The 55,712-nt window shown below is 73.2% G+C and carries 44 protein-coding genes and 3 pseudogenes (1 of these 47 only partly in view); 22 read left to right on the forward strand and 25 right to left on the reverse strand.

Annotated elements, in window-relative coordinates; genetic code table 11:
- The 3 genes from AC069R_RS22710 to AC069R_RS22720 all read left to right on the forward strand — a co-directional run.
- A protein-coding gene (locus AC069R_RS22710) for a type I polyketide synthase (protein WP_478768624.1) crosses the window boundary here: on the forward strand, nt 1–2,919 show its final stretch. The gene continues 5,370 nt to the left of window position 1, outside the view; 2,919 of the gene's 8,289 nt are visible here — the last part of the coding sequence; its start codon lies off the left edge, out of view; it ends in the stop codon at nt 2,917–2,919.
- Between the two features lie 101 nt (nt 2,920–3,020).
- Nucleotides 3,021–3,860 carry a PhzF family phenazine biosynthesis protein gene (locus tag AC069R_RS22715; protein WP_478768625.1) on the forward strand — a complete coding sequence of 280 codons (840 nt, stop codon included), beginning with the start codon at nt 3,021–3,023 and terminating at the stop codon, nt 3,858–3,860.
- An 83-nt stretch (nt 3,861–3,943) separates the two neighbouring features.
- Complete coding sequence (locus AC069R_RS22720; RefSeq protein WP_478768626.1) at nt 3,944–4,831, forward strand: NAD-dependent protein deacetylase; 888 nt, start codon at nt 3,944–3,946, stop codon at nt 4,829–4,831.
- A gap of 18 nt (nt 4,832–4,849) precedes the next feature.
- On the opposite strand, the gene AC069R_RS22725 is transcribed toward AC069R_RS22720, so the two are convergent.
- Nucleotides 4,850–6,076 (reverse strand): PP2C family protein-serine/threonine phosphatase, encoded by a 1,227-nt coding sequence (locus AC069R_RS22725; RefSeq protein WP_478768627.1) that lies wholly within the window; start codon nt 6,074–6,076, stop codon nt 4,850–4,852.
- A gap of 248 nt (nt 6,077–6,324) precedes the next feature.
- Between AC069R_RS22725 and AC069R_RS22730 the strand changes: the two genes are divergently transcribed.
- Entirely contained in the window at nt 6,325–6,528 is a 204-nt protein-coding gene (locus AC069R_RS22730) for a cold-shock protein (protein ID WP_037661210.1), read from the forward strand.
- Nucleotides 6,529–6,661: 133 nt separating this feature from the next.
- Here AC069R_RS22730 and AC069R_RS22735 read toward each other — a convergent pair whose 3' ends face one another.
- From AC069R_RS22735 to AC069R_RS22790, 12 genes are all read right to left on the reverse strand, one after another.
- Complete coding sequence (locus AC069R_RS22735) at nt 6,662–7,357, reverse strand: dienelactone hydrolase family protein (RefSeq protein ID WP_478768668.1); 696 nt, start codon at nt 7,355–7,357, stop codon at nt 6,662–6,664.
- A gap of 93 nt (nt 7,358–7,450) precedes the next feature.
- A complete protein-coding gene (locus AC069R_RS22740) occupies nt 7,451–8,179 on the reverse strand; it encodes a restriction endonuclease (RefSeq protein WP_478768628.1) in 729 nt (242 codons plus the stop codon).
- A 273-nt stretch (nt 8,180–8,452) separates the two neighbouring features.
- Entirely contained in the window at nt 8,453–8,800 is a 348-nt protein-coding gene (locus AC069R_RS22745; RefSeq protein ID WP_478768629.1) for a VOC family protein, read from the reverse strand.
- Nucleotides 8,801–8,874: 74 nt separating this feature from the next.
- Nucleotides 8,875–9,873 carry a type I glyceraldehyde-3-phosphate dehydrogenase gene (gene gap / locus AC069R_RS22750; RefSeq protein WP_478768630.1) on the reverse strand — a complete coding sequence of 333 codons (999 nt, stop codon included), beginning with the start codon at nt 9,871–9,873 and terminating at the stop codon, nt 8,875–8,877.
- A gap of 100 nt (nt 9,874–9,973) precedes the next feature.
- On the reverse strand, nt 9,974–10,930 hold the full coding sequence (locus AC069R_RS22755; protein WP_478768631.1) for a GlxA family transcriptional regulator: 957 nt from the start codon (nt 10,928–10,930) through the stop codon (nt 9,974–9,976).
- Between the two features lie 55 nt (nt 10,931–10,985).
- Nucleotides 10,986–13,454: a SpoIIE family protein phosphatase gene (locus AC069R_RS22760; RefSeq protein WP_478768632.1), complete on the reverse strand. Its 2,469-nt coding sequence runs from the start codon at nt 13,452–13,454 to the stop codon at nt 10,986–10,988.
- A gap of 56 nt (nt 13,455–13,510) precedes the next feature.
- Nucleotides 13,511–17,770 (reverse strand): HAMP domain-containing protein, encoded by a 4,260-nt coding sequence (locus AC069R_RS22765; protein WP_478768633.1) that lies wholly within the window; start codon nt 17,768–17,770, stop codon nt 13,511–13,513.
- Between the two features lie 382 nt (nt 17,771–18,152).
- Nucleotides 18,153–19,169, reverse strand: a complete 1,017-nt coding sequence (locus AC069R_RS22770; protein ID WP_478768634.1) for a LacI family DNA-binding transcriptional regulator — start codon at nt 19,167–19,169, stop codon at nt 18,153–18,155.
- Nucleotides 19,170–19,195: 26 nt separating this feature from the next.
- The gene (locus AC069R_RS22775) at nt 19,196–20,215 is read right to left on the reverse strand and encodes an ABC transporter permease (RefSeq protein WP_478768635.1); all 1,020 of its coding nucleotides are present in this window, start codon (nt 20,213–20,215) and stop codon (nt 19,196–19,198) included.
- Nucleotides 20,212–21,180: an ABC transporter permease gene (locus AC069R_RS22780; RefSeq protein WP_478768636.1), complete on the reverse strand. Its 969-nt coding sequence runs from the start codon at nt 21,178–21,180 to the stop codon at nt 20,212–20,214. Before AC069R_RS22780 ends, AC069R_RS22775 begins: the two co-directional genes overlap by 4 nt.
- Nucleotides 21,177–23,081, reverse strand: coding sequence for a sugar ABC transporter ATP-binding protein (locus tag AC069R_RS22785; RefSeq protein WP_478768637.1), 1,905 nt, complete (start codon nt 23,079–23,081; stop codon nt 21,177–21,179). The genes AC069R_RS22780 and AC069R_RS22785 overlap by 4 nt, the downstream gene beginning before the upstream one ends.
- 40 nt (nt 23,082–23,121) lie before the next feature.
- Nucleotides 23,122–24,234, reverse strand: a complete 1,113-nt coding sequence (locus AC069R_RS22790; protein WP_478768638.1) for an ABC transporter substrate-binding protein — start codon at nt 24,232–24,234, stop codon at nt 23,122–23,124.
- A gap of 483 nt (nt 24,235–24,717) precedes the next feature.
- Between AC069R_RS22790 and AC069R_RS22795 the strand changes: the two genes are divergently transcribed.
- Both AC069R_RS22795 and AC069R_RS22800 read left to right on the forward strand, forming a co-directional pair.
- Nucleotides 24,718–26,610 (forward strand): arabinofuranosidase catalytic domain-containing protein, encoded by a 1,893-nt coding sequence (locus AC069R_RS22795; protein WP_478768639.1) that lies wholly within the window; start codon nt 24,718–24,720, stop codon nt 26,608–26,610.
- A 174-nt stretch (nt 26,611–26,784) separates the two neighbouring features.
- Nucleotides 26,785–27,792, forward strand: a complete 1,008-nt coding sequence (locus tag AC069R_RS22800) for a LacI family DNA-binding transcriptional regulator (RefSeq protein ID WP_478768640.1) — start codon at nt 26,785–26,787, stop codon at nt 27,790–27,792.
- Here AC069R_RS22800 and AC069R_RS22805 read toward each other — a convergent pair.
- Nucleotides 27,750–28,652: a cytochrome c oxidase assembly protein gene (locus AC069R_RS22805; RefSeq protein WP_478768641.1), complete on the reverse strand. Its 903-nt coding sequence runs from the start codon at nt 28,650–28,652 to the stop codon at nt 27,750–27,752. The two genes, AC069R_RS22800 and AC069R_RS22805, sit on opposite strands and share 43 nt — an antisense overlap.
- Nucleotides 28,652–29,302: a DUF2243 domain-containing protein gene (locus tag AC069R_RS22810; protein WP_478768642.1), complete on the reverse strand. Its 651-nt coding sequence runs from the start codon at nt 29,300–29,302 to the stop codon at nt 28,652–28,654. The genes AC069R_RS22805 and AC069R_RS22810 overlap by 1 nt, the downstream gene beginning before the upstream one ends.
- A 468-nt stretch (nt 29,303–29,770) precedes the next feature.
- Here AC069R_RS22810 and AC069R_RS22815 point away from each other — a divergent pair, with 468 nt between their 5' ends.
- The 4 genes from AC069R_RS22815 to AC069R_RS22830 all read left to right on the forward strand — a co-directional run bounded on the left by AC069R_RS22815 (nt 29,771) and on the right by AC069R_RS22830 (nt 32,472).
- Entirely contained in the window at nt 29,771–30,385 is a 615-nt protein-coding gene (locus AC069R_RS22815; RefSeq protein WP_478768643.1) for a hypothetical protein, read from the forward strand.
- A 74-nt stretch (nt 30,386–30,459) separates the two neighbouring features.
- Nucleotides 30,460–30,777 (forward strand): DUF6545 domain-containing protein, encoded by a 318-nt coding sequence (locus tag AC069R_RS22820; protein ID WP_478768644.1) that lies wholly within the window; start codon nt 30,460–30,462, stop codon nt 30,775–30,777.
- Nucleotides 30,774–32,183 (forward strand): FAD-dependent oxidoreductase, encoded by a 1,410-nt coding sequence (locus AC069R_RS22825; protein WP_478768645.1) that lies wholly within the window; start codon nt 30,774–30,776, stop codon nt 32,181–32,183. The genes AC069R_RS22820 and AC069R_RS22825 overlap by 4 nt, the downstream gene beginning before the upstream one ends.
- 103 nt (nt 32,184–32,286) lie before the next feature.
- Complete coding sequence (locus AC069R_RS22830; RefSeq protein WP_478768646.1) at nt 32,287–32,472, forward strand: hypothetical protein; 186 nt, start codon at nt 32,287–32,289, stop codon at nt 32,470–32,472.
- Nucleotides 32,473–32,659: 187 nt separating this feature from the next.
- Here the strand turns inward: AC069R_RS22830 and AC069R_RS22835 are convergent, their stop codons facing one another.
- Nucleotides 32,660–34,135, reverse strand: a complete 1,476-nt coding sequence (locus AC069R_RS22835) for a sodium:solute symporter family protein (RefSeq protein ID WP_478768669.1) — start codon at nt 34,133–34,135, stop codon at nt 32,660–32,662.
- A gap of 272 nt (nt 34,136–34,407) precedes the next feature.
- On the opposite strand from AC069R_RS22835, the gene AC069R_RS22840 reads away from it, so the two are divergent.
- Nucleotides 34,408–35,199 (forward strand): IclR family transcriptional regulator, encoded by a 792-nt coding sequence (locus tag AC069R_RS22840; protein ID WP_478768647.1) that lies wholly within the window; start codon nt 34,408–34,410, stop codon nt 35,197–35,199.
- Between the two features lie 88 nt (nt 35,200–35,287).
- On the opposite strand, the gene AC069R_RS22845 is transcribed toward AC069R_RS22840, so the two are convergent.
- Both AC069R_RS22845 and AC069R_RS22850 read right to left on the reverse strand, forming a co-directional pair.
- Nucleotides 35,288–36,556: a glucarate dehydratase family protein gene (locus AC069R_RS22845; protein ID WP_478768648.1), complete on the reverse strand. Its 1,269-nt coding sequence runs from the start codon at nt 36,554–36,556 to the stop codon at nt 35,288–35,290.
- A complete protein-coding gene (locus tag AC069R_RS22850) occupies nt 36,553–37,473 on the reverse strand; it encodes a 5-dehydro-4-deoxyglucarate dehydratase (RefSeq protein ID WP_478768670.1) in 921 nt (306 codons plus the stop codon). The genes AC069R_RS22845 and AC069R_RS22850 overlap by 4 nt, the downstream gene beginning before the upstream one ends.
- Nucleotides 37,474–37,630: 157 nt before the next feature.
- Here AC069R_RS22850 and AC069R_RS22855 point away from each other — a divergent pair, with 157 nt between their 5' ends.
- The 3 genes and pseudogenes from AC069R_RS22855 (at nt 37,631) to AC069R_RS22865 (ending at nt 40,250) form a co-directional block, all read left to right on the forward strand.
- On the forward strand, nt 37,631–38,455 hold the full coding sequence (locus tag AC069R_RS22855) for an NAD-dependent epimerase/dehydratase family protein (RefSeq protein ID WP_478768649.1): 825 nt from the start codon (nt 37,631–37,633) through the stop codon (nt 38,453–38,455).
- 94 nt (nt 38,456–38,549) lie between these two features.
- Entirely contained in the window at nt 38,550–40,055 is a 1,506-nt protein-coding gene (locus AC069R_RS22860; protein ID WP_478768650.1) for an aldehyde dehydrogenase (NADP(+)), read from the forward strand.
- 99 nt (nt 40,056–40,154) lie between these two features.
- Nucleotides 40,155–40,250 (forward strand): annotated as a pseudogene (locus AC069R_RS22865).
- 59 nt (nt 40,251–40,309) lie between these two features.
- Here the strand turns inward: AC069R_RS22865 and AC069R_RS22870 are convergent.
- Complete coding sequence (locus AC069R_RS22870; protein ID WP_478768651.1) at nt 40,310–40,813, reverse strand: DUF4232 domain-containing protein; 504 nt, start codon at nt 40,811–40,813, stop codon at nt 40,310–40,312.
- Nucleotides 40,814–41,047: 234 nt separating this feature from the next.
- Between AC069R_RS22870 and AC069R_RS22875 the strand changes: the two genes are divergently transcribed.
- Complete coding sequence (locus AC069R_RS22875) at nt 41,048–41,455, forward strand: hypothetical protein (RefSeq protein ID WP_478768652.1); 408 nt, start codon at nt 41,048–41,050, stop codon at nt 41,453–41,455.
- A 58-nt stretch (nt 41,456–41,513) separates the two neighbouring features.
- Here AC069R_RS22875 and AC069R_RS22880 read toward each other — a convergent pair whose 3' ends face one another.
- Nucleotides 41,514–42,404 carry a helix-turn-helix domain-containing protein gene (locus tag AC069R_RS22880; RefSeq protein WP_478768653.1) on the reverse strand — a complete coding sequence of 297 codons (891 nt, stop codon included), beginning with the start codon at nt 42,402–42,404 and terminating at the stop codon, nt 41,514–41,516.
- Nucleotides 42,405–42,665: 261 nt separating this feature from the next.
- Between AC069R_RS22880 and AC069R_RS22885 the strand changes: the two genes are divergently transcribed.
- Nucleotides 42,666–44,141: an MFS transporter gene (locus AC069R_RS22885; protein ID WP_478768654.1), complete on the forward strand. Its 1,476-nt coding sequence runs from the start codon at nt 42,666–42,668 to the stop codon at nt 44,139–44,141.
- 88 nt (nt 44,142–44,229) lie between these two features.
- Here AC069R_RS22885 and AC069R_RS22890 read toward each other — a convergent pair whose 3' ends face one another.
- Nucleotides 44,230–45,147: an aldo/keto reductase gene (locus AC069R_RS22890; RefSeq protein ID WP_478768655.1), complete on the reverse strand. Its 918-nt coding sequence runs from the start codon at nt 45,145–45,147 to the stop codon at nt 44,230–44,232.
- 177 nt (nt 45,148–45,324) lie between these two features.
- Entirely contained in the window at nt 45,325–46,077 is a 753-nt protein-coding gene (locus AC069R_RS22895; protein WP_478768656.1) for an adenosylcobinamide amidohydrolase, read from the reverse strand.
- 172 nt (nt 46,078–46,249) lie between these two features.
- On the opposite strand from AC069R_RS22895, the gene AC069R_RS22900 reads away from it, so the two are divergent.
- The 5 genes and pseudogenes from AC069R_RS22900 (at nt 46,250) to pqqE (ending at nt 51,537) form a co-directional block, all read left to right on the forward strand.
- Nucleotides 46,250–47,647 (forward strand): LytTR family transcriptional regulator DNA-binding domain-containing protein, encoded by a 1,398-nt coding sequence (locus tag AC069R_RS22900; protein WP_478768657.1) that lies wholly within the window; start codon nt 46,250–46,252, stop codon nt 47,645–47,647.
- Nucleotides 47,648–47,820: 173 nt separating this feature from the next.
- Nucleotides 47,821–49,627: pseudogene (gene katG / locus AC069R_RS22905) on the forward strand (catalase/peroxidase HPI); the annotation flags it as partial.
- 59 nt (nt 49,628–49,686) lie between these two features.
- Nucleotides 49,687–50,082 (forward strand): annotated as a pseudogene (locus AC069R_RS22910) (thiaminase II/PqqC family protein); the annotation flags it as partial.
- Between the two features lie 5 nt (nt 50,083–50,087).
- Complete coding sequence (gene pqqD, locus AC069R_RS22915) at nt 50,088–50,435, forward strand: pyrroloquinoline quinone biosynthesis peptide chaperone PqqD (RefSeq protein WP_478768658.1); 348 nt, start codon at nt 50,088–50,090, stop codon at nt 50,433–50,435.
- Nucleotides 50,428–51,537, forward strand: a complete 1,110-nt coding sequence (pqqE, locus tag AC069R_RS22920; protein ID WP_478768659.1) for a pyrroloquinoline quinone biosynthesis protein PqqE — start codon at nt 50,428–50,430, stop codon at nt 51,535–51,537. The genes pqqD and pqqE overlap by 8 nt, the downstream gene beginning before the upstream one ends.
- Nucleotides 51,538–51,614: 77 nt before the next feature.
- Here pqqE and AC069R_RS22925 read toward each other — a convergent pair whose 3' ends face one another.
- Together AC069R_RS22925 and AC069R_RS22930 are read right to left on the reverse strand one after the other, a co-directional pair.
- Nucleotides 51,615–52,016 carry a manganese efflux pump MntP gene (locus AC069R_RS22925; protein ID WP_478768660.1) on the reverse strand — a complete coding sequence of 134 codons (402 nt, stop codon included), beginning with the start codon at nt 52,014–52,016 and terminating at the stop codon, nt 51,615–51,617.
- Between the two features lie 237 nt (nt 52,017–52,253).
- Complete coding sequence (locus AC069R_RS22930; protein WP_478768661.1) at nt 52,254–54,134, reverse strand: propionyl-CoA synthetase; 1,881 nt, start codon at nt 54,132–54,134, stop codon at nt 52,254–52,256.
- Nucleotides 54,135–54,327: 193 nt separating this feature from the next.
- Here AC069R_RS22930 and AC069R_RS22935 point away from each other — a divergent pair, with 193 nt between their 5' ends.
- Nucleotides 54,328–55,233, forward strand: coding sequence for a GNAT family N-acetyltransferase (locus AC069R_RS22935; protein WP_478768662.1), 906 nt, complete (start codon nt 54,328–54,330; stop codon nt 55,231–55,233).
- Between the two features lie 43 nt (nt 55,234–55,276).
- Here the strand turns inward: AC069R_RS22935 and AC069R_RS22940 are convergent, their stop codons facing one another.
- On the reverse strand, nt 55,277–55,582 hold the full coding sequence (locus AC069R_RS22940; protein WP_478768663.1) for a hypothetical protein: 306 nt from the start codon (nt 55,580–55,582) through the stop codon (nt 55,277–55,279).
- Between the last annotated feature and the right edge of the window lie 130 nt (nt 55,583–55,712).

A 55,712-nucleotide genomic window follows, 5' to 3' on the forward strand; every position in this document is an offset into this window, starting at 1 on the left:
CACGGGGAGGAGCTGTACGCCGACGTCGAGCTGCCCGCAGCGGCCGGGGCGCCGCATCCGGAGGGTGACGGACCGGAGTTCGTCCTGCACCCCGCGCTGCTCGACGCGGCGCTCCACGTCCTCGCCCTGGCCGACCTGCGCACGGACGGCTCCGGCGCGACCGGCAGGCTGTCCCTGCCGTTCGCCTTCAGCGGGGTGCGGGTGCACACCGGTGGCGTACGGCGTCTGCGGGTGCGGGCGGTGCCGGGGCCCGGCGGGCGGACCCGGATGGAGCTGGCCGACGAGACGGGTTCACCGGTGGCCACGGTGCGTGCGCTGACGCTCCGGCCCCTGCCGCGTACCGGAACGGCGACGGCGGACGCGGGCACCGCCGCCCTCCACCGTACGGAGTGGGTGCCGCCGGCCGAGCCGTCGGCAACCGGCGCGCCGCCCCGCTGGGCGGTTCTGGGTACGGCGGGCACACCGCTGGTGGACGCCCTCGCGCCCCCTGGTTCCGGCATCCCGGTATACGGGGCCCCGGCGGACTGCGAGGCGTCGGCGGCCGTCGTCGTGGCACCGTGCCCGCCGCCCGGCCCGGCCGACGGCACGCGGAACCCGGCCGCCGGGTTGCTGGAGGCGGCGGAGCGGGCACTGAGGCTCGTACAGGCGTGGCTCGCGGCACCGCACCTGGCCCGCTCCCGGCTGGTCCTCGTCACGTCCGGTGCCGTCGCTCCGGCCGACGACGCTCCCGCCGGTCGGGACCGGTACGGCGAGAGGGCGCCCGTACCGGCGCACACACCGGTGTGGGGGCTGATCCGCTCGGCCATGCGCGAGCATCCGGGGCGCTTCGCCCTGATCGACACGGACGAACACCCCGACTCCTGGAGCGTCCTGCCCGCCCTGCCGGCCGCCGCGCTGCCGGAGGCGGCCGTACGCCGGGGGACCGTGTACGTGCCGGAGCTGGTGCCCCTGGCCGCGGCACCGGAGCCGCGCAGGCTCGATCCGGAGGGCACGGTCCTGGTCACCGGCGGCACCGGTTCCCTGGGCAGGCTGGTGGCGCGGCACCTGGTCACCGCCCACGGCGTCCGTCATCTGCTGCTCGCCGGGCGACGCGGGGCGGACGCTCCGGGGACCCGGCGACTCGTCGCGGAGCTGGGCGCTGCGGGCGCCCGAGTGACCGTGCGCTCCTGTGACGTCGCGGACCGGGCCGCGCTCGCCGCCCTGCTCGACGCGGTTCCGGCGGCCCACCCGCTGACCGGCGTCGTGCACACCGCAGGGGTGCTGGACGACGGTGTCGTCACGGCGCTCACCGCCGACCGGCTGCGGCGGGTACTGCGTCCCAAGGCGGACGCCGCGCTCGCGCTGCACGAACTGACGGCTGGTCAGGACCTGGCGCTGTTCGCGCTGTTCTCCTCGGTGGCGGGCGCCTTCGGCTCCGCGGGCCAGGCCAACTACGCCGCCGCCAACTGTGTGCTGGACGCCCTGGCACGGCACCGCCGCCGGCTCGGGCTGCCCGGTACGTCGATCGTCTGGGGCCCCTGGCGGCAGGGCGACGGAATGATGGCGCACCTCGACGACGCGGACCGGCAGCGGATGGCCCGCGCCGGGTTCGCCCCGCTCGGGCCGGAAGAGGGCCTGGCCCTGTTCGATGCCGCCGTGGCCGGTGACGAGCCCGTGGTGGTGGCGGCCCGCCTCTCCCCCACCGCCGACCCGGCGGCGAACCGGCTCCCCGCTCCCGCCGGTGCGGGCGGCAGGGGCCGGGACCGGCGCGGCCGGGCGCCGGCGACCGCCTCGCCCGGCGAGCGGGCCGGGGTGCTGCTCACCGAGGTCAGGGCGCTGGCGGCGCGCGTCCTGGGCCACGCGGAGTCACCCGGCGAGATCGAGGAGGACGCCCTGCTGGCGGACCTGGGGCTGGACTCCTTGGCCGCGGTCGACCTGCGCAACGAGCTGGAGGCCTGGACGGGGCTGGCGCTGCCGTCCACGCTGCTGTTCGACTTCCCGACGCCACGCGCGCTCGCCACCGAGCTGACACGGCGGTATGCCGCCGAGGCATCCCCCGCGCAGGAGAACGCGGCGGGTGGTTCGCAGGCGGGCGCTCTCCCGGATGCCTCCGGACCACGGACCGCCGACGGGGAGGGGACTCCGGACTCCCTGGGCGCGCTCTTTCGTACCGCCTGTGCCCAGGGCCGGACCTGGGACGGCATGGCGCTCCTCACCATGGCCGCGCGTCTGCGCCCGGCCTTCGACCGGACCGGTGCGGCCGGTGCGGCGCACGAACCCGTGCCGCTCGCGGCGGGCGGCACCGGGGCCCGGCTGGTCTGCGCCCCCGCGCTCAGCGCGGTGTCCGGACCGCAGGAGTACGCGCGCCTCGGTGCCGGGCTGCACGGGCTGCGGCCGGTGTCCGCGGTACGGCAGCCGGGGTTCGAGCCCGGAGAGGCGCTGCCCGGCACGCTGGACGCCCTGGTCACCGCCCAGGCCCTGGCCGTCCGCGCGGCCGAGGGACCTGTCGTACTGCTGGGGCGGTCGGCCGGCGGCTGGGTGGCCCATGCCGTGGCGGAGCGCCTGGAGTCCGAGGGCGCCGGCCCGGCGGCGGTGGTCCTGCTGGACACCTATCCTCCGGGCCACGGCGAGCGGGACCGGGCGCTCTCCGCGATGACGTCGGACATGCTGCGCCGGGCGGCGGAATTCGCCTCCGCCAGCCCCGACCGGCTCACCGCCATGGCCGGGTACTTCGACCTCTTCGCCGGCTGGCAGCCCGCGCCGCTCGCCTGCCCCACGCTGTACGTACGGGCCCGCGACCCGCTGCCCGGCACCGAACCCGCCCCGCTCTGGAGCCTCCCGCACACCGAAATCACCGTGCCCGGCGACCACTTCACCATGCTGGAGGAACATGCCCGCACCACCGCGACCGCGGTCCACCAGTGGCTGGGAACCGTCTGAGGGCGGCCGCCGGCACTCCCCCAACTTCCGTGCCGGTGCCCCCACTTGCCCGCTCGGTAACACCTTTGACGGTCCGGTGACGGAGCGGTTAGGTTCGGCCGATGGAGATCTTGCGCTACGTGGCCTTCAGCAGCGACCCCCTCGGCGGGAACCCGGCGGGTGTGGTGCTGGACGCCGCCGGCCTCGACGAGCCGACGATGGCCGCCACCGCGGCCGAAGTCGGCTACTCGGAAACGGCGTTCGCCGTCGCGCGCCCCGACGGGTCGCTCGACATCCGGTACTTCAGCCCGCAGACCGAGGTCCCGTTCTGCGGGCACGCCACCATCGCGACGGCCGTCGCGCACGCCTCCCGGCACGGCGTCGGCCGCCTGCTGCTGCGCACCAAGGCGGGGCCCGTCCCGGTGACCACCGCCACCGCCCCGGACGGCTCCGTCACGGCCACCCTGGTCAGCGTCGAGCCCCGCACGGCGGACCTCTCCGACGCCGACCTCGCCGAACTCCTCGCCGCCCTGCGCTGGTCCGCCGCCGACCTCGACCCGGCCCTGCCGCCCCAGGTCGGCTACGGCGGCGCCTGGCATCCCGTCATCGCCGCCGCGCAGCGGGCGCGCCTGACCGACCTCGACTACGACATGCCGGCGCTCAACGCCCTGATGGCGCGCCGGGGCTGGACGACCATCGCGCTCGTGCACCGCGAGTCGGACACCGTCTTCCACGCCCGCAACCCGTTCCCGCCGGGCGGCGTCGTGGAGGACCCGGCCACCGGTGCGGCGGCCGCGGCCCTCGGCGGCTACCTCCGCGCCAACGAGCTGGTCACGCCGCCCGCGGTGCTGACCATCCACCAGGGCGTGGACATGGGCCGCCCGAGCCTGCTGACGGTGGCGATCCCCGCGGACCCGTCCAGCGGCATCGAGGTGACGGGCACGGCGGTCCCCCTCCCCTGAACCGCCGGCCGGCGCCACGCGCGGGGGACCGACCGGCGCGGACGTACCGTCCGCCGTCGTACCCGCTGACCTAAGCTGCACATATGCGTATGCGTCCGATCGTCGGCCCGATACCCGACACCGGTGTCCGTCCCGCCGGCGGGATGGACGAGATCGCCGGGCAAGTGGCCGCCGGCAAGGTGGCGGTGCTGACCGGCGCCGGGATCTCCACCGAGTCCGGTATCCCCGACTACAGGGGCGTGAGCGGGCGGCACCGGCGGCACTCCCCCATGACGTACCAGGACTTCGTCTCGGACGAGGAGAACCGGCGCCGCTACTGGGCCCGCGGCTACGTCGGGCGCCGTGCCATGGCCGGGGCCCGGCCCAACGCGGGGCACCACGCCGTTCAGGCACTGCGCGCCTGCGGGTACGTCAGCGCCGTGATCACGCAGAACGTGGACGGGCTGCACCAAGCGGCCGGGACGACGGACACCGTCGCCCTGCACGGCAGTCTGGACCGGGTCGTCTGCCTGGACTGCGGGACGATCGGGCCGCGCGACGAGTTGGACGCCCGGCTGCTCGCCGCGAACGGGGAGTTCCTCGCGGCGCAGGACGCCGCCGGACTGCGGGTCAACCCGGACGGCGACATCGAACTGCCCGACGACGTCGTCCGCACGTTCCGGGTCGTGCCGTGCGAGCGGTGCGGCGGCGTGCTCAAGCCGTACGTCGTGTTCTTCGGCGAGAACGTGCCCAAGTCCCGCACCCAGCGCTGCTTCGAGCTGGTCGACGCGGCCGACTCGCTGCTCGTGCTCGGCTCGTCCCTGGCCGTTCTGTCGGGGCTGCGGTTCGTCCGGCGCGCCGCGAAGGACGGCAAGCCCGTCTCCATCATCAATCTCGGCCCGACCCGCGGCGACGACCTCGCGCACGCGCACGTGGCGCTGCCGCTCGGCGCGGCCCTGGTCGAACTGACCGAACGCCTCAGCATCGCCTGAGCCGGGGCCGGGCCCGCGTCACCGGTTCCGGGCGGCCTGGTCGGTGTCGGCCCCGGCGTTCGCGCTGCGGCCTTCGGGGTGGGGTCCGTGCCAGTCCAGGCACACCACGGTGGCATCGTCCTGGAGGTGCCCGCCGCAGGCGTCCTCGACCGCGCCAGTCAGCGCCCGTACGACCTCACGGGGCCGCTCGCCGGCGGTTTCCCGGATGAGTCCGGGCAGGTCGGCCGTGCGGGCCCGGCGTTCCTGCATGCCGTCGGTGTAGAGCACGAGGCGGTCGCCGGGCCGCAGGTCGAGGTTCTGCGCCCGGTAGGAGCCGTGGGCGGTGGGGACGCCGAAGGGCAGGTCGACGGCCGGCGGAACCTCCTCGACCGCGCCCGCGCGCAGCCGCAGCGGCCAGGGATGACCCGCGTTGACGATCTCGGCGCCGCTCCCGTCGAGGGCGATGCGCAGCAACTGGCCGGTGGCGAAGGTGCAGCGGCCGTGGTCGAGCATCGCCTGGTGGGTCCGGCAGGCCTGCTCGACGAGGCCGGCCCCGGCACGCCGGGCGCCACGGGAGGCGTTGACCAGGAGGGTGGCCATCAGGGCCGCGTCCACGTCGTGGCCCATGGCATCGGTGAGGGACAGGTGCAGGGTGTCGTGGTCGAGGGCGTAGTCGTAGGTGTCGCCGGCGATGCTGTCGGCGGGGACGAGGGCACAGGCGAGGGCGAACTCGGCCGCCTCGAAGGAGGAGGCCGAAGGCAGGAGCTCGCGCTGGATCTCGGCGGCGAGGCTGAGCCCGGTGGTGCGCTGGCCCCACTGGTAGAGGTCGGTGAACCGGCGGTCGGTGACGATGAGGTACGCCAGCGCGTGGGCGGCCTCTTCCACCTGCTCCAGCACGTCCGGTCCGGCATCCGGCAGGGACAGCTCCAGCACGCCGATGGTGTCGCCGCGGTTGGTGACCGGGGCGATCACCCGTCGGCCCTGTCCGCCGTCCGCCGGCGTGCACACCAGCTGCTGGGAGCGCAGGACGTCGTCGTAGACGCTGTCGCGCAGGTCGACCTGATCGGCGCGGCGGCCTTCGTGCGGGGCATCCTCCTCGCCGACCCGGACCAGCTTGCGATTGACGATGTCGACGAAGAGGAACGACACGTACCGGGCCCCGAACCGGTCCCGCAGATTGCGCGCGACCACGTCCACCGAAGCCATCGGCGCGGCGTTCTCCGCCGCGGCCAGCACCTCGGCCAGCCCGATCCGCTCAAGCGCCACGTCAGCCTCCCTGTCTTCCCTCCTCCCCTTTCCCCCTCCTTCCCCGTCCTTCCCCCTCTTTCCCCGCACACCTCCGGCATCACGGGCGTCCCACTGCCGATCGTCACCGGAACGGCGTACGGGACTGCTGTGTCATGAGCCGGATAGGCCGGGGTGCTCGGGGTAGAAACGATGTCGGCTCCCACTGCCAAGGGAGCCGGAGCAGCCCCGGACATGGGTGGCTCCCGGTATGAACGAAGGATCGATTGATGGCCAGCGGCACCGTGAAATGGTTCAACTCCGAGAAGGGGTACGGCTTCATCGCCCAGGACGGCGGAGGAGCTGACGTCTTCGCGCACTATTCCGAGATCCAGGGCGGTGGATTCCGCGAGCTCACCGAGGGCGAGCAGGTCACCTTCGACATCGGCCAGGGCCAGAAGGGGCCCCAGGCCCAGAACATCGTCCGGGGCTGACCGGCCATAGGCGTGATATCCACCGGGGCGGCCGCCCCAGACGGATGAGGACCTGGGACCTTCCCCGGTCCGCAGGAGGTACGGCCGCGGTGGCGGCGCCCAGTCGGAGGACCGGACGCCGCCACCGCTCGGCTCAGGCCGGTGAGGTGTCCGCCCGGCCGAGGTGGCGGGCGAGGAAGCGGACCGCGCTGTCGACCTCGGACCGGGGCCAGTCGAAGTGCCTGCCCGCGTTGGCGTGCAGGGTCTTCTCCTTCGAGGCGAAGGCGTCGAACAGCGCGAGGCCGGCCTCGCGCGGGATGCGCTCGTCGTCCCACTGGAGGTCGAACTCGACCGGGACGGTGATCCGCTTCGCCGTCTCGACCAGGGCGTCGGGCCAGTGCAGGCCGAAGACCGCGGCCCCGATCCCAGGCTCGGCCGCCACCAGCGGCACGCCGATCGCGGTGCCCAGGCCGAGGCCGGTGTAGCCGACCGGTGCGTCGGCGCCGATCTCGGGAAGTTCCTGGAGGGCGTCCAGGGTCGCCCGCCACTCGGGCACGGCGAGCCGCGCCAGGCGGGCGTTGTACCGGACGACGGTCGGCCCTTCCGGCTCGCCTGCCGCCTGCGCGGCGCGGAGTTCGGCGATGTCCTGCTCGTCCTGCGCGGTGCGCGGCCGGTCGCCGTGACCGGGCGCGTCGATGGCGGCGGCGTGGAAGCCGAGGCCGTTCACGAGGAGGCGGGCGCGGCCCGTCATGGCCGGTTCCTTCTTGTGCCTGCCGCCGCCGTGGCCCATCCCGGCGACACCTACGTCGATCGCCGGCCGTGACGGGAAAGGGGGAGCACCCACGTCGATACAGCGTTCATGGGTCTCACCTCCTCGGGCGGTGTCACGGTCGACCGCAAACTACAAGCCAGGATGTGACCGCGTCCAGTTTTTTCCCGCGGCTCAGGACAGGGCGGTCGGTCTGCGCGGGGGCGGGACGGCGCGCAGGAGTTCCCACAGCGGGCGCGAACCGGACGCCCATGCCCCGAGGGTGTGCCGGTCGACCACATGGAGGCGTTGCTGTTCGGCGAAGGCCAGGGCCGGGGCGGTGACCCGGCCGTTCGTCACGATGACCGCGACGTCGGCTCCGTGGACCGGGCGGGCGGTGCCGTTGAGGACCTGGAGGTCCGGGGTGCCCACGGCGGATCCGGCGAGGCCGTTGCGCCGGTGTTTGCACTGGATCACCCACCGGCGCCCATAGGGGTCGGTGGCCTTGACATCGGCGCCCAGGTCTCCGCCGCCGCCGACACGGAGCGCGTCCCGGCAGCCGTCACGGTGCATCAGGTCCCGTACGGCGTCCTCGAACCGGGAATGGTGCAGGGCGTCCAGCTGGGCCAGCCCGTAGCGCAGGCCCTGCGCGCGAACCGCGTCCCACCGCGCCCGCTGCCGCTTCAGGCAGAGCCGGCCGGCGCCCGCGGCTGCCGCGAGCGCGACGACGACGGCCAGGACCCACCAGTGCGCCAGCAGCCAGTTCACGACGGTCACCACGAGGGCCACCACCAGGGCGGCGGTGACCAGGAGGCCGATCAGCCGGTCGTCCGCGCGCTGCCGCCGCCTGCCCGGCCGTCGGGTACGCCGCCGCACCGGAGGGCGCCTGCTCGTCGCCCGCCTGGCGGGCGTGCGCCGGCTCATCGGCCGGCCTCCGTACGGCGCCGCGACCGCCGCGATCCGATAGCCGCCGGCGGCAGCGCATCGTTCATGGTCAGCACCCGCCCAGACCTCCCCCTCGGCCGGCCACCCCGTGGGCACGGCAGGACACCGCCCCCGCCTTCTTGTCTAGCGGCGTCCGAGTGCCGCGGGAGGCGGGTTGCCGATGAATGGCACAAAGCCATCGGACCTGGCCGAACCCCGCGCGTGAGGTCGCTCGGGGCCGGCCCGCCGGCTGGGCGAGCCGGGCCGTCGGCGTCAGCGGTGGCTCAGGACGTTGACCACGCGGCCGTCCGGGTCGCGGACGAAGAATCGCCGTACCCCCCACTCCTCGTCCCGCAGGGGGTGGACGATCTCCGCGCCGGCGGCCCGCATGGCGGCGTAGGCCGCGTCCACGTCGTCCACTTCGACGCTCATGTCGGGGGTGACCGGCGCGGTCTTGTCGTCCGATACGAGGCTGATCTGTGCCGTCGGGTTCGACGGGGAGGCCAGCGTCCTCACCCAGCCGAGGTTCATGACCTCCTCGAAGCCCAGCAGGCCGTAGAAGTCGGCGCTTTCCCGCGCGGCCACGGACTGGATGACGGGCATGACACGGCGTACGGACATCTGCGGCTCCCGAGGACAAGAGGACGACGGGTACTGCCTACCAGGCTCCCCAGCTGTTCGCCCGACCTCGCCGGTCAGTGTCCGGCGAGGAGTTCGAGGGTGTCGATCACGCGGTTGGAGAAGCCCCACTCGTTGTCGTACCAGGCGACGACCTTGACGTGGCGGCCGTCGACGCGGGTGAGGGCCGAGTCGAAGATCGAGGAGGCGGGGTTGCCGGTGATGTCGGAGGAGACGAGCGGGTCCTCCGAGTATTCGAGGATGCCGGCGAGCGGGCCCTGCGCGGCGGCGCGGTAGGCGGCCAGCACGTCCTCGCGCGTCACCTCGCGGGCGACGGTCGTGTTGAGTTCGACGATCGAGCCCACCGGCACCGGCACGCGGATCGAGTCGCCCGACAGCTTGCCGTCGAGGTTCGGCAGCACCAGGCCGATCGCCTTGGCGGCGCCGGTCGTGGTCGGCACGATGTTGATGCCGGCGGCGCGGGCGCGGCGGGCGTCGCGGTGCGGGCCGTCCTGGAGGTTCTGCTCCTGGGTATAGGCGTGCACCGTGGTCATGAACCCGTGCTCGATACCGGCGAGTTCGTCGAGGACCGCGGCCAGCGGCGCGAGCGCGTTGGTGGTGCAGGAGGCGTTCGAGACGATCGTGTGCGCGGCCGGGTCGTAGGCGTCGGTGTTGACGCCGTACGCGAGCGTGACGTCGGCGCCGTCGGACGGCGCGCTGACGAGTACCTTCTTCGCGCCCGCGTCGAGGTGGGCGCGGGCGGCCTTCGCCGAGGTGAAGCGGCCGGTGGCCTCCAGGACGATGTCGACGCCGAGTTCGGCCCAGGGCAGGCTCGCCGGCTCGCGCTCGGCCAGCACCGTGATCCGGCGGCCGTCCACGACGAGGGCGTTCCCGTCGACCGTCACCGGGCGGCCGAGCCGGCCGGCCGTGCTGTCGTAGGCGAGCAGCCGGGCGAGAGCGGTGGGCTCCGTCAGGTCGTTGACCGCGACGATCTCGAGCGCGCTGTCCCGTTCGAGCAGGGCGCGCAGCACGTTCCGCCCGATGCGGCCGAATCCGTTGATGGCGATGCGGGTCATGGGTGATCTCCCTTCCGTTCGCCACCAGGTTCGTCCGCGGGACGCGCCGCGGACAGTGGCGGGAACGCCATGGTTCGAAAGGATCCCGCCAGCGGGCGGATCACTCGCCCCGTGTGAAGGTGCGCCGGTATTCGCTCGGGGTGGTGCCGAGAACGCGCTGGAAGTGCAGGCGCAGGTTGGCGCCGGTGCCGAGTCCGACGTCGGCGGCGATCTGTTCGACGCCCCGCTGGGAGCGTTCGAGCAGTTCGCGGGCCAAATCGAGGCGGGCGCGCAGCACCCACTGCATCGGCGTGTAGCCGGTCTCCTCCACGAAGCGCCGGGAGAACGTGCGTGGGGAGACGCCCGCCCGGCGCGCCAGGACGTCGAGGGTGAGGGGGTCGCCGAGCCGGTGCAGCGCCCACTCGCGGGTGGCGCCGAAGCGCTCGCCGACGGGCTCGGGGACGCTGCGCGGCACGTACTGGGCCTGGCCGCCGCTGCGGTAGGGGGCGGCGACCAGGCGCCGGGCCGCGTGGTTGGAGGCGGCCACTCCGATGTCGCCGCGCAGGATGTGCAGGCACAGGTCGATGCCGGAGGCGGCGCCGGCCGAGGTGAGCACGCTGCCCTCGTCCACGAACAGCACGTTCTCGTCCACCTGGACGAGCGGATGCCGGGCCATGAGGGCCCGTGTGTAGTGCCAGTGCGTGGTGGCGCGCCTGCCGTCGAGCAGGCCGGTGGCGGCGAGCGCGAAGGCGCCCGTCGAGATGGCGGCGAGCCGTGCGCCCCGCTCGTGGGCGGCGATCAGGGCGTCGAGGACCGCCCGCGGCGGGTCGTCGCGGTCCGGGAAGCGGTAGCCGGGGACGAAGACGATGTCCGCCCACGCGAGCGCGTCCAGGCCGTGGGCGACGTCGTACGCGAGGCCGTCGCCGCCCCTCACGCGGCCGGGGGCCGCCCCGCACACCCGCACCTCGTACGGCATGCTCGCGCGGGTGGTGAACACCTGCGCGGGGATGCCGACATCGAGGGGTTTCGCGCCTTCGAGCACGAGGACGGCGACACGACGCAGGCGGGGGGCTGGCACAGGAAGAGGTTACGCGGGGGGTGACGTCGATCCGGCGGCTCGGGCCCGCGTTCCGTCAGTCCACTCTGATTCCCACGATGCAGGTGTCGTCGTCGGTGTCCGACCTGCTGTACGTGAGCAGTCGGTCCAGGTGCTGGTCCAGGGGGCGGGGGCCCGAGCGGGCGGTGGCCAGGAGGTGGGAGAGGGACTCCTCCACCGAGCGGTCCCGGCGTTCGATCAGGCCGTCGGTGTACATCAGGAGGGTGTCGCCCGCGGCGAGTTCCAGCTCGGTCTCCTCGTAGACCGCCTCCGGCAGGGCGCCCAGCAGGAGGCCGCTGAGCGTGGGAAGCGCGGTGGCCTCGCCGTCGCGCACCAGGACCGGGGGCAGGTGACCGGCCCGCGCCCAGCGCAGGGTGCGGCGTTCGCCGTCGTACAGTCCGCACACGGCGGTCGCGGTGACGGCGCCCGTCAGATGGTGGGCGACGATGTTCAGCCAGGACAGCAGCTGCGCCGGTCCCGCTCCGGTGACGGCGAGGCCGCGCAGCGCGTTGCGCAGGACGACCATGCTGGTGGCCGCCTCTATGCCGTGTCCGGCGACGTCGCCGACGCACAGCAGGACGAGTCCCGAGGGCAGTACCACCGCGTCGTACCAGTCGCCGCCGACCATGTGCTCGGTCTCGGCGGGCCGGTAGCGCACCGCCACCTGGAGGCTGGGCACGCGCAGCGGTGCCTGGGCGGGGGGCATGATCGCGTGCTGGAGCTGGAGGGTGAGCCGGTTGCGCTCGGCGGCCTGCTGCTCGGTGTGGGCGAGCTGGTCGCGGGTCGCGGCGAGGGCGACCTCCGTCCAGTGCTGGGCGGAGATGTCCTGGTAGGCGCCGCGCACCCCGAACAGCTGGCCGTCGGTGTCGAGGACCGGTTCGGCGACCAGGCGCATGTGCCGGGACACGCCGTCCGGCCGCTGCAGCCGGAAGGCCGCCGAGGCCGGCCGGCGGTGGTGCAGCAGGGTGCGCAGGAATCGCCGGATCTGCACCGCGTCGTCCGGGTGGGCGTGGGCGGGCAGTTCCTCCAGGGCGACCGGGGAGCTGGTCGGCGGGCGGCCGTAGAGGGTGTACAGCTGGCCGTTCCAGGTGATCTCGCCGGTCAGCAGGTTCTCCTCGAAGCCGCCGATCCGGCCGAGCCGCTGGGCGTGCTGGAGCAGGCTGGCCAGGCGCGCGGCCTCGTCCTCGATGCGCCAGATGAGCAGCAGGCTGGAGCCGTGCCGGCTGATGCTGATGTCGGCGACCGCGGAGAGCGGGACCTGGTCGACCAGTGCGGTGAGCCGCACCCGCTGGGCGCGGAACGGCTCCCCGGTGGCGTAGACCCGTTCCACGCGCTGGAACAGTTCGCTGGTGCCGGCGGCCATCGGGTACGCCTCCAGCAGCAGGGCGCCGCCGATGACGGCCCGCGGCCGGCCCGCCGGGTCGAGGAAGCGGTTGTTGACGTGCTGGATGCGGAAGTCGACGAGCTGCCCGTCGTCGTCGAGGTGCGGCACGAGCACCAGGGCCGGGTCGTGCAGTCCGTCCGCCAGGTCCATCAGCTCCGCGACGTCCGGCATCACCCGTGACTCCCACCGGGGCACGGCGGAGGGCACGAAGTCGTCCAGGCTGTGCGCGCACAGTTCGGCGAGCGTCTCCACCTGGCGCAGCACCTGGCGGGGCAGCGGCTCCTCGGGTTTGGGCCAGGCGATCTCCAGGACGCCGTGGATGCGGCCGCCCGCGCCCGCGGGTACGGCGATCCGGGCGCCGTCGGCGTATTCGCGTCGCCCGATGGTGGGCAGCCCGGACTCGGCGAGCGAGGGCAGCCACTGTCCGTCGGGCTCGGTCAGGCCGCGGCGGGCCACCGTGGCCACGTCCGGCGGGACGTAGCACCAGCGGGCCGCCTCGGCGGGGGTGAAGCCGGCGCTGCCGGCCAGGGTCAGCGAACCGTCCGAGCCGGCCGCCCAGATGGCCACGGCGACGGCGCCGAGCGGGCGCAGCGCGTGTTCGAGCAGGGAGGCGGCCATCGCCTCGGTGTCGTGGGCGGCCAGCACCCCGCTCTCGGCGGCGCGCAGCCGTACGGCGGCGGAGCCGTCCTCCGGGTCGCCGGGGCCGGCGGTCGTGGACAGGAACGCCTCGGTCACCTCGGCGACCCGGTCCTTGGCCGCCTGGTTGATGACGTCCACCGCGAGTTCCAGCGGTGTCACCTGGGCCTGTTCGGTCAGTTCGGCGAGCTGCCGGGCGGCCTGGGCGGGGCCGCAGCCCAGCCGTTCGACCAGGATGCCCTTGGCCAGTTCGATCAGCGCGCGGCCCTCGGCCTCCGCCTGCGCGGTCCGCACCTCGCGGCGCAGCCGCTCCACGGTGGCCGCGAGCCTGCCCACCGGGGAGTCCTCGGGCACGCCGGCCACCGCCTCCTCGGCAGGCGGCAGCGGGGCGGGCACGCCGCTCGGCGCGCCGGTGCCCGATCCGGGCTGCGGGTCGGTCTGCCGGGCGGAGTGCGTGCCGGGGTCGGCGGACGGCTGGGTGGTCACCGGAGGGGTACTCCTCGGCCTGCGGAGGGACGGTTGCGCGGCGTCGTTCTCCTGCATCATGCGGGCAGCCAGCGCCGGACGCAGGCGATGAGGTCGCGCGTGTCCACGGGTTTCGTCACATAGTCGCTGGCGCCGGAGGCGAGGCTCTTCTCCCGGTCGCCCTGCATGGCCTTCGCGGTGACGGCGATCACCGGCAGGTCGGCGTACCGGGGCATGCTGCGGATCTCGGCGGTGGCGGCGTATCCGTCCATCTCGGGCATCATCACGTCCATCAGGACCAGTTCGACGTCCGGGTTGTTCAGCAGCGTCTCGATGCCCTTGCGGCCGTTCTCCGCGTGCAGGACGCGGAAGCCGTGCAGTTCGAGGATGCCGCTGAGCGCGAACAGGTTCCGCGCGTCGTCGTCGACGACGAGCACGGTACGGCCACGGGTGTGCTCGTCGACCAGCTCCGCGGGGGCGTGCTGGAGTTCCTCGCCGCGGACGAAGGTGAGCACCTCGCCGGGCTCCTCCGCGGACAGGTGGAGGGCGATCCGCTCCCGCAGCTCGTCCAGGCTGGAGAGGTACTCCAGCGAGCCGCCCGGCTCCGCCTGCGGGTACTCGGCGCGGTGGGAGCCGCTGTGCACCAGGACGGGGACGCCGGCCAGGGCGGAGTCGCCGTGCAGCGCCGCCAGGAACCGGGCCGACTCCCCGTCGGGGGCGCCCAGTTCGACCACGACGCAGTGGCAGGGTTCGGCGGCGAGGGCGCCGGCCGCCTCCTGGGCGCCGACCGCGGTGATGATGTCGACGGGGATGCCGTCGGCGTGGCCGTGGTCGAGGTCGCCGACGACGCTCTCGGCGACCAGGGTCAGCAGGCCGCGGGGCCGCTCCTCCACGACGAGCAGCCTGCGGGCGCGCGGCCGCTTCGCGGAGACCAGGGGCGGTGCCGCCTTGAGCTCGTGCGCGTCCGTGTCGTCGGGGCGCTCCAGCTCGGCCGGTTCGGCGGCGCCGTGGACGCCGCGCAGGTGTTCGTCGAAGTCGGGCCGGGCGACGGGCAGGAACAGGGTGAAGGTGCTGCCCTTGCCGGGTGTGCTGTCGACGGTGACGGCGCCGCCGAGCAGATGGGCGATCTCGCGGGTGATGGACAGGCCGAGCCCGGTGCCGCCGTACTTGCGGCTGGTGGTGCCGTCCGCCTGCTGGAACGCGCCGAAGATGCTCTCCAGTTGCTGCTCCGGGATGCCGATGCCGGTGTCCTTCACCCGGAAGGCGACCACGGCGCCGCCGCGGACCACGGCCCTCGGCACCTCGTCGTCGGTGGCGGGTTCGACGTGCAGTTCGACCCCGCCCTGTTCGGTGAACTTCACCGCGTTGGACAGCAGGTTGCGCAGGATCTGCCGGAGCCGGGAGTCGTCGGTGAGGAGGTCGGCGGGCGCGCCGGCGGCCGTGGTGACGGTGAAACCGAGGCTCTTCTGCGAGGTCATCGGCCGGAAGGTGGCCTCGACGTACTCGATGAGCTGGCGCAGCGGGACCCGCTCGGGCGTGACGTCCATCTTGCCGGCCTCGACCTTGGACAGGTCGAGGATGTCGTTGATCAGCTGGAGCAGGTCGGAGCCCGCCGAGTGGATGATGCCCGCGTACTCGACCTGTTTCGGGGTGAGGTTGCGGGAGGGGTTCTGGGCGAGCAGCTGGGCCAGGATGAGCAGGCTGTTGAGCGGGGTGCGCAGCTCGTGGCTCATGTTGGCGAGGAACTCGGACTTGTACTTGGAGGCGAGCGACAACTGCTGGGCGCGCGCTTCCAGTTCCTGCCGGGCCTGCTCGATCTGGAGGTTCTTGCCCTCGATGTCGCGGTTCTGCTCGGCGAGCAGCGAGGCCTTCTCCTCCAGTTCGGCGTTGGAGCGCTGGAGTTCCTCCTGCTGGGCCTGCAACTCGGCGGAGCGGGCCTGGAGTTCGCTGGTGAGGCGCTGGGACTCTTCGAGCAGTTCGTCGGTGCGGGCGTTGGCGACGATCGTGTTGACGTTGACGCCGATGGTGTCCACGAGCTGCTGGAGGAAGTCCCGCTGCACGGCGGTGAACCGGGTGACGGAGGCCAGCTCGATGACGCCGAGCACCTGCTCCTCGAAGAGGATGGGCAGCAGGAGCAGCGCGGTGGGCTCGATCTGGCCGAGTCCGGAGGAGATGGTGACGTACCGGGGCGGCAGTTCGTCGACCGCGATGGTACGGCGGCTGCGGGCGGCCTGGCCGACCAGGGAGCGGCCGAAGGGGATCCGCTCGGGCCGCTCGTCCCCGTCGGGGCGGCCGTAGGAGCCGACGAGCCGCAGCTCGGGGCCGGCCGGGCCGTCCTCGGCGAGGTAGAAGGCGCCGTACTGGGCGGAGACCTGGGGCACCAGCTCGTCCATGATCAGCTCGGCCACGACGTGCAGGTCGCGGTGGCCCTGCATGAGGCCGGAGAGGCGGGCGAGGTTGGTCTTGAGCCAGTCCTGTTCCTGGTTGGCCCGCGTGGTCTCGCGCAGCGACTCCACCATGGAGTTGATGTTGTCCTTGAGGTCGGCGACCTCGCCGGAGGCGTCGACGGTGATGGACCGGGTCAGATCGCCCTCGGCGACGGCGCTGGCGACGTCGGCGATGGCGCGGACCTGCCGGGTGAGGTTCCCGGCGAGTTCGTTGACGTTCTCGGTGAGCCGCTTCCAGGTGCCGGAGACGCCCTCGACCTCGGCCTGGCCGCCGAGCCGGCCCTCGGTGCCGACCTCGCGGGCGACACGGGTCACCTCGTCGGCGAACGCGGAGAGCTGGTCCACCATCGTGTTGATGGTCGTCTTCAGTTCGAGGATCTCGCCGCGCGCGTCGACGTCGATCTTCTTCGACAGGTCGCCCCTGGCCACGGCGGTGGTCACCAGCGCGATGTTGCGCACCTGGCCGGTGAGGTTGTTGGCCATGGAGTTGACGTTGTCGGTGAGGTCCTTCCAGGTGCCGGCCACGTTGGGCACATGGGCCTGGCCGCCGAGCCGGCCCTCGGTGCCCACCTCGCGGGCGACACGGGTCACCTCGTCGGCGAACGCCGAGAGGGTGTCGACCATGGTGTTGATGACGTCGGCGAGCGCGGCGACCTCGCCCTTGGCCTCCACCATGATCTTCTGCGAGAGGTCGCCCTTGGCGACGGCGGTGGCGACCTGGGTGATGGAGCGGACCTGGCCGGTGAGGTTGGAGGCCATCACGTTGACGTTGTCGGTGAGGTCCTTCCAGGTGCCGGCGACGCCCCGCACCTGCGCCTGACCGCCGAGCCGGCCCTCGGTGCCCACCTCGCGGGCCACGCGGGTCACTTCGTCCGCGAAGGCGGAGAGCTGGTCCACCATCGTGTTGATGGTCGACTTCAGCTCCAGGATCTCGCCCCGCGCGTCCACCGTGATCTTCTGCGACAGATCGCCCTGCGCCACGGCGGTGGCCACCTGGGCGACGTTGCGCACCTGGTTGGTGAGGTTTCCGGCCATGAAGTTGACCGAATCCGTGAGGTCCCGCCAGGTCCCCTTGACGCCCTTGACGTCCGCCTGACCGCCGAGGCGGCCCTCGGTGCCCACCTCGCGGGCGACACGGGTCACCTCGTCCGCGAACGCGGAGAGCTGGTCCACCATCGTGTTGATGGTCGACTTCAGCTCCAGGATCTCCCCCCGCGCGTCCACCGTGATCTTCTGCGACAGATCACCCTGCGCCACGGCCGTCGTGACCTGGGCGACGTTGCGCACCTGGGCAGTGAGGTTTCCGGCCATGAAGTTGACCGAATCCGTGAGGTCCCGCCAGACCCCGGCGACACCCGGCACCTGCGCCTGACCGCCGAGCCGGCCCTCGGTGCCCACCTCGCGGGCGACACGGGTCACCTCGTCCGCGAACGCGGAGAGCTGGTCGACCATCGTGTTGACGGTCTCCTTCAGCTGAAGGATCTCACCGCGCGCCGGGACGTCGATCTTCTGCGACAGGTCGCCCTTGGCCACGGCGGTGGCCACCTGGGCGATGTCGCGGACCTGGGTGGTGAGGTTGCCCGCCATCGCGTTGACCGAATCGGTCAGGTCGGCCCAGGTGCCCGAGACCCCCGGCACCTGCGCCTGGCCGCCGAGGGTGCCCTCGGTGCCCACCTCGCGGGCCACGCGGGTGACCTCGGAGGTGAACACGGACAACTGGTCGACCATGCCGTTGAAGACGGTGGCGATGTCCCCCATCAGTCCCGAGGAGTCGTCGGGCAGCCGGGTGCCGAAGTCACCGTCGCGGACGGCGGTCAACCCCGCGAGCAGTCTTCTCAGTTCCTCGTCGCCCGGTACCGCGTCGGTCGTCCCCGTCGCCTTGCCGGCCATGCGCGCCTCATTCCGCTCCCCAAGGAGCCCTCGCACGGAGGGCTCGGAACCATCGCCGGGCACGCGGCCTGACCCGGCGGTTCACATCTGCGTTTCCCCAGTTCACGGATTCACGTGACGGGAAAATACGCCGCAGATTAACCCAGCCGCACGGGCTCGCACAAAGCCGGAGCCGGCCGCGGACGGCCCTGGAGCCTCCGGCGGCCGGGCGGAGAGCGGGCCCGACACGGCGAGGGGGGCCATTCCCCGGTCGACGGGGCACGGAGACACGGCGGGACCGTGAGGATGACCACATGGCGGACTGGTTCCGCGTCCGCCGCGAGGACGGAGCCGGCGGGCGTGGCGGCGCCGGCGGGGCGGTGGCCGTACCACGGGCGCCGGTTCAGCCGTGCCGTTCCACCGTGGATTCCCTGACCACGAGTTCGAAGCCCGGCAGGATGCGGCGGGGTACCGGTGCGGTCCGTGCGGCGATGCGTTCCACCACGCAGTCGACGGCGATCCGGGCGATGGCGCGTTTGTCGGGGGCGACGGTCGTCAGGGCGACGGCCGCGTACCGGGCCTCCTCGATGTCGTCGAAGCCGGCCACCGCGATGTCCTGGGGCACCCGCAGCCCGCGTCTGGCCAGGACCCGCATGGCGCCGAGGGCGACCAGGTCGTTGAACGCGAACACGGCGTCCGGCCGCTCGCCCCGGTCCAGCAGAGCGGCCATGGCCACCGCGCCGTCCTGGCGGTCGTAGCCGTCGGTGGCCACGACGAGTGGTTCGGGCGGTCGCAGGCCGGTGGCGGTGTGCGCCTCCCGCCAGCCACGCAGCCGCAGGTGCGCCGGTTCCCGCCCGCTCTCGCGGCGGGCGCCGAGGAAGGCGACCCGGCGGCGGCCGGTGTCGAGCAGGTGCTGCACCGCGGCGCGCGCCGCGGCCACATTGTCGATGGCGATGTGGTCGAAGGGGGCGTCGTACTCGCGCTCCCCGAGGAGCACCAGGGGCGAGGTGTCCGTGCGGGCGAGCAGGTCCTGCGTCGCCATCCGGATCGGGCTGAGGATGAGGCCGTCGATGAGCTGCGCGCGGAAGCCCTGGCAGACCAGGATCTCCTTCTCCCGCAGTCCCGCGGTGTGGTCGAGCAGCACGGTGTAGTCGTGCCGGGCGGCCGCGTCGATGACGGCGCCGGCCACCTCGGAGAAGTACGGGTTGCCCAGTTCGGGGACGGCCAGCGCGATGATGCCGGTGCGGCCGTTGCGCAGATGGCGGGCGACGAGGTTGGGCCGGTAGCCGAGTTCGTCGATGGCCCGCTGCACCCGTGCCCGTGTGCGGGGGGAGACATGGACATAGTTGTTCACGACGTTCGACACAGTCTTGGCGGACACCCCGGCGCGCTGTGCGACGTCCTTCAGGCTGACGCCCACGGGACTCCTTCGGTAGGTGGGCGGCGTCAGTCCGTCCGCCGGGTGCGGCTGAGCAGGGTCTGGGCGAGGACCACGACGGCCAGGAAGGCGCCGTTGACCGTGTCGGTGAACGCGGAGCCGTACTGCGAGAAGTAGTGGTCGATGAGGTTGTGGATGACGGCCAGCACCAGCACCCCGCTCGCCGTGCCGCCGACGGAGCCGCTGCCGCCGGTCAGGAGCGTGCCGCCGATCACCACCGAGGCGATGGCGGTGAGTTCGTAGCCGACGCCGATGGTGGTGACGCCGGAGCCCAGGCGGGCGCTGCCGAGCGCGCCCGCGGTCGCGGCGAGGGTGGCGGACAGGACGTAGACGAGGACCTTGGTGCGGGCCACGGCCAGGCCCATCAGCGTGGCGGCGTTCTCGTTGCCGCCCAGTGCGGTGACCGTGGCGCCGAACCGGGTGCGGGTGAGCAGCAGCGCGCCGAGCGCGAACAGGGCCGCGACGAGGAGGACGGGCACCCAAGTGCCGTCGCCCGGGCGGCGGAAGGCGGAGCGGGCGGGGACGAGGTAGGTGGTGGAGCCCTCGTCGGTCAGCGCCTGGAGCAGGCCGCGGGCGCCGAGCAGTCCGGCGAGGGTGACGATGAAGGGCGCCATGCGGGCGCGCGCGACGAGCAGTCCCTGCGCGGTGCCCCACAGCGCGCCGACGGCCAGGGGCAGTACGAGGGCGAGCCAGGTGCCGCCGGTGTGCGCGCCGTAGGCGCCGAGCACCCCGCCCAGCGCGTACAGGGAGCCGACGGACAGGTCGATGCCGCCGGTGAGGATGACGAAGGTCATGCCCAGGGCCAGCAGCCAGACGAAGGCGTTGTTGCCGAGGACGCTGGAGATGTTGGACCAGGTGGCGAAGGTGGACGAGGTCGCGGAGGCGAGGGCTGTGATCAGCACCAGCACGGCCAGTGCGCCCCGGCGCTGGATGTGGGAGGCCAGGCGTTCGCGCAGGACGGCCGGCCCCGCGGCGTCCGCCTCCGGGGGCGGCGGCAGCGGGGCGGGACGCAGGGCGGAGGGGGTCATCGGGTACCTCGCTCCTGGGAGGCGTAGACCGCGCAGCAGATGATGACGGCCTCCACGAGTTGGGTGTACGACGTGTGCACGTTGTGCTGGGTGAGGACGGCGGTGATGAGCTGCATGAACAGCGCGCCGGCCACGGTGCCGAGGACCCGGACCCGGCCGCCGGTGAGCGGGGTGCCCCCGACCACGACCGCGGTGATGGCGTTCAGCTCCATGTCGAGGCCCTGGTTGGCGGGGTCCGCCTCGGCGCCGTGCCCGACGATCATCGTCCCGGCGAGGGCGGCGAGGACGCCGGACAGGACGTAGACGGTGACGAGGACCCGGCGCACCGGCAGCCCGGCCAGGGTGCCGGCCCGGCGGTTGTCGCCGATGGCGACCAGTTGGCGGCCGAAGGTGGTACGGCGTACCAGCAGCGCGGTGAGTACGGCGCAGGCGGCGGCGATCCACGCCATGACGGGGATCCCGGCGAACCCGTCGGAGCCGAGGCCGAGCAGCCCGGCGTCGGTGACGGCTTTGGCGGAGTTGCCGTTGATCAGCTCGGCGACGCCCCGCACTCCGATCATCAGGGAGAGGGTGGCGACGATCGGCTGGACGCGGGCGAAGGCGACCATGGTGCCGCCGGCCGCGCCCGCGATCCCGCCGCAGACCAGGGCGATCAGCACCGCGAGCGGCGCGCCGTAGCCGAGGTAGAGGGGGACGACCGAGGCGGCCAGGGCGATGACGGCGCCGACCGAGAGGTCGACGCCCTCCGTTCCGATCACCAGGGCCATGCCGAGGGCGACGACGAGGGTGGGGGCGACCTGGAAGAGCTGGATGCGGACGTTGCCCGCGGACAGGAACGAGGTGTCCAGGGCGGCGGCCACGGCGAACAGGACGAGCAGCGCGGCGTAGACGCCGTACGCCTGGAGCAGCCGGGCCGGCCGGGCCCGGTCCGGGGGGCCGGGGGCGGCCCAGGCCGTGGGGGTCATCGGGGCTCCTTGTGCGGCACGGCCGGGGCGGACGGGTGTCCTTGGACCCGCGCCGGGTCGTCGCCGGGGGTCGATGCGGGGGCTTCGCCGTCCGGTGCATCGGCGTCCGCCGCTTCGGCGTCCAGCGCTTCGCCTTCCGGCGCTTCGGCGGCGGAGGCGGCCGGGACGGAGGAGGCGGCCGGGGTGGAGGCAGAGGCGGAAGGGGCGGAGGCGGAAGGGGCGGAGGCAGAGGCGGCCAGGGCGGAGGCGGCCGGGGCGGAGGCGGAGGGGCCGGAGACGGAGGGGCCGGAGGCAGAGGCGGCGGGAGCGGCGGAGGCGGGAGCGGCGGAGGCGGGAGCGGCGGGGGCCGCGGGGGTGGCGAGCGTGTCCAGCACGGTCCGCTCGGTGATGTCCGCGCCCCGGAGGTGGCCGACGATCCGGCCGTCCTTGAGGACGACGAGCCGGTCCGAGCCCTCGATCAGTTCCTCCAGGTCGGAGGAGATCAGCAGCACCCCGAGGCCCTGTCCGGCGAGTTCGCCGACGAGCGCCTGCACCTCCGCCTTGGCGCCCACGTCGATACCGCGGGTGGGTTCGTCCAGGAGCAGCACCTTGGGGCCGAGGCACAGCCAGCGGGCCAGCAGCACCTTCTGCTGGTTGCCGCCGGACAGGTCGCCGACCTTCTGGTCGGGGCCGGCCGCCTTGATGCGCAGGCGCTCCATGAAAAAGCGCACGACCTCGTCCTGCTTGGCCGCGGAGACCACGCCGGCGCGGGCGAGCCGGGGCAGCAGGGCCAGGGAGATGTTCTCCCGGACGGACAGGTTGGGCAGGATGCCCTCGCTCTTGCGGTCCTCGGCGAGCATCACGACGCCCGCCCTGATGGCGGCGGCCGGACTCCGGCGGGCGAGGGGAACGCCGTCCACCTCGACGGTGCCGCCCTCGGTGGCGAGGGCACCGGTGATCGCCTTGGCGGTCTCGCTGCGCCCGGCGCCGAGCAGCCCGCCGAGGCCGACGACCTCGCCGTGGTGGATGTCGAGGCCGACGCCGTGCAGCTTGTGCCGGACGGTCAGGCCGGTGGCCCGCAGCACCGGAGGTGTCCCGTCCCCGGCATCGCCGCGGGGCCCGCCGCCCCGGCCGGCGCCGAACGCCGTGGCGCCCTCGGTCCGTACGGTGGACATCTCCCGGCCGAGCATCAGCGAGACGAGCTCCAGCCGTTCCAGTGCGGCCATGTCACCGGTGTGCACGACCGCGCCGTCGCGCAGCACGGTGACGCGGTCGCAGATCTCGTACAACTCGTCGAGGCGGTGGCTGACGTAGACGACGGCGATGCCCTGGCTCCGCAGGCCGCGGATCACCGAGAAGAGGGTGTCCACCTCGCGGGGTTCGAGCGAGGAGGTCGGCTCGTCCATCACGACCACGCGGGCGTCGGCCTGCACCGCACGGGCCAGGGCCACCATCTGCTGGGCGCCCAGGCCGAGGCTGCCGAGCGGGCGGGTGACGTCCACGTCGACGCCGTAGCGTCCGAGCGTCTCGCGGGCGAGGCGGTTGACGGCGCGGACGTCGACCAGGCCGAAGCGGCGGGGTTCGCGGCCCAGGCACAGATTGCGGGCCACCGACATCAGCGGGACGAGGTTCACCTCCTGGTAGACGGTGGAGATGCCGGCCGCCTGCGCCTCCAGGGGGTTGCGGAAGGCGCGGTCCTCGCCCGCGAGCCGGACCCGCCCCGCGTCGGGCCGGTACACCCCGGTCATCACCTTGATCAACGTGGACTTCCCGGCGCCGTTCTCACCGACGAGCGCGTGCACCTCGCCGGGGCGCAGCCGGAAGTCCACCCCGCGCAGGGCGTGCACGCCCGCGAACTTCTTGTCCACCCCGGCGACTTCGAGGATCCAGTCGCTGCGAGGTGCCCGGCTCTGCTGGACCAACGTCTTCCTCCTCCTGCGGGCCCCCGGCGGCGGCCGCGGCTCAGTAGACGAGGCCCTGGCCGAGGGCCTGCTTGGCGTTGCCGGCGGTGAAGTGGCCGTCCTTGATGATCACCTTGGGCGGTACGCCGGTGGTGCCGTAGAAGTCCTGGAGCGCCTGGAAGGCGAGCGGTCCGAAGCGCGGGTTGGTCTCGATGTCGGAGACCATCTGCCCGGCCCCGACGTTCCTGACGGCCTGTTCGATGCCGTCGATCGAGACGACCTTGACGTCCTTGCCGGGGGTCTTGCCCGCGGACCTGATGGCCTGGATCGCGCCGAGCGCCATCTCGTCGTTCTCGGCGTAGACGGCGTCGATGTCGGAGTGCGACTGGAGCAGTTGCTCCATCACCTTCTGGCCGTCGGTCTGGGCGAAGTTCCCGGTCTGCGAGGCGACGATCTTCATCTTGGGGTACTTCGCCCTGGCCCGGTCCTCGAAGCCCTTGGTCCGGTCGGTGGTCACGTTGTTGCCGGGGGTGCCGGTGAGGATGGCGACATGGGCGGCGCCCCCGGTGGCGCCGGCGAGGTCGTCGGCCGCGAGCTGCGCCTGGTGGTAGAAGTCGGAGCCGATGAAGGCCATGAAGTCCGTGCAGGCGGCGCCGCCGACGGTGCGGTCGATGGTGAGCACGGGGATCTTCGCGGACTTGGCCTTGGCCAGGGCGGGGCCGAGGCCGTCGGAGTTCTCCGGCGCGACGATCAGAACCTTGGCGCCCTGCGCGATCATGTCCTCGATCTGGGAGTTCTGGGTGTTCACGTCGGCGTTGGCGTTGCGCTCGACCAGCTTGACGCCGAGCTTCCTGGCCTGCTGTTCGATGCTCTTGGTCTCGGTGGCGCGGAAGGGGTTGCTGGTCGACTCGGACTGGGAGAAGCCGACGATCGTCCTGCCGTCGGTGATGTCCAGCCGGGGGACGCCGCCGCCGTAGGTCTTGGAGGTGCAGCCGGGGCCCGCCGCCGGGGACGAGGCGACCTGCTGGGAGGCGGCCGAGCCGTCGTCCGCCGCCGTGGCGCGGGAGCCGCCGCCGGTGGAGGAATCCGACTTGGTGCATCCGGTGGCGGCCAGGCACAGCCCGGCGGTGAGCACTGCGGCGGTCAGGGCCTTGGCTCGGGGGGAGATGTTCACGCGCCGATCACATCCTCAGCGATGCAACGAAGGGGCGGGGCTGAACAGACGAGGCCACCGGGGCCCTCGATCGCGGAGGGCGGTACGGCAGGCGGGCTTTTCAACGTTGTAGACATTGAGGGAACGTCAAACCCGGTGTCAACCCGCGGTACGCAACTCTTCGAGCGGGCCGTTCCGTTCGCGTGCAGGGCGGTTCGGCACAGGCTCCCGAGCACCGGATTTCCGCGCTGACCGCGCCACCAGGGCTGCCAACTCCCGTTCCAGCAGCGGGTTTACGGCTCTCCGCGGGTCGTGGCCGGGTGTGCCGCCGGATTCGCGCACGGGGATGGACGCCCGTGCGGGGGCTGTGCTGTTATGTGGCGGATCCCGTTTACAACGTTGGCAGAGCCCGGCGCCGCGAAGGCGCCGAGCCGAGTGGGCTCCGCCGCCGCCCCGGCGGGCCGGGCTCGCTTCCCCCCTCTCCCCCAGCACCGGGAGCACACCATGCGCAGAGAGAAATCCCCCGCGACAGGCGGTTCCCGCCGGTCCGCGCGGTGGGCGGTCCTCCGTCCCGTGCGCCATCTGCTGTCCGCCCTCGCGGCGGTCGGGCTCGTCGTCGGGGCGCTGATCGCCCTGCCCGGCGCCGCGCAGGCGGCGGGCTCGCTGCCGTGCGACATCTACGGCGCCGCCGGCACCCCCTGTGTCGCCGCGCACAGCACGACGCGCGCCCTGCTGTCGTCGTACAACGGCCCCCTGTACCAGGTCACTCGCGCCTCGGACGGGGCCCGCGCGGACATCGGGCTGCTGTCGGCGGGCGGGTACGCCAACGCCGCGCAGCAGGACGCGTTCTGCCAGAACACCACCTGCCGGATCACCAAGGTCTACGACCAGACCTCCCGGCACAACGATCTGACCCCCGGCCCGGCCGGCACCTCCGGCATGGGCGCCGACCGCGGCGCGGACGCGAGCGAGATCGCGGTGACGGCGGGCGGGCACAAGGTGTACGGCATCTGGATCTCGCCGGGCGTCGGCTACCGCTACACCGGGGTGGCCTCCGGCGTCGCGGTCAACGGACAGCCGGAGGGCGCCTACATGGTGGCCAGCGGCACGCATGCCGGCTCGGACTGCTGCTTCGACTACGGCAACGCGGAGAGCACCCCGGCCGACACCGGCAACGGCCACATGGACGCCGTGTCCATCGCCACCACGTGCTACTTCGCGCCGTGCACCGGTTCGGGGCCGTGGGTCGAGGCCGACATGGAGAACGGCATGTTCCAGGGCGACAACGGCTCCAACACCGCCAACCGGGGCAACAACAGCCCCTTCGTCACCGCCATGCTGAAGAACGACGGGCAGACGACATACGCGCTCAAGGGCGGCAACTCCCAGTCGGGGGCACTGAGTACGTGGTGGAACGGCGGTCTGCCCACCCGCGGCGGCTACCGGCCCATGCACCAGGAGGGCGGCATCATCCTGGGCACGGGCGGTGACAACAGCAACTGGAACCGGGGCACCTTCTTCGAGGGCGTGATGGTCGCCGGCTACCCGACCGACGCCGCCGAGAACGCGGTCCAGGCGAACGTGGTCTCCGTCGGCTACTTTGGTGAGACGGACGTGCCCAACGGGCCGCAGGGCACGATCACCGGGCCGGGCGGCGCGTGCGTGGACGTCGCCGCGGACGACACCGGCGGCAACGGCACGGCCGTACAGCTGTGGAGCTGCCAGACGTGGGCCGAGGACCAGCACTGGCAGCACAACGCCGACGGTTCCCTCAGCACGATCGGCCGCTGCCTGGACGTCGAGGGCGACGGCACGGCCAATGGCGCCAAGGTCGAGTTGTGGGACTGCAACGGCGTCGGCGGGCAGAAATGGGTGCAGCAGGCCGACGGCTCACTCCTCAACCCCCAGTCAGGCCGCTGCCTCGACTCCCCCAGCGGCGCCACCGCCAACGGCACCCGCCTCCAGCTCTGGGACTGCAACGGCTCCACCGCGCAGAAGTTCTCCGTCAACGGCGGCGCACCGGTCGTGGGCACGGGGGCGAAGTGCCTCGACGTGGCCGCCGACGACAGCGGGGGCGACGGGGCGGCCGTACAGCTGTGGGACTGCCAGTCCTGGGCCGTGGACCAGCACTGGTACCACAACGCCGACGGCTCGCTGCGCACCCTCGGCCGCTGCCTGGACGTCAACGGCAACGGCACGGCCGATGGCACGCAGGTCGAGCTGTGGGACTGCAACGGCGTCGGCGGACAGAAATGGGTGCAGCAGGCCGACGGCTCACTCCTCAACCCCCAGTCAGGCCGCTGCCTCGACTCCCCCAGCGGCGCCACCGCCAACGGCACCCGCCTCCAGCTCTGGGACTGCAACGGCTCCACCGCGCAGAAGTTTTCCCTGATCTGATTCCTCGTCAGCTCGGTTCCCGTTTCGTTGGGTTGGGAGGGTGCGGGAATCCTGCGCGGTTCCCGCACCCCTTCCCCGCTGCCCGCCGCTGAGCGGGCTTGCCAGGACCGAGCGCGGCCCCGTATAACGTTGGAAAACCGGCGGCGCCCCTCTTGGCGGACGGGGAGGAACATCGTGCGGGTGAGCCTCAAGGACGTCGCGTCGCACGCGGGTGTCTCCATCAAGACCGTGTCCAACGTGGTCAACGACCAGCCGCATGTCACTCCCGCGATGCGGGCGCGGGTGCAGAAATCCATCGACGAGCTCGGCTACCGGCCCAACCTCACCGCCCGGCATCTGCGCAAGGGCCGGACCGGGATCGTCGCCCTGGCCCTGCCCGAGCTGGGCAATCCCTACTTCGCCGAGCTGGCCGCCGAAGTGGTCGACGCCGCCGCGGAGCACGACTACACCGTGCTGCTCGACCACACGGGCGGCCGCCGCGACCAGGAGACCCTGGTCTGCCAGGGCTTCCGCAGCCGGGTGATCGACGGGCTGATCCTCAGCCCCATCGAACTGGAGGCGGACGACCTGCGCGAGCGGGCACCGGTCCCGCTCGTCCTGCTCGGCGAGCGCGAGTACGACCTGCCCTACGACCACATCTCCATCGACAATGTCGCCGCCGCCCGCGAGGCCGTGCGCCATCTGATCTCCCTCGGACGGCGGGACATCGCCTTCCTGGGCGCCCGGCGCGGCCGCAGCCAGCCCGCCCATCTTCGGCTGCGCGGCTGGCGCGAGGAACTGGACGCGGCGGGACTCGTCGCCGACGACCGGCTGGTGGCGGCCACCGACGGCTGGGGGCACGCCGACGGGGCGGCGGCCATGGCGCGCCTGCTGGACGCGGGCCACCGGCCGGACGCGGTGTTCGCCTACAACGACCTCATCGCCATCGGCGCGATGCGGGTGCTGTCCGAACGCGGGCTGCGTGTCCCCGAGGACGTCGCGGTCGCCGGGTTCGACGATGTGGTGGAGGGCCGCTTCGGCGCCGTCACCCTCACCTCTGTCTCCCCCGACAAGGCGTCCATCGCCAGGATGGCCGTGGAGTCGGTGCTCTCCCAACTCGACGGCGCCCCACGGCAGCAGGCCCGCCGGATCCACGCCGGTTACACCCTGGTGCGCCGCGAGAGCACCCTCGGACACGGCTGACCGCTGCGCCGCCCTCGGTCGACGGCCGGGGTGAACGCCGTGCCGGAGCTGTCGCCCGGTACGGGGGCCGGGCGGCGGGGTCGGTCGGGGCGCCAGGTCGCGACCAGGGCGGCGGCCAGCAGGAGTTCGGCGATGTCCCCGCCGTAGTACATGATCTCCGCGCCCGCCTGGACCTGATCGATGGGTGCGTGGATGTCCACCCAGAACCCGCCGTACATCAGCTGGGAGATCACCGCGTGCGCGGCGATCGCGACACCGAGAAGGACCAGCCGCGCGGGTACGCCCGGCCGGGAGGGGGCGGGGTCGGGACCGGCGACGACGTAGGCGAACAGGCAGCCGGAGAGCAGGAAGTGGGCGTGCAGGAGCCAGTGGGCCGCCGGGTCGCCCGTGGCCATGTCGTAGAGGGGGGTGAAGTAGAGGGCGGCGAGGCTGCCCGTGGACAGCAGCAGCGCGGGCACCGGATGGGCGACGATCCGGGCGGGCGGGCTGTGCAGTACGGCGGTCAGCCGGCGGCCGCGGGACGCGGGCAGGGTCCGCAGCAGGAGGGTGACGGGCGCGGCCAGGACGAGCGCGAGCGGCGCGTACATGCCGATCAGCATGTGCTGGGCCATGTGGCCCCGGAAGTCGTGGTGGGCGAAGGGGGCCACGGGCGGCAGCAGGGCGGCGCCGAGCAGCGCGATACCGGTCTGGAAGCTGAGCGTGCGCCACCGGCTCCAGCCCAGCGCCGGATTGCGGCGGCGCGCCCGGCGGACCAGCAGCAGGTAGGCGCCGGCGGCGGACAGCAGGACGAGCGCGGGCGGCAGCCATCCGAGGAGACCGCCGCCCGCGTCGTGCGCCCCGGCGGGCATGTCGTGATCCATCAGGCGCGCGGGTCCTTCCGGCCGGTGGGGGCGTCCGGGGCGACGGGGCTGCCGGTAGGGGCGCCCGGTTCGGCGGGGCCGCCGGCGGGAGCGCCGGGGACGGCAGGCCGGCCGGTACGGGCATCCGGATCGACAGGCCGGCCGCCGCGCTGGAGCAGATAGCCGGCGGCCAGGAGCAGTCCGCCCACGACCAGGAACCCGGCGTCCCACCATGCCTGGTAGGGGCCGCCGCGCACATGGTGGATGCCCAGGATCTGGTGGTCCAGGATGCCCTCGACCAGGTTGAAAAGGCCCCAGCCGACGAGCACCCAGCCCCACAGGACGCGCGAGGTCCACACCGCCCGCCGGTTGTGCGTGACCCGCGAGTAGAGGATGGCCAGGCCCAGCAGTACGGCGATCCAGCACACGGCGTGGAAGACGCCGTCCCACACCGTGTTCATCTCCAGCCCGGAGACGGTGCGGGGGTCGTAGTACTTCACCCCGATGTGGTCGTGGTTGGTGCTGCTGAGCATGTGATGCCACTGGAGGAGCTGGTGCAGCAGGATGCCGTCGACGAAGCCGCCCAGCCCCACGCCGAGCACGATGCCCGGCAACCGGATACTGTTCGGCCGTGCGGTGCCGACACGGGACTCGCCCATCGTGGTGGCCATCGTCCGCCTGCCCTCCCGCTCTCGAGTACGCCGGCAACACGTCCGCGAGCAGGTTCCCCCGCGGGGGACACTCACCCCGGATCGGACTGCGCCATCCGGCCTCACCGGCGTCGGCCGCCGGGAAAGTGGAGAGGTGCCCGGAGTGGCCTGCCCTCTCCGCCACTGCCACGGGGGCCCGTCATCCGGCGCCGCCGTGGCCTGTCGGCAGGCGCCGGCCGGAGCCGCCCGTACACATCGGATCGGGTTCCGGACCGGAGTGCGCCGGCCCGGAACCCGATGGCCCCACTGTGCCGCGCCCGGTCCGGCGGCGCGATTACCTCACGGGTCATGCCGGTCCGGTGCCCCGGCAGCGCACGCGTCCGTGCCCGGCGATCGCTCTTTGGCCGAGAAACGATCTTGAACTCATGCCCGTTGCGCATAGGGTTCCATGAGCATGGCCGCAGTCCCGCGAGCTCTGGGAGCACATCGGTGGAGTCGACGCCGCTGCCCGAGACCCTTCGGCGTCTTGACGCGCTGATCCGGCAGGAGGGCCTCGAACGGTCGGAGTTCCTCGACGCCAGAAGGCTGGCGCTCAGGACCGCGTTGCCCGAGCACGTCGTCGGCACGCTGCTGCGCGGTGGGCAGCCGCCCGTGGAGACGGTCAACGAGCGGGTCCGGTCACGGATCAAGGCGCTCGCGGACGACCGGCTGGCGCGCGCGGGCCGGCGCATGTCGGACCTCGCGGGTTCCATCTCCCGGCAGTTGGGGGTCTCCGCGTTCTGGGCCCGGCAGGTCTGCGCGGGCGACAAGGTGCCCAGCGTCGAACTGCTCCACGGCCTGGTCGACTTCTTCGGGGTCGAGGGCGGCGAGGCGTTCTTCACCGCGCCGGCCGACGAGGCCCTCAACCGGGAGCTGCGGTCCATGCTCGCCGCACGGTCCGCGCCCGCGGGACGGGCGGCCCTGCCGATTGCCGCGCCGGGCCGCGACGACGTGCGCGGCTTCGCGCTGCGGCAGGCGCGGGAGCTGCCGGAGGAGCGCTGGAACGTGCTCAACGCGACCCTGAAGGCCCTGCTGGAACTCGACGACCAGGAGGGGGACCGGTGAGCGTGAGGTGCCCACCCCCGGCGCGATCCGGTCCGCGCTGCCCTGGTGGCGTACTCCCCCCGGCCATGCTGCTGATGAGCCGCAAGACGGCGCTGTACGACGCCATCCTCGCGCTGGCTCCCCGCTGTGATCCCGCCGTCCGTGACGCGGCCTACCGTACGGCGCTGAGCCGCTGCCCGGACGAGGGACCGGCCGCGGCGAGTGCGGACGCGGCCATGATCGTGGTCGCCCTGGAGCGGCAGCACGCCGACCCCGAGCGGCTGCCGGCCGGCGGCGGTCCTTCGGCTTGGCGCCCAGGAGAGCTGGTCCCGCTGTCCCTCGCGCTCGCCTCGCCTCTCGTCCAAGAGTTCCGCACACACCACCGTTTCCCCGCAGAAAGCAGCCGACCATGAGTCAAGCCACCCGGCACCGCCCCGCCCGCGTCGTCGTGATCGGAGGCAGCATGGCCGGCATGCTCGCCGCGGTCGCCGTCAAGGACCGGGCGGAATCGGTGGAGATCATCGAGACCCACGAGCTGCCCGAGGGGCCCGAGCCGCGCGTCGGCGTGCCCCAGGCCGTCCATATCCATCTCCTCCAGTCCGGCGGCGTGGACGCGCTGGAGGAACTGCTGCCCGGTGTGATCGACCAGTTGGCGGCCGCGGGGGCGCATCGCATACCGGTGACCACCAACATGATCGTCTACTCGCCCGAGGGCTGGTACCGGCGCTGGCAGCGCGCCACCCACCGGCTGATGACCGCGAGCCGGGACCTGACGGACCACGTGATCCGGAAACGGGTGCTCGCGGAACCGCGCATCGAGGTCCGTACCCGGTGCAGGGCGATCGGGCTGCTCGGCGACGGGCGCCGGGTCACGGGCGTGCGCGTCCGCACCCCGGACGGGGGCGAGAGCGAGCTGCGCGCCGACCTGGTGATCGACGCGTCCGGCCGGGCCTCCCGACTGCCCCAGTGGCTCGCCGAGCTGGGGGTTCGCGGCCTCGCCGAGGACCGTGTCGACTCCGGGCTGGTCTACGCCAGCCGTATGTACCGCGCTCCCGTCCCCACCCGCGGCTGGCCCGTGGTCAGTGTGAACGCCGACCCGCGCCGGCCCGAGCCCGCCCGTGCCGGCGGCATCCTGCCGATCGAGGGCGACCGCTGGCACGTCAGTCTGATGGGCGCCGCCGGTGGGCAGCCCAGCCGGGACGCGGACGCCTTCGAGCCCTTCGCACGGTCCCTGCGGCACCCGGTCATCGCCGCTCTCCTCGAACGCGCGGAGCCGCTGACCGACGTCAGCGTCACGCACAGCACGGCCAACCGGCGCTACTACTACGAGCGGCTCAAGCCCTGGCCGGAGGGGCTGGTGGCGCTGGGGGACACCGTCGCGGCCTTCAACCCGATGTACGGCCAGGGTCTGTCGGTGATCGCGCGCGGCGCCCTGGCGCTGCGTGATCTGGCCCGCGGCGGACTGGTCCCGCAGGTGTCGCGGCGCGCCCAGCGGGCGATCGCGCGGCCGGTCGAGGCGGCGTGGGCGCTGACCGTCGGGCAGGACATCCATTTCTCCACGACCACCGGGAAGAGCCCGCACTTCGCCGACCGGCTGCTCCACCGGTACGTCAACCGTCTCTCCCGCACGGCGACCGGTTCCTTCCGTACGGCCACGGCGCTGACCGACGTGCTGGCGCTCCAGGCTCCGCCCGCGTCCCTGGTGCGGCCCGGTGTGCTGCTCTCCGCTCTGGTGGGGCCGCTGCGACCGCAGTTGGCCGGTCCGCAGTTCACACCGCAGGAGCGGGCTCTGCTCGACGGCCTGCGGGAGCGTTCGTAGGCCGGGGCGGGCGCCGGCTCAAATTCCGCTCAGAACAGGCGCATTCTGTGCGGGAGCGGGTGCACACTGCTTGTCGAGACCGCTTTCACCTGGGGGAACACACATGAAGAAGCTGCTCGCCCGCGCCATGACGCGCATTCAGGACACGGTGTCGGGCCGTCGGGACCTCGGGAAGTACGAAGCCGGCGGGGCCGGACAGCACAGCCCGCACAACCGTGACGCCCACCTCGCCTACCACCACGTCCCGGCGACCCCGCAGATCCCCGTGAACGGACCCAGCGGCATGTGATCGCGCACGCCGGGGAGAGTCGAGCGGGTCTCATGATCGCGCCGAGCCGCTCGAACGCCGTCGGGAAGATGAGGAGTCCGGTCTGGGTGGCGCCGGGCACGCGGGCTCCCTCGGTACCGCTGGTAGGTCTTGATCATCATCTCTTGCGGCCGGCCGGGTGAACAGGGGAACAGCCGGTCGGCGGCGGTCAGTCGGTCGCCGGGAGCGGCGGCGGTGTCGGGCCCTCCGGTGCCGGGAGGTCGCCCGCCGCGCTCACCGCCGCGGTGATCTCGTCCGCGGCCGCGGACGGCTGCGGCAGGACCAGGCCGACGAGCAGGTACAGGACGAGGGAGGTCACCATCGGGGTGGCGATGGTGAGGGTCTGGTCGGTGCTGTCGAGGACGTATTTCACCAGGACGAAGCTCGCCAGGCCGCAGGCCCAGGAGAGCAGCGCGGCCAGCGGGCCCCAGCGGCGGAACGCGGGCAGCAGGCCGAGCAGCATCGGGGTGGAGATCGGGCCCATCACCGCGGCGACCAGGGCGGTGATGATGCCGAGCGGGCCGCCGAAGTGGCTCGCCTCCATGGCGACCACCATGCTCACCGCGATGAAGGCGACGGTGCACACGCGCGCGGCGAGCAGCCCGCTTCGGGCACCGAGCGCCCGGCCCCGGCGGGCGACGGCCGGGATGATGTCCCGGACGACCACGGAGGCGATGGCGTTGGCGTCCGACGAGGCCATGGCCATGGTGTGCGAGAACATGCCGGCCAGGGTCAGTCCGACCAGGCCGGCCGGGAGCAGGTGCTCGGCCATCAGCGCGTACACCTGCTGCGGGTCGGCGATGTGCGGCATCAGCACCGGGCCGGCCACGGACGGAAAGAGCAGCACCGCGGGCCAGACCAGGTAGAGGGCCGCGGACAGCAGGGCCGAGCGCTTGGCGGCCGGGGCGGAGTCCGTGGCCATGTAGCGCTGGGCCAGGTTCCACATGCCGCCGTTGTACTCGAACAGTTTGACGACCGCGTAGGCCGTGAGGAAACCGGCCGTATAGGGGCCGACCAGCGGGTGGGTGTGGCCGGCGGGCAGCCGGTGCCAGAGGGAGCCGAGGCCCGAGAAGCCGCCCACGTGGCGCAGCGTGATGATCACCATGGAGAGCGCGGCGACGCCCTGGATGACGAACTGCCCGAAGTCGGTGAGCGCGTCCGCCCACAGGCCGCCGACGGTGCAGTAGACCAGGGTGACGACGCCGGTGAGCAGGATGCCGATGTTCAGCGAGACGCCGGTGAACACGTTCAGCATGATGGCGACCGAGGCCCATTTGGCGGCGACGTCGAAGACCTTGAGCAGCGCGCCGCTCCAGGCCAGGGCCTGCTGGGTGGCGATGTCGTACCGGCGGGCCAGGTATTCCAGCGGTGAGGCGACGTCGTAGCGGCGGCGCAGCCGGTTCCAGCGCGGGGCGAACAGCCAGGCGCCGGCACCGGTCGCGACGGCGAGCGGCAGGAACGCCCAGACGTAGATGGTGATGCCGTAGCTGTAGGCGACCGCCGCGTAGGCGACGAACACGGCGGCGCTGTAGCCCGACATGTGGTGGGAGATGCCGGACAGCCACCAGGGCATCCGGCCGCCGCCGGTGAAGTAGTCGCTCACATCGCTGACGCGTTTGTGCGACCAGAGGCCGATGAACAGCATCACCACGAAGTAGCCGCCGAGGGCCACCCAGTCCGGACCTCCATCGACATGGACGGAAGCTCGACTTGACCAAGCTGTCTACGTATGTAGACTCAGTTCTCATCCATGCTTTTCAGCGCGCACGTTAGCCTGGCGTACAGGGGCGGTCAATGTGTCGGGAGGTTTTCGTTGACGCGACAGGGAAAAGGCGCCGTCTCCGGTGAGACGGGGGCGCCTACTGCGGTCGGGGAGGCCCGAGTTGCCGGGCGAGAGGTCCGAATGGAGTGGCACGCATGACCGGGACGGGTGAGGCCGGCCGGGGGCCGGTGAAGTCGGCGGAGCGCACCGTCCAGATCATGGAGGTGCTCTCGGCCTCGCCGGAGCGGCTCACCCTGGGCCGGCTCCAGGAACTGACCGGATATCCGCGCTCCAGCCTGTACGCGCTGCTGCGCACCCTGGTGGCGCTGAAGTGGATCGAGGTCGAGGAGGGCGGCGAGGCGGCCGGCTTCGGGATCGGCCCGCGCGCCCTGCTGTGCGGCACCGCGTACCTGGACCGGGACCCGGCGCTGCCGCACGCGGTGCGCCGGATCGAGCAGTTGCGCGCGGACGTCGGCTACACCACCCACTACGCCCGCCTGGACGGCGCCAACGTCATCTACCTGGCCACCCGCGAGGCCACGGACTCCCGCCGGCTGACCTCCCGCGTGGGCCGGCAGCTCCCGGCGCACGCGACGGCCCTGGGCAAGGCGCTGCTCGCCGAGCTGACCGCGCGGGAGGTGGACGCGCTGCTGTCCGAGCAGCCTCTCAAGGCGCTCACCCCGCACACGGTCACCCGCCGTCCGGCCCTGCGCGAGGAGCTGGAGCAGACGCGCACCCGCGGCTGGGCGCTGGAGAGCGAGCAGAACACGCCCGGACTGTGCTGCGTCGCCGCGACCGTGTCGTACCGCATCCCGGCCACCGACGCGATCAGCTGCTCGATCCCGCTGGACCACGCGACGGACCAGGAGATCGAGCGGGTCGCGGAGGCGGTCACCCGGCACGCCGCGGAACTGGCCGCGACCCTGCGCCGGAACGGCATCCGCTGAGGCCCGTCACCTGGGAGTCGCCCTCCCGTGAACGGTGCCCCGCCGGTCCCGCCGGCGGGGCACCGCCGCTTTCAAGCGCCGGGAGACCTCACCAGCGGGGGACCTTCTTCTCGTACGACGGGTCGATCCGCCGCATATAGCCGGTGTCGTCGCGGTTGCGCAGTCCGCAGGAGACGTACTGCTCGTGCAGCCGGGCCAGCGCGTCGCGGTCGAGCTCGACGCCGAGGCCGGGCGCGGTGGGTACGGAGACGGAGCCGTCCCGGAACTCCAGGGCGCCCGGCGCGATCACCTCCTCGGTCTTCCACGGCCAGTGGGTGTCGCAGGCGTACGTCAGGTTCGGTGTGGCCGCCGCCAGATGGGTCATCGCGGCGAGGCTGACGCCGAGGTGCGAGTTGGAGTGCATGGACAGGCCCAGCTCGAACGTGTCGCAGATCCCGGCGAGCACCTTCGAGCGCTGGAGGCCGCCCCAGTAGTGGTGGTCGGAGAGGACGACCTGGACCGCGTCCAGGGCCACGGCGGGCTTGAGTTCGTTGAAGGCGACCACGCACATGTTGGTGGCGAGCGGCATCGGCGCCTCGCGGGCGACGCGGGCCATGCCCTCCTGCCCCGGCGTGGGGTCCTCCAGGTATTCGAGGACGCCGTCGAGCTCGCGGGCGACCATCAGCGAAGTCTCCACCGTCCAGGCGGCGTTCGGGTCGAGCCGCAGCGGCCGGCCGGGGAACGCCTCGCGCAGGGCACGGACCGCCGCCATCTCCTCCTCGGGGCGGAACACACCGCCCTTGAGCTTGATCGCGGTGAAGCCGTACTCATCGATCATGCGGCGGGCCTGCGCGACGATGCCCTCGGGGTCGAGCGCCTCGCCCCAGGGGTCTTCCTCGGCACCGGGGTGCGCGGCCCATTTGTAGAACAGGTAGGCGCTGAACGGCACATGATCCCGCACGGCGCCGCCGAGCAGGTCGCAGACCGGGCGTCCGGCCGCCTTGCCCTGGATGTCCAGGCAGGCGACCTCGAACGGCGAGAAGACCCGGTCCACCGTGCTGCTGGAGGTGATCATGCCGGTGAGGCCGTGGCCGTCGCCGCCGGTGTCCCCGCCGAGCGCGGCCGCGACCGCGGCGTGCATCCGGCCCAGGCGGTGCACGTCCAGGCCCGTCAGCGCGTCGGCGGCCTGCCGCAGCCGGCGCAGATGGCCCTCGTCGGCGTAGGTCTCGCCGAGGCCGGTGATCCCCTGATCGGTGTGCACCTCCAGGATGGCGCGCAGCGCGTACGGCTCGTGCACGCCGACCGCGTTGAGCAGCGCCGGGTCGCGGAAGGCGACGGGGGTGACGGTGACACCGGTGATGCGGATCGCGTCGCTCATCGGGTGCTGTCCTCCACCAGGGCCAGGCCCGCGTCGGTGATCCGGCGCAGGGCGTCGAGGTGTTCGGGGGCGGGGTCGAGCAGCGGGGGCCGCACCCCGCCGACGTCCAGGCCCCGCTGCCGCACGCCGGCCTTGACCAGCGCGACCGCGTAGCCGGGCACCAGGTCGCGCAGCGCCACCAGCGGGTGGAAGAACTCCCGCTGGAATCGCTCCACTTGAGCAGCGTCGCCCTTTTCGACCGCCTGGTAGAAGGCGTTGGAGATCTCGGGGGCGAAGCAGAAGACGGCGGAGGAGTACAGGGTGACGCCGATGCCCCGGTACGCCGGGACGGTCACCTCGGCGGTGGGCATGCCGTTGAAGAACTGGAACTGTTTGCCGGTGCCCGCGAGTTCGTGCCGTACGGCGGTCACCACGCGGGAGAGCAGGTCGAGGTCGCCGACGCCGTCCTTGAAGCCGACGACCCTGTCGTGGCGGGCCAGTTCGGCCGCGGTGGCGGGGTCGAAGCGGGCGTTGGCGCGGTTGTAGACGATGAGTGGCAGCTCCCCTGCGTCCGCGACCTCGCGCGCGTAGGCGGCGAGTCCGGCCGCCGGGGCCTGGACCAGGTAGGGCGGCAGCAGGAGCAGACCGTCGGCGCCCGCGTCCCGCGCGATGCGCGCGTACCGGCGGGCAAGTGGCAGCGGGCCGCCGGTGCCGGCGTACACCGGGACGCGGCCGGCCACGGTCTCGACGGCGGTGCGCACCGCCTCGCCGTACTCCTCGGGGCCCAGCGCGTGGAACTCGCCCGTGCCGCAGGCGGCGAAGACCCCGCCGGGGCCGGCGGCCAGTCCGCGCCGCAGATGCTCGGCCAGCACCTCCCGGTCGACCCGCCCGGACGCCGTGAAGGGCGTCACCGGAAAGAACAGCACGCCGTCGAACATGGGCACTCGGCACTCCTCGGGTCGTCCACCCCCGCCGTCTACATATGCAGACAGGCTCCACATTTGCGAACTTGCCTTCGAACTGTAAGACTCGCTCCGGAGTATGGTCAAGACGGCCACGGACACGCCCGGCCGCCACCGAGCCGCCACGGAGGAGATGAGGCGAGTGAGTCAGCGCATCGTGATCACCGGAGCCGCGGGAGGGGTCGGCGGTCTGCTCCGGCCCCGGCTGGCCCGCCCCGGCCGGACGCTGCGGCTGCTCGACGTGGCGCCGGTGCCCCCGGCGGCCGGGGGCGAGGACGTGGAGATCCTGCGGTCGTCGGTGACCGATCTCCCGGCGATGCGCGAGGCCCTCACCGGCGCCGACGCGGTGATCCACCTCGGCGGACTGAGCGTCGAGGGTCCGTGGGAGAAGATCCTCGACATCAACGTCAACGGCACCCGCACGGTCCTCGAAGCGGCCCGCCGGGCCGGCGTACCCCGAGTGATCATCGCCAGCAGCAGCCACGCGGTGGGCTTCCACCCGCGCGAGGGCGAGGCGCCCGACTATCTCTTCCCGCGCCCCGACACCTACTACGGCGTGAGCAAGGTGGCCGCCGAGGCCCTGGGCAGTCTCTACCACGACCGCTACGGCCTGGACGTGCTCTGCGTCCGCCTCGGCGGCTGCTACGAACGCCCCATCGCCACCCGCCAGTTGGCCACCTGGCTCTCCCCCGGCGACTGCGCCCGCCTGATGGAGGCGCTCATCGCGGCCCCCTCGCCCGGATTCCGTGTGGTGTGGGGCGTCTCCGACAACACCCGCCGCTGGTTCTCGCTGGACGAGGCACGCGCCCTGGGCTACGAGCCCCAGGACGACGCCGAGCGCTTCGCCGGTGAACTCGAAGGCCGTCACGACCCGTTGGACGAGATCTACCTGGGCGGCGCCTTCTGCTCGCCGGAACTCGACGCGGACGACACCGACGGCACGGACGCGAAGGGTTGACCGGTGCCGCGCACGACTCCTCTCCTTTCCCTGTGAGTTCATCCGCTCCTTGCCCGCGCGTTCATCCGCACCGTCCGACCCGGAGGTCCGACCGATGACCGACCCCACGTCCGCCCCGCTGCGGGGCGTCAGCCCGCGTACCGGTGACCCCGTCGGCGACCCGGTCGCCGTGTCCACCGCGCAGGATGTCGACACGGCCGCCCGCGCCGCCGCCCGCGCCTTCCCCGTCTGGTCCGCGCTGCCCGCCGCCGACCGGGCGAGGGCCCTCGACGCCGCCGCCGACGCGCTGGACGCGGCCCGCGACTCACTGGTCGCCGCCGCCGACGCGGAGACCGCGCTCGGCGCGGCCCGGCTGACCGGCGAGGTGGGCCGCACCAGCGGTCAACTGCGCCTGTTCGCCGAGGTGTTGCGGGACGGCGGCCATGTGCAGGCCATCCTCACCCCGGCCGACCCGGCCGCCGGGCGCCCCGACATCCGCCGGATGCGGCAGGCGATCGGACCGGTGGCGGTGTTCAGCGCCTCCAACTTCCCCTTCGCCTTCTCCGTGGCGGGCGGCGACACCGCCACGGCCCTGGCGGCCGGCTGCCCGGTGGTCGTCAAGGCGCACGAGGGTCATCCGGCGACCTCGGCCGCGGTCGCGCGCGTCGTCGCCGGGGCGCTGCGCGACGCCGGTGCGCCCGAGGGCGTCCTCGGCCTCGTCACCGGTTTCGAGGCCGGTGCTGCGCTGGTGAGGCATCCCGCCGTCAAGGCCGCCGGCTTCACCGGCTCGCAGACCGGCGGCCGGGCCCTGTACGACCTCGCCGCCGCCCGCCCCGAGCCGATCCCGTTCTACGGCGAACTCGGCAGCGTCAACCCGGTGGTGGTCCTGCCGGGCGCCGCGGCCGAACGCACCGGCGCGATCGCCGAGGGGTACGCGCAGTCGCTCACCCTGGGCACCGGCCAGTTCTGCACCAACCCCGGCCTGCTGTTCGTCCCCGAGGACGGCGCGCTGGTGGACGCCGTCGCGGCCGCGGTCGGCGCGGCGACGACCGGGCCGATGCTGACGTCCCGGATCCGGGACGGGTACGAGGCCAGGGTGGCGGAGCTGGACGAGGCCGCGGACCTCGTGCCGCTGGCCTTTGGCAGCGCGGGCGACGGCTCCTTCGCGGTGGCGCCGCGGGTATGGCGGCTCTCCCTGAAGTCCTTCGCGGGCCGGCTGGACGCCCTGGCCGAGGAGTGCTTCGGGCCGGCCGGACTGGTGGTGACGTACCCGGACGTGGACGCGCTCACCGAGGTCCTGGCGGCCCTGCCGGGCAGCCTGACCGGCTCGGTGCACGCCACGGCCGGCGACGCGGCGGCGGCCGCGCGGGTGGCGGCGGCGCTGCGGCACCGCGTGGGCCGCCTCGTGCACAACGGCTGGCCGACCGGCGTCGCCGTCTGCTGGGCCATGCACCACGGCGGCCCCTGGCCGTCCACGACGGCCCCGCTGCACACCTCGGTCGGCGCCACCGCGATCGACCGCTGGCTGGTCCCGATCGCCTACCAGGACTGGCCGGACGACCTCCTCCCGCCGGAACTCCAGGACGCCAACCCGCTGGGCATCCCCCGCCGGGTGGGCTGACCCGCCCCGCCCGCGGACCCGCGCGTCAGTCCGCCGTCAGCGGCGCCTGCCACTCTGGTTCCCGTGCACGGGGTCCGGGGGGCCGGGAACCGGGAGCGAGGAGAGGTGCCCGGAGTGGTTGATCGGGGACCGGCGAGCGCGTCTCGAGGTCGGATCCTTCTGGGGTCCACGCAGGTTCGAATCCTGCCCTCTCCGCTACACCGGGGTGTCCCGCGGCCGTGCCGCCGCGGGACATTCCGGGTTTCGGCGGCTGGTCAGGCGCCGCGCTGGACCGGGCCGACGAGGGTGCCGGGGGCGACGGAGAACCTGCCCCCGGCGAAGGACGTGCCGGGGATCTCGCCGCCCGGCGCCCGCAGCGTGAACGACGCCTCGTTCGAGGGCGTGCCGCGGTGCAGGTTCGGCACCTGGATGTCGAAGTGCACCGGGTGGCCGGGACCGAAGGTCACCTTCGTCTTCTGGTCGCCGTAGTGCCCGGCGGCGGCACCGGTCCGCTTGCCGTGGTTTGAAAACCGTACGTCGGTGGGCGAACCGGCCAGCTCGCACGACGCGTAGCCGCGCGGTGCGGTGAGGGTCACGCGGTAGTGGCTGTGCCCCGAGCTGGCGGGCGCCGCCTTGATCGTGGCCGTGTGGTTGGCCGGACGGCAGGCCGAGGGGGCGGCGCCGGCGGCCGTCGCGGGTGCGGCCGCCGCGATTCCCCCGCCCGCGGTGACCGCCAGCGCGCATGCGGCCAGGGCGGCGAACGTGTGCCTCTTGCTCATGGGAACACTCCTTGTCTTGCTCGATGGTCCTGCCGGAGTACTCCGCCGGGACCATGGTCGACAGGTGCCTCCCCCCGATCGCGCGCACGGAATGTCTCAGTTTGGGTACGAACGTCACAGGACCCTTTGCGCCCGAGGACGCGTCGAGGGTGGTCACCGATCGCGAAGGGATGCGGCCGATATGGACGCGGAGCGCGCGAAGCGCGTGGTGGCGGCGTTGCGGGACCGGGGGGCATGGCCCATCTCGTCGAGGCCGGGGTCTACGAGTTCGGGATCAGGGTCGTCCTGGACGAGGGCATCGAGGCGCTGTGGGACACCGACGGGGTGTCGGGGCTGGACGCGGAGGTCCTCAGCGACGGGGTGCTCATCGGTTTCGTGCCGCATGTGCCCGGTTCGGAGAACTTCACCGAACAGCAGATCGTCGACAGCATCGCGGCCACGCGGTACCCGACCGAGGGCCTCCGCCCGCCCGCCGACGTCCCGCCCCCGCCCCCGGCCGAAGGTTTCCGGCCGCCTGGCGACGCCGCGCCACCGCCCCCGCCACCGCCCGCGCGGCCGCGCCCGGAAGAACCCGCTCCCGCCGCCCCACCGGCCGGCCGCCACCAGCGCTGGGCGCGGTGGTTGCGGCACGGCGGGCACTGAACACTCCGCGCGGCGCCGGTCCGCGCGGGGTGACGGCCGCCTGTTCAGTGAGAGGCGGTCACGTGCTGGTCCCGTCCGGTGCGCCGGTCGTCTCAGGCCGCGCGGGGGAATCCAGCCCGAGCATGGCCGCCTCGTCGGCGGTGCCGGGGGCCGCCTGGTAGACGACCATCCGCTGGCCGCCCGTCCGGGCCAGTCGCATCACCTCGTAGGTCAGGGTCATGGTTCCGACCTCGGGGTGCCGGAAGTTCTTCTGGCCGCCGCCGCGCTCGCAGACGTCGTACCGTTCCCACAGGCGCGCGAACTCCGGGGACTTCAGGACGAGTTCGCCGACGAGGGTGGTCAGCTCGGGGTCGTCCGGGTCGGCGCCGGCGACCGCCCGCAGATGCGCCACCGAGTGGGCGACGGTGTCCTCCCAGGGCTGGTAGAGCGTCCTGCCCACCGGGTGCAGGAAGAGGTAGCGGGTCAGGTTGCGCTGGTGGTCCGACCAGTCCCACAGGCCGGGCAGCAGGCGCCGGCCCGGCGGGTTCGCGGCCAGGACGCGGTTGTAGCGGCTCACGACGTAGGCGGGCAGCGGGCGTACCGACTCCAGCATGCGCAGCACCGAGTCGCGCACGATGTGGTCCGCCGAGACCGGTAGCTCGGAGGTCCGGCCGGAGGCCAGCTCCGCGAGTTCGTGGAGGCGTTCGTAGCCGTCGCCGCGCAGGCGCAGGGCGCGGCCGAGGGCGTCGACGACGGCGGGCGAGGGATTGGTCTCGCGGCCGCGTTCGAGGCGGATGTAGTAGTCCACGCTCACGCCGGCCAGCGCGGCCAGTTCCTCCCGGCGCGGTCCCGGCGTGCGGCGCAGACCCGCGCCGGCCGGCAGACCGACGTCCTCCGGGCGTACCTGCGCCCTGCGGGCCTTCAGGTATCTGCCGAGTTCCGTGCCGCGCGCCTCTGTCGCTGCTCCCATTCGCTCAATTGTGCCAGCTCCGCCGGGGTGTTGAGGGGGTGTGCCAGGGCCTGGAACGCCGCACCCCGGGTTCGGCCCGGTCTGCCCGACTGCCCGTCCCGGCCGCAGAGTTGATCCCGGAGCGGGCGGCCCGGCGGCGCGGACCCAGGGGGTGCGTGACACCGGACCGCGGTCCCGGCGTTCGTGGCCGCCCGCCGACTCGTCCCCGGCGGTTCCCCGACGGACACCCCGTCGACCGTCCGTGATGTCCAGGAGGCCACCATGTCCAGCTCCCTTCCCACCTCGCCGGCCGTCCCCTGCCGGGAACGCGCGCCGAAGTCGCCGGTGCCCGAGGTACGCCGACGAGAGGCGGACCGGGCCCGACCAGCCGGGCCGGACGCCGGGGCCGTCGCCGCGCCGCGGCGGGCCGGGGTCGCGCTGGTCGCCTCGCTGCTCGGGTTCAGCGTGATCACCATCGACGTGTCGGCCGTGAACATCGCGCTGCCCGCGATCCGGGAGTCCCTGCACGGCGGCATGGCGGGCCAGCAGTGGGTGGTGGACGCGTACACGCTGATGTTCGCCGCCCTGATGCTCTCCGCCGGTGTCATCGCCGACCGCGCGGGTGCCCGGCGCGCCTACGCCTGGGGAGTCGCCCTGTTCACCCTGGCCTCCCTCGGCTGTGCGCTGGCGCCCGGCATCGGGGTGCTGGTCGCCGCGCGGGTGGCGCAGGGCGGGGCCGCCGCGGTCGTGCTGCCGGCCTCGCTGGCGCTGATCCGCCAGGCCCACGAGGACAGCAGGGAGCGTGCGCGGGCCATCGCGCTGTGGACCGTGGGCGGTTCGGTGGCGATGGCCGCGGGCCCGGTGCTGGGCGGCCTGCTCACCGAGACGGCCGGCTGGCGGGCGGTGTTCCTGCTCAACCTCCCGGTGGGCGCGGTGATTCTCGGCCTGCTGGTACGGGTGCCGCGCTCGCCGCGCCGGCCCGCCGCGCTGGACGGGATGGGCCAGCTGACCGCCGTACTCGCCCTGGCCGGGCTGGCCGTCGCGGTGATCGAGGGCGGCCATCTGGGCTGGACCAGCCTGCCCGTGCTGGGCGCCGCCGCGCTCGCCGTCGGCTCCGGGTTCCTGTTCCGTGCCGTGGAGTCCCGGCACCGGCAGCCGATGATTCCGCCGGCGCTGCTGCGGGAGCGCCGGGTGAGCGTTCCGCTCGCGGTCGGTTTCGCCGTCAACGCGGCCTTCTACGGCGGGATCTTCCTGCTCGGGCTGTACTACCAGCAGTTGCGGGGGATGTCGGCGACGACGGCCGGGCTGATGTTCGTGCCGATGTCCGCGGTGGTGACGGCGACCAACCTGGTCTCGCCGCGGCTCGCGGAGCGGTTCGGGCGGCGGTCGGTGATCGTCGCCGGCCAACTGGTCCTCACCGTCGCGATGCTGGCCATGCTGCCGCTGGCCGCGGACACCCCGGTGTGGCTGGTGCTGGTCCTGCTGCTGCCGCTGAGCATGGGCGGGGCGGTCGCGGTGCCCGCGCTGACCGCGCTGCTGATCGACGCGGTCCCGGCGGAGCGCGCGGGAACCGTGTCGGGGCTGCTCAACTCCCTTCGTCAGCTGGGCGGGGCGCTCGCCGTCGCCCTCTTCGGTGGCCTGCTCTCCGGTGCCGGCGGCGGCTTCTCGCTTCCGGGCATGCGCCTCGGGCTGCTGGCCGTCGCGGCGCTGCTCCTCGTCACCGCCGCGCTCTCCCGGCTGCTGCTGGCGCGCGACTGACCTCGGGGCGGGGCGCCGCGCGCGGCGGAGACGCGACACGCTGCGGGGCGCGGGGCGTCGCAGCGGTGCGGGACGCAGCCAGGCGCCGTCAGAGCGGGCGGCCGACCGAGTCGAGGAGCCGTAGTTCCTCCTCCGTCAGGCGCAGCGCGGCCGCGGCCACGTTGTCGGCGAGGTGGTCGGGGTTGCCGGTGCCCGGTATGGCCAGCACGTGCTCGCCCTGGTGCAGGGTCCAGGCCAGCCGTACCCGCGCCGGTGAGACGCCGTGTGCGCGGGCGACGGCGCGGACCGGGTCGTGCTCGGTGCGGGCGGGTCCGGCTTCCCGGCCCTTTCCGGAGATGGCGAAGAAGGGCACGAATGCGATGCCGTGGTCGGCGCACGCCCGGAGCATCGGTCCGCCCGCGGGGTCGTCGATGCCGTGGCGGTTCTGGACGCACACCACCGGTGCGATGGCCAGGGCCTGGGCGAGGTGCTCGGGGCGGGCGCCGGAGATCCCGAGGTGCCGGACGAGTCCCGCGTCCCGCAGTTCGGCGAGGGCGCCGAAGTGCTCGCTGACGGAGTCCTGGCCCATGATGCGCAGGTTGACCACGTCGAGGTGGTCGCGGCCGAGTTGGCGCAGGTTCTCCTCGACCTGGCCGCGCAGTCGGTCGGGCCGGGCCGGGGTGGTCCACTCCCCCGAGGCGTCGCGGGCCGGGCCGACCTTGGTGGCGATGACGATGTCGTCGGGGCAGGGGGCGAGGGCCGCGTTGAGGATTTCGTTGGCGGACCGCAGCCGGGAGAAGTAGAACGCCGCGGTGTCGAAGTGGTTGACCCCGAGTTCGACCGCGCGGCGTACCACCCGGATCGCCTGCGCGCGGTCGCTGGGGACGCCCTGGTGGAAGGGGGCGCTGCCGGTGAGGCGCATCGCTCCGAAGCCCATCCGGTTGACCTCGATGTCCCCCAGCGTCCAGGTGCCCGCCGCTGCCGCCGTCCCTGCCGCGGAGTCCGTGCCCGGCTTCATCTCGCCCATCAGCTCCATTCATTTGCCGCCCCCCGAACGGTTCGAGGGGCGGCGGACCCGGAGTATGCGCAGGTGGACGGGGCGGCGGGAAGGCCTGGAGCGAGGGCGGAATCTCACAGCGGGAGCGGGAACGCGGGGCGGGCGCGGCGAGTTGTCCTTACTGACGGTTCCTCACCGGAGCCGTGTTCATGAACTCGCCGGTGTCCTCGCCGGTGCGGCGGCTCCGCCCCGCACGGGTTCCACGGCGGCGCACACCGCGGAGTGCACCGAGCGGGCCAGCCGGGCACCCCACAGGGAGCGGGGGCCGGCGAACGCCGCCGGCCGCTCGCCGGGGCGGGGGACGCGGGCGGCGACGCACACCGCGTCCGTGGGGGTGCCGGAGCAGTCGTAGCCGGAGTCGAGGAGGGCCTGCACCTTGGCCTCGGTGGCGGTGGCGACCGCGTTGACCAGGGCGGCGTCCGTCAGGGCGGTGGGGAGGGCGGCGATGATGTTGATGGTGCCGGGGGCGGGCGGCAAGGAGGTGCCCGGCGCGGGGGTGGCGGCCCAGCCGTGGACGCCGAGGCCGGCGGTGACCACCGCCTCGACGCCGTCGTCGTGCGCGCGGCCGTGGCAGCGGACGTCGGCGGCCGTCATCAGTCCGACGCCCGGCCCCCGCGCCCCGGCGTTCCGGGCGAGGCACGCGAGGTGGGTGTCGGGGTCGGTGCGGCCGTAGCCGTGCGAGACCTGGGCGTTGAGGACCCAGAGGCGTTCGCCGATGCCTCCGCCGAGGACCGCGCTGCTGATCATCCGCCAGCCGGGTCCCGCCCGCCACAGCAGGGCCGACAGCCGCTCGTCGTCCTCGAATCGGGTCAGCGTCAGCAGCGGAAGGACGCCGGTCGCGGCGCGGGGCGGTGGGGCGACGGTCACTGGGCTGGACTCCTCCGAGCGGCTGGATCTCATGATCGTACCGAGCGCGTCACCCAGGGAATGCGGCCGAGGTCTCCCGGCGCGGGCGCCCCGGCCCGAAGGGGGTGTGCTCGGGGCGTCGCGGTACCTAGGGTGTGTAATGCACTGGTTTTCCGGCATACGGGAAGAGTCGTCGCCGGGGATGGACCGAGGGTGGTTCTGAACCATGAGGGATGTATCGCGGCTCGCCGAGCCGCTGCCGGCGGATCTCGGGGACGGCACCGTGCTGGCGGCGTGGGAGCGGTTCGTGCGGGGGGACGACCGGGTGTCCGGGGTGCGGCCGCTGGTGGCGGTCTCCTGGCACCGCTGCCGGGAGCGGTACCGGGTCGATCCTCATCTCGCCGAGGCCCCCGTGGCCGTCGCACAGCCCGCCCATCCGCCGGAGCACGACGTCGTCTTCGCCGAGCTGGGATTCCGTGCGGCCGCTGTGGCGCATGAGGTGGGTGGGGTCGGTGGAGTCGTCACGGTCACCGACGCCTCGGGCCGGGTGCTGGCCGAGTGGGGCGACCAGGCCACGCTGGCGAAGGCGTACGACTCCCGCCTCGCGCCCTGGTTCCGCTGGTCCGAGTCCGCGGCCGGCACGAACGGTCTGGGCACCGCGCTGGAGGTGCACGGACCGGTGCCGATCAGCGGTCCGGAGCATTGGTGCCAGGCGTTCCACCACTGGGGCTGCGCGGGCATCGCGGTACGGGACGTGGTGACGCGGGAGCCGATCGCGGTCCTCGGCATCTGCTGCTGGCGCAGCCGGCTTCCCGCGTCCGCCGCGAGCTGGCTGGCGCACGCGGCGACCATGGCCCAGTACCCGCTCAAGAGGCGCGCCCGCGACAGCGGCGCCGAACTGGTCGCCGCCTATACCAGGGCGAGGCGGCACTCCGGGGCGCCGCTGGCCGCGCTGGACGCCGCGGGCCGGGTGGTGATCGCCGACGAGCCGGCGGGCGCGCTGCTGGGAGTTCCGGCGGCCACCCCGGCGGTCGATCCGACACTGCGCTGGAACCCCGGCCTGCCGGACCTGATCGCGGCCTCCCGGCAGGCCACCGGACAGGCGGCGCACGATCCCGGCTGGGTCGGTGCGACGCAGATCCTCGCGCACCCCTGCGACGAGCCGACGTCGATCAGCATCCGGCCGGTCTTCTCGTCCGGTCATCTGCTCGGGAACCTGGTCTCGTTCGGGGCCGGTGACGGGGCGCGGCTGCCACCGGTGGAGCGGGCCGCGCCTCCCGCGGAGCGGCCGCGCCGGCTGGTCGCGGTGCACGACAACCGGATGACGCTGCTGCGGCCGCAGGAGGTCTCCTTCGCCGAATCGCGGGGCAACGACGTGTGGCTCCGCGCCGACCAGGGCTGCCTGCGCGCCGCCTGCGCGAGCCTGGACAAGCTCGACGGCGAGCTGGCGGACGCCGGTTTCCTGCGGGTGCACCGGCGGTACGTGGTCAACCTCGGCCGGGTCCGGGAGGTCGAGCGGGGGCCGAAGGGCGAGCTGTCCCTCGTCATGGACGACGGGACGAAGGAGATGGTGCCGGTGTCCCGGCGCAACGCGGCCGCCGTGCGCCGCGCGCTGGGCATCTGACGTCCGCGAGTTCGTTCGGGCACCGGCTCGTTCTTCGTGCGAGCACCGGCAAGCGTTCCGGGAAGGAGGCTCCCGTGTCCGGCACTCGGTCCACCACGGCGAACAAGCGAAGCGCGGGTGGCGGCCTGGGCCTGTCCGCCCCGGCCGGACCCCGCACCGGCCCGGCCGGCGGCATGCGCAACCGGGACTGGTGGCCGCACCGGCTCGACCTGTCGGTCCTGCGCGAGCACCCGGCCACGGCCGACCCGCTGGGCGCGGACTTCGACTACGCCGCCGCGTTCCGCACCCTCGACCTGGACGCCCTGGCGCGGGACGTCGACGCGGTGCTGACCACCTCCCAGCCCTGGTGGCCCGCCGACTTCGGGCACTACGGGCCACTCGTGCTGCGGATGGTGTGGCACTGCGCCGGGACGTACCGCGTCGGTGACGGCCGCGGCGGCGCGAGCGGCGGCATGCAGCGCTTCGCGCCGGTGAACAGCTGGCCGGACAACCGCAACCTCGACAAGGCGCGCCGTCTGCTGTGGCCGGTGAAGAAGAAGTACGGCCGCAAGATCTCCTGGCCCGACCTGATGGTCTTCGCGGGCAACCGCGCCCTGGAGACGATGGGCCTGAAGACGTTCGGCTTCGCGGGCGGCCGGGCGGAGGTCTGGGAGTCCGACGAGGACGTGTACTGGGGCCCGGAGCGGGCCTGGCTCGGCGACGAGCGCCACGGCGGGGTGCGGGAGCTGGAGCAGCCGCTGGCGGCCGCGCAGCTGGGCCTCATCTACGTCAACCCGGAGGGCCCGAACACCGTCCCGGACCCGCTGGCCTCGGCTCGGGACATCCGCCAGACGTTCCGGCGGATGGGGATGAACGACGAGGAGACCGTCGCGCTGATCGCGGGCGGGCACACCTTCGGCAAGACCCACGGCGCGGCCGACCCGGAGGTCTGGCTCGGCCCCGAGCCCGAGGGCGCCCCGCTCGAACAGCAGGGCCTGGGCTGGCGCGGCGGCTACGGCACCGGCAAGGGCCCGGACACCATCTCCAGCGGCCTGGAGGGCACGTGGACGCCCACCCCGACCCACTGGGACAACAGCTTCTTCGAGACGCTGTTCGGGTACGAATGGGAGCTGGAGCTGAGCCCCGGCGGCCTGTGGCAGTGGATCCCCAGGGGCGGCGCCGGGGCCGGTACCGTGCCGGACGCCCACGATCCGGCCGCCCGGCACGCGCCGACGGTCCTGACGACGGACCTCGCGCTGCGCGTCGACCCGGTCTACGAGCCGATCGCGCGGCGCTTCCTGGACCACCCGGACCAGCTCGCGGACGCTTTCGCCCGCGCGTGGTTCAAGCTGACGCACCTCGACATGGGGCCGATCCAGCGCTACCTCGGACCGCTTGGTCCCCCGAGAGCGGCTGCCCTGGCAGGACCCGGTCCCCGCCGTGGACCACCCGCTCGTCGACGCGGCGGACGTCGCCGCGCTCAAGGAGCGGATCCTCGCCTCCGGGCTGCCGGTCGGCCGGCTCGTCTCGACCGCGTGGGCGTCGGCCTCGACGTTCCGCGTCAGCGACCGGCGGGGCGGCGCGAACGGCGGCCGTATCCGCCTCGCACCCCAGCGGGACTGGGAGGTCAACGAACCCGAGGAGCTGGCGCGGGTGCTGAGCGTCCTGGAGGGGATCCGGGAGTCGTTCGACAGCGAGCAGGGCGGGGGCAAACGGGTCTCGCTGGCCGATCTCGTCGTACTGGGCGGGGCCGCCGCCGTCGAGCGGGCCGCCGAGGCCGCCGGGTACGGGGTGCGGGTCCCCTTCTTCGCGCCGGGACGCACCGACGCCCCGCAGGAATGGACCGACGTGGCGTCCTTCGCCCCGCTGGAGCCGGCCGCGGACGGGTTCCGCAACTATCCGGGCAACGGCCGCCACCGGCTGCCCCCGGAGCAGCTGCTGGCCGACCGGGCGAACCTGCTGGGCCTCACCGCGCCCGAGATGACGGTCCTGGTGGGCGGTCCCTCGACCATGACGGCACCGCCGCCGGGGAGGGCGGCATCGAGGCGTGGCTGCGCCTCGGGGAGGCGGCCGGACTGAGCCGCGAGGAGATCCTGGACCACCGGCAGCTGGTGCCGGGGGTGCGGTTCGCCGTCGACGCGTACGTCACCTTCGCCCGGACCCGGCCTTGGGTGGAGGCGGTGGCGTCCTCGCTCACCGAGATGTTCGCGCCCGATCTGATGGCGGCGCGGCTCGCGGGGTTCGAGCGCTGGTACCCGTGGATCGCCCCCGAGGGCCTCGCCTACTTCCGGGCCCGCCTCGAACAGGCGCCCCGTGACTGCGAGCACGCCCTGGAAGTGGTCACCGCGCACTGCCGGACCGCCGAGTCGCAGGCACGCGCGGTGGACGCGCTGTCGTTCAAGTGCGACGTCCTGTGGAGCCTGATGGACGCCGTCGACCAGGCATATCCGGAGTGACGACCATGGACGCGATCCCCGCCGCGACGAACCGGACGCGCACCGCCGAGGTGACCGGCCCGGACCGGCCCCGGCTGGCGCGCCATGTCCGGCTGGGCTTCGACCGCACCCGGCAGCGCCGGATCCTGCTGCATCCCGAGGCGGTGGTGGTGCTCAACGACAGCGGTGCGGCCATCCTCGACCTGTGCGACGGCCGGCACACCGTGGCCGGGATCGTGAGCGAACTGTCCGCGCGCTACCAGCGCGTCCCCGACGACGAGGTGCGGCGGTTCCTGAGCCGGCTGGTCGCCCGGCGCTATCTGGAACTCGTCGGCACCGGCACCGAGGACGGCGAGGGTGGTGGCGATGGATAGCCCGTTCGGTCTGCTCGCCGAGCTGACGTACCGCTGCCCGCTGGCGTGCCCGTACTGCTCGAACCCGCTGAACCTGGCCGAGTGCGGGGACGAATTGACCACCGGTGAATGGCTGCGGGTGCTGACGCAGGCCGCCGATCTCGGGGTGTTGCAGTGCCATCTGTCCGGCGGGGAGCCGCTGTTGCGGCGCGACCTGGTGGAACTGGTCGCGGGCGCCCACGATCTGGGCCTGTACACCAACCTGATCACCAGCGCCCTGGGGTTCTCGCGGGCGCGGGCGCGTCAGTTGCGGACCGCCGGCCTCGACCATGTGCAGATCAGCGTCCAGGCCGACGAGCCGGCGCTGTCCGACCGGATCGCCGGAATCCAGTCCTTCCGGCGCAAGGTCGAGGCGATGGGGCTGGTCAAGGAGCTGGGCTGGCCGCTGACCGTGAACGTGGTGCTGCACCGCCACAACATCGACCGTGTCGCCGAGGTGCTCGCCCTGGCCGAGGAGGTGGGCGCCGACCGGGTGGAGCTGGCCAACACCCAGTACTACGGCTGGGCCTGGCGCAACCGCGCCGCGCTGCTGCCGAGCCGGGCGCAGCTGGCGGCGGCCGAGGGCGTCGTACGGGCCGCGAGCGAGCGGCTGCGGGACCGGATGGCCATCATCTACGTGCTCCCCGACTACTACAGCCGCTATCCGAAGCCCTGCATGGGCGGTTGGGCCGCCCGGCAGCTGACGATCACGCCGAACGGCGATGTGCTGCCCTGCCCCGCCGCCCAGTCGCTGCCGTTGCCGCGGGCCAGTGTGCGGGAGGACTCGCTGGCGCGTATCTGGGCCGAGGCGCCGGTGATGACGGCGTTCCGGGGGACCGACTGGATGCCGGAGCCCTGCCGCAGCTGTCCCCGGCGGGAGGTGGACTTCGGCGGCTGCCGCTGCCAGGCCTTCCAGCTCACCGGCGACGCCGCGCGCACCGACCCGGTCTGCCACCTGTCCCCCGACCACGACCTGGTCGCCCGTGCCGTCGAATCCGCCAACGCCACGCCACGGCCCGACACCCCGCCCCTGGTACCCCGCCCGCACGGGCCCCGCGGGCTCAGGGCGCGTGCCGAGTCCTGATCAACCGCGGGTGGGCAGAGGCAAGGTCCTGATACGGCTCGGTGGACTCCCGCTCCGGGTCGCGGAGTTGCGTCCGGCTAGCCGCCGAACACCAGGGGCAGTGCCGCCGCCGCGATGATCAGGGTGACGCCGCTGAGCAGGTCCGAGCGGAGCCGGATGAGGCGGGCGGCGGCGCGGCCGAGGCGCAGGCCGATGAGGGACATGGCCGCGGTGATGGGGCCGAAGGTGGCGGCGGACACCCAGGGCGACAGGCCCAGGATGCCGAGGCTCGCCCCGGCGATCAGGTTGTCCAGGCTCCGTGTCAGCGGGATGCCGAACAGGGCCCAGGGGTGGTCGAGTTCGTCCGGCTCGGGGTGGTGCAGGGCGGAGACGACGAGGTAGAGGCCGTACGCGCCGAGCGCGGTGGCGCCCACCACATCGGCGTAGCCCTCGATGGATTCCCCGATCTCGTGGCCGATCAACAGCCCGATCAGGGGCATGACCGCGTCCCACAGCCCGAACGTCCCCGCGACCTGCACCGCGCGTCTCAGACCGAAGGGGACGGTGCCCAGCGCGATCGATACCCGGAAATTGTCGAGACTGAGTACAACCCAGGCCCAGCATTTCCCAGACCATAATCGATATTCTATCCCCGATGACCCGTTGCGTATATTTCGCGGGTCGGCATCTGGAATTCACCGGTTTCGTCCGGGGACGGGTCTTCGGCCCGCCGGATGTCAGCTCTCCTTGCGCAGCGCGAGGCGCAGCGATTCCAGTACGGCGGGGTCGTCGATGGTGGCGGGCACCGGGGCGTCGTGCCCGTTGGCCAGCGAGCGCATGGAGGCGCGCAGGATCTTTCCGGAGCGCGTCTTCGGCAGGGCGGCCACCACCGTGACGTCCTTGAGCGCGGCGATCGGGCCGATCCGGTCGCGGACCTCGCGGACGAGCTCCGCCTCCAGTTCCGCGGCGTCACGGGTGGCGGTGGCCTTGAGCACCACGAAGGCGCGCGGCACCTCGCCCTTCAGGGCGTCGTACACCGCGATCACCGCGCACTCGGCGACATCCGGGTGCGCGGCGACGACCTCCTCCATCGCGCCCGTGGACAGCCGGTGCCCGGCGATGTTGATCACGTCGTCCATGCGGCCCATGACGAACACATAGCCGTCCTCGTCGCGGTATCCGCCGTCGCCGGTGAGGTAGATGCCGGGGTAGCGGGACAGGTACGCGTCCACGTAGCGGTCGTCGTCCTGCCACAGGGTGGTGAGCGTGCCGGGCGGCAGGGGCAGCCGCAGTGCGATGGCGCCCTCCTCGCCCGCGGGCCGGTCGTGGCCCTCGACGTCGAGGATCCGCAGGTCGTAGCCCGGCATGGGCACGCTCGGGGAGCCCGGTTTGACCTCCAGCGGCTCCAGGCCCCGCGGGTTCGCGGCGATCGGCCAGCCCGTCTCGGTCTGCCACCAGTTGTCGATCACGGGCACCCCCAGCGTCGTACGGGCCCAGTCGTAGGTGTCCGGGTCGAGGCGCTCGCCGGCCAGGAACAGGCAGCGGAAGCGCGTCATGTCGTACCCGGCCATCAGCGCGGCGCCCGGATCCAGTTTCTTGATCGCGCGCATCGCGGTGGGGGCGGTCAGCAGTGCCTGTACGCCGTGCTCGGCGACGACCCGCCAGAACGCGCCCGCGTCCGGGGTGCCGACCGGCTTGCCCTCGTAGAGGACGGTGGTGGCGCCGGTGAGCAGCGGGGCGTAGACGATGTACGAGTGTCCGACGACCCAGCCCACGTCGGAGGCGGCCCACCAGACGTCGCCCGGACCGATGTCGTAGACGTTGGCCATGCTCCAGGCGAGCGCGACCGCGTGGCCGCCGTTGTCGCGCACCACGCCCTTGGGGCGGCCCGTGGTGCCCGAGGTGTACAGGATGTAGAGCGGGTCGGTGGCGGCGAGCGGCACGCAGTCGGCGGGGGCGGCGGAGGCCATCGCCTCGTCCCAGTCGACATCGCGCGGCGACAGCTCGGCGCGCGCCTGCGGGCGCTGGAGGATCACGCTGGTGTCGGGCGTGTGCCGGGCCAGCCGCAGTGCCTCGTCGAGCAGTGGCTTGTAGGGGATGACGCGGCTGCCCTCGATGCCGCAGGAGGCGGACACCACGGCCTTCGGGCGGGCGTCGTCGATGCGCAGGGCGAGTTCGCGCGGTGCGAAGCCGCCGAAGACGACGGAGTGGACGGCGCCGAGCCGGGCGCAGGCCAGCATCGCGACGACCGCCTCGGGGACCATCGGCAGGTAGATGACCACGCGGTCGCCCCGGCCGACGCCGAGGCCGCGCAGCACGCCCGCGAACCGGGCGGTGAGCCGCTGGAGTTCGGCGTAGGTGTACGTGGCCGTGGTGCCGGTGACGGGGCTGTCGTAGATCAGCGCCGGGCGGTCCCCGTGGCCGGCGTCGACATGCCGGTCGAGCGCGTTGAAACAGGTGTTGATCCTCCCGTCCGGGAACCACCGGTAGAAGGGTGCCCGTGCGTCGTCCAGGACGCGTGACGGTTCCTCGTGCCAGGTCAGCGCGGTGGCGGCCGCGCCCCAGAAGCCCTCGGGGTCGTTGATGCTGCGCTGGTACTGCTCGCTGTAGACACCCATCTGCGTCGTCACTCCTCGGGGTAACACGCGCGGACAGCCCGCCGCCGTCGAAGACTCTCCTCCCATTGTCGCCAGTTTGAGTGTGGCTGTGTTCATATGAGCAGTTCGCGTGGGCGGGAAGGGCCGCGGGCAGTCTCACCGCCTCACGGAAAATCACTCAAGTGATTGATCGCGACGTGACTAATGTGACCGGGTGACAGAGTTCAGCGTTCTCGATGACGACACGATATGGCTGAAGGACTTCGAGCAACGGCTCGTCGCCGCGTATTCCGCGGCCGGGCTGAGCAGGGACGCCGCGGCGGAGTTCGTGACGACGGGGCGCGCCACCGAAGGGGACTGGACGGTCACCCAGATCATGGATGCCGGGATCCGGGTGGGCTTCGTGGCCGTGACGATGACCGAGAAGGACGGGGGACTCGCGGGGCGGATCGGGGATCTGCACGTGGCGGCGGGCCATGCCGGCCGGGGGCACGAGGCGGCCGCCCGTGAGTGGGCGCAGGAGTGGTGCGCGGCGCGGGGCGCGCGCCGGGTGAGTGTCCGGGTGGTCGAGCCCGCGCTGGGCGAGGTGTTCGCCGGTTACCGCGTCAACGGGCAGGTCAGGGCGCGGCAGGTGACCGCTGCGCCGGAGCCGGTCGACGGTGTCACCGCGCGACCGATGGCGCGGGCCGAGTACACCGAGTGGCTCGCCGCCGAGAAGGCGTCCTACGTCGGCGACATCGTCCGGTCGGGGTCCCTGAGCCGCGAGGAGGCCCGACGCAAGTCGGACGAGGACTTCGCCACGCTGCTGCCCGAGGGTCTGGAGACGCCCGACAGCGCGCTCCTGGTGCTGGAGGCGGCGGGCGAGCCGGTCGGCACGGCGTGGCTGCGGCACAGCTACCTGCCGGGGGTCACCTACGGGTACTCCCTGAACATCCGGGAGGAGCACCGCGGCAAGGGGTACGGGCGGGCGGCGATGGCCGTCGGCGAACGGGCCACGTTCGAGGCCGGCGAATCCGTGCTGATGTTCTCGGTGTGGGGCGGGAACGAGGTGGCCATGAACCTCTACACCAGCGCGGGGTACCGCGTCCTGGACGAGGGCCGTTCGATCGAGCTGCCCTGAGGGGCCCGCAGGGCACCGGGCCGGACGCCTGCCGGGCCCTCGCTCACACCCAGGTGGAGTTCTCGTCGGTGATGGCGTCCAGGGCGGCGTCACCGACGGCGGCACGGGGGTCGCCGAGCGCCGCGAGGGCGGGGCCGATGGGCGGGAAGAGGGGCAGACCGGCAGTGGTGCGGTAGTCGACCCATTCGATGACCCCGGCCTCGTGACCGCCGTCGGGCAGCTCGTCCAGTTCGCGCTCGGCGAGGGTGTCCCGGAGTTCCGGGGTGATGTGCAGGCGGTAGATCAGGTGCAGCTTGCGTGGTGGCAGGGTCGGTCCCGGACGGGTGACCCGCTGGTCGACGACCCACATGAGCTCGCCGCCCTCGGCCGGGTCGCCGTCCAGGGCTAGGGTCTGTCTCTTTGGTCAGCGTCGGGTCCAAATGAGGATGCCGGCGAGGTGAAGTGCGGCCTCGTAAGCGATGGCGAGCTTGTCGGTTCGT

It is taken from the genome of Streptomyces sp. NPDC043952, assembly GCF_056435325.1.

Bases quoted from the DNA above. Each gene is read 5' to 3' on its own strand.
- AC069R_RS22835 (WP_478768669.1), bottom strand. From the start codon at position 34,135: ATGCTGTTCATCGGCCTCTGGTCGCACAAACGCGTCAGCGATGTGAGC.
- AC069R_RS22930 (WP_478768661.1), bottom strand. From the start codon at position 54,134: ATGGGTGTCTACAGCGAGCAGTACCAGCGCAGCATCAACGACCCCGAG.
- AC069R_RS22875 (WP_478768652.1), top strand. From the start codon at position 41,048: ATGGCCCATCTCGTCGAGGCCGGGGTCTACGAGTTCGGGATCAGGGTC.
- AC069R_RS22890 (WP_478768655.1), bottom strand. From the start codon at position 45,147: ATGGGCGAGATGAAGCCGGGCACGGACTCCGCGGCAGGGACGGCGGCA.
- AC069R_RS22820 (WP_478768644.1), top strand. From the start codon at position 30,460: ATGAGCCGCAAGACGGCGCTGTACGACGCCATCCTCGCGCTGGCTCCC.
- AC069R_RS22795 (WP_478768639.1), top strand. From the start codon at position 24,718: ATGCGCAGAGAGAAATCCCCCGCGACAGGCGGTTCCCGCCGGTCCGCG.
- AC069R_RS22925 (WP_478768660.1), bottom strand. From the start codon at position 52,016: ATGCCCCTGATCGGGCTGTTGATCGGCCACGAGATCGGGGAATCCATC.
- AC069R_RS22845 (WP_478768648.1), bottom strand. From the start codon at position 36,556: ATGAGCGACGCGATCCGCATCACCGGTGTCACCGTCACCCCCGTCGCC.
- AC069R_RS22810 (WP_478768642.1), bottom strand. From the start codon at position 29,302: ATGGCCACCACGATGGGCGAGTCCCGTGTCGGCACCGCACGGCCGAAC.
- AC069R_RS22900 (WP_478768657.1), top strand. From the start codon at position 46,250: ATGAGGGATGTATCGCGGCTCGCCGAGCCGCTGCCGGCGGATCTCGGG.
- AC069R_RS22885 (WP_478768654.1), top strand. From the start codon at position 42,666: ATGTCCAGCTCCCTTCCCACCTCGCCGGCCGTCCCCTGCCGGGAACGC.
- AC069R_RS22745 (WP_478768629.1), bottom strand. From the start codon at position 8,800: ATGTCCGTACGCCGTGTCATGCCCGTCATCCAGTCCGTGGCCGCGCGG.
- AC069R_RS22825 (WP_478768645.1), top strand. From the start codon at position 30,774: ATGAGTCAAGCCACCCGGCACCGCCCCGCCCGCGTCGTCGTGATCGGA.
- gap (WP_478768630.1), bottom strand. From the start codon at position 9,873: ATGACCCGCATCGCCATCAACGGATTCGGCCGCATCGGGCGGAACGTG.
- AC069R_RS22715 (WP_478768625.1), top strand. From the start codon at position 3,021: ATGGAGATCTTGCGCTACGTGGCCTTCAGCAGCGACCCCCTCGGCGGG.
- AC069R_RS22855 (WP_478768649.1), top strand. From the start codon at position 37,631: ATGAGGCGAGTGAGTCAGCGCATCGTGATCACCGGAGCCGCGGGAGGG.
- AC069R_RS22740 (WP_478768628.1), bottom strand. From the start codon at position 8,179: ATGAGCCGGCGCACGCCCGCCAGGCGGGCGACGAGCAGGCGCCCTCCG.
- AC069R_RS22880 (WP_478768653.1), bottom strand. From the start codon at position 42,404: ATGGGAGCAGCGACAGAGGCGCGCGGCACGGAACTCGGCAGATACCTG.
- AC069R_RS22895 (WP_478768656.1), bottom strand. From the start codon at position 46,077: ATGAGATCCAGCCGCTCGGAGGAGTCCAGCCCAGTGACCGTCGCCCCA.
- AC069R_RS22870 (WP_478768651.1), bottom strand. From the start codon at position 40,813: ATGAGCAAGAGGCACACGTTCGCCGCCCTGGCCGCATGCGCGCTGGCG.
- AC069R_RS22940 (WP_478768663.1), bottom strand. From the start codon at position 55,582: ATGTGGGTCGTCGACCAGCGGGTCACCCGTCCGGGACCGACCCTGCCA.
- pqqE (WP_478768659.1), top strand. From the start codon at position 50,428: ATGGATAGCCCGTTCGGTCTGCTCGCCGAGCTGACGTACCGCTGCCCG.
- AC069R_RS22830 (WP_478768646.1), top strand. From the start codon at position 32,287: ATGAAGAAGCTGCTCGCCCGCGCCATGACGCGCATTCAGGACACGGTG.
- AC069R_RS22850 (WP_478768670.1), bottom strand. From the start codon at position 37,473: ATGTTCGACGGCGTGCTGTTCTTTCCGGTGACGCCCTTCACGGCGTCC.
- AC069R_RS22765 (WP_478768633.1), bottom strand. From the start codon at position 17,770: ATGGCCGGCAAGGCGACGGGGACGACCGACGCGGTACCGGGCGACGAG.
- pqqD (WP_478768658.1), top strand. From the start codon at position 50,088: ATGGACGCGATCCCCGCCGCGACGAACCGGACGCGCACCGCCGAGGTG.
- AC069R_RS22730 (WP_037661210.1), top strand. From the start codon at position 6,325: ATGGCCAGCGGCACCGTGAAATGGTTCAACTCCGAGAAGGGGTACGGC.
- AC069R_RS22805 (WP_478768641.1), bottom strand. From the start codon at position 28,652: ATGGATCACGACATGCCCGCCGGGGCGCACGACGCGGGCGGCGGTCTC.
- AC069R_RS22860 (WP_478768650.1), top strand. From the start codon at position 38,550: ATGACCGACCCCACGTCCGCCCCGCTGCGGGGCGTCAGCCCGCGTACC.
- AC069R_RS22775 (WP_478768635.1), bottom strand. From the start codon at position 20,215: ATGACCCCCTCCGCCCTGCGTCCCGCCCCGCTGCCGCCGCCCCCGGAG.
- AC069R_RS22780 (WP_478768636.1), bottom strand. From the start codon at position 21,180: ATGACCCCCACGGCCTGGGCCGCCCCCGGCCCCCCGGACCGGGCCCGG.
- AC069R_RS22840 (WP_478768647.1), top strand. From the start codon at position 34,408: ATGACCGGGACGGGTGAGGCCGGCCGGGGGCCGGTGAAGTCGGCGGAG.
- AC069R_RS22720 (WP_478768626.1), top strand. From the start codon at position 3,944: ATGCGTATGCGTCCGATCGTCGGCCCGATACCCGACACCGGTGTCCGT.